Raw genomic sequence first — 55,690 nt, forward strand, 5'->3', positions numbered from 1 at the left:
AGGCCGAGCGCCGGGCCGAGATCGACCGCCTGGTCGCCTCGGTCCGCCAGCAGGCCCTGACCGGCCTCGTCCAGGTGCAGCGCAGCCAGGCCGACGCGCGGCTGGCCGGGGGCACTCAATGATCCGCGCCCTCTTCGCCCTGGTCGTCATCGCCGTCGTCGCCGTCGTCGTGGTCTCGCTGACCGGCGAGCCGGGCGCGGCCAGCCTGGAGTGGCTGGGCTGGCGGGTCGAGATGACGGCCGCCGCCGCCGCCTTGCTGACCCTGCTGCTGGCCCTGGTCGCCGCCGCCCTGTGGCGCGGCCTGTTGTGGATCATCGAGGCCCCCGCCCGCGCCGCCCGCGCCCGCGCCGAGGCCCGCCGCAAGCAAGCGACCGAGGCCCTGTCGCGCGGCTTTCTCGCCGTGGCCGCCGGCGACGGCTCCGAAGCCCGCCGCCTGGCCCAGAAGGCCGCCGACCTCAACGACGACGCCCCAGCCCTGGTGCGGGTGCTAGCCGCCCAGGCGGCCGAAGCGGCCGGCGACAACGTCGCCGCGCGGCAGGCCTGGAACGCCATGCTGGGCTTTCCCGAGATGCGGCTGGCCGGCCTGCGCGGCCTGATGCAGCTGGCCTTGGCCGAAGGCGACCGCCAACTGGCCCTGCGCCACGCCGAGACCGCATATGGCCTGGCCCGTTCGGCCCTGTGGGCCTGGCGCGCCTTGCTGGAAGCCAAGCTGGAGGCCGGCGACTGGGCGGCCGCCTTGCAGCTGGTGCAGGGCGGCCAGGAGCGCAAGATCGTCTCGCCGGCCGTCGCCGAACGCGCCCGCGCCGCCCTGCTGGCCGCCTCCGCCGCGAGTCTCGAAGAGTCCGACGAGCCCAAGAGCCTCTCGCAGGCCCTCGACTTCGCCCTGCAGTCGGTGAAGCTGAAGCCCGACTTCGCCCCGGGCGTGGTCATGGCCGCCCGCCTGCTGGCCGCCGACGGCAAGGCCGCCAAGGCCGGAACCCTGATCGAGGCCGCCTGGAAGGGCGCGCCCCACCCGGCCCTGTGGCTGGCCTATCGCGACCTGAAGACCAGCGAGACGCCCAAGGCCCGCGCCGCGCGCCTGGCCGCCCTGGCCCAGCTGAAGCCCGAGGCCCGCGAAAGCCGCATCCTCAAGGTCGAGAGCGCCCTGGTCGCCGGCGATCCCGCCGCCGCCAGCGCCGCCGCCCGCCTGCTGCCCGACGAGCCCGTCCCGACCGCCCGCCTGGCCGGGCTGATGGCCCGGGTGGCCTTCGCCAACGGCGAGCCCGACGAGGCCCGCGCCTGGGTCGCCCGGGGCGTCGCCGCCCCACAGGAGCCCGATTGGAGCGATCTGGACCCCGAGGGCCAGGCCTTCGCCTACGGCCGCGAGGACTGGGCCCGCCTGGCCGCCAGCTACGCCGAGACCGGCGAACTGGTGCATCCGCGATTCGAGCGCCGCGAGCGCACGATGAGCGACCTGCCCGAGCTGCCCTCGGCCTACGGACAGTCGGCCTACGCCGAATCCACCGCCTTCGTGCACGCGGCCGAGACCGGCGGCGCCCTGATCCCGTTCCTTGACCACCCAGGCCTGGACGACGCCGGCGGACTCGACGATCCGCCCTCGCCGGACGCTCCCGGACCGGCTCCGGCGCCCCGTCGCAACACAGGCGCACGACGGCGCTTGGCAAGCGGCCCGCGCCCCGCTAAATAGGCGCTCCCTCCGCCCGGCGAATCTCGCCAGACGGGCCGTGGGCCGCCTTAGCTCAGCCGGTAGAGCGGCGCATTCGTAATGCGTAGGTCAGGTGTTCGAGTCACCTAGGCGGCACCACCACCCTTTTTGCCACGCGTCGCCGATGCGTGGAAAAGCCCAACAAAATTAAAGTTTTTAGGCTTCAGCGGCCGCTGTCGATCGCTGGCGTTCGCTGGCGTTCGCCCGCAGTCGCGCCTCTTTGGGGGGGTCTTCTGGGGGTATTTCGAAAACGCCAAAGCCAGATACCCCCAAATGGCCCTGACCGATGCGGCGATCCGTGCGGCGAAGCCCCAGGCCAAAACCTACAAGCGCGCCGACGAGAAAGGCCTGTTTCTTCTCGTGTCGCCTTCGGGCGGGTTGCTCTGGCGAATGAAATTCCGCGTCAACGGTGTTGATGAGGGCGGCCAGCCAAAGAGAATTGAGAAGCGGCTATCGTTTGGAGCCTAAAATCGCGATAGCCGCTTTCCCACGCGCTTGTGTATTCGTTGAATATATTCTGGATGTAGATATCGTTCAGATATCGACAGAAGAGATCCGGTCGATCAGCTTGTCGCCGCCGCGGGCCAGGCGCCTCTTCACCTCGCTGAGAACATGGTCGACGGCGGTGTCCGCCACCAGCATATCGTGCGGCAGCACGCCTTCGAACGGCGGGATCGCCACGACGTTCGGCGTGGCGACGCGCTGGTCCGCAGCGGGGAAGTAAACGGTATAGCCCAGCGAGCTCCAGAACTGGTTGATCGCCTCGGTATTGTTTTCATAGACGACCACAGGCTGGTCGCGCGCGAGCATGTCGCGCATCCCGGACAACGCCTGCAACTCATGGCCTTCGACGTCGATCTTGACGAAGGCGACGTGACTTTGCACCGCCTCGGACAGGTCGTCGAGCCGCGCCTCGATCACCGAACGGGTTGTGATCGCATGGCCGCCGCGCCGCGCGGCTTCTGCGTCCAAGGAGGCCTGCTCGGTATCCAGTTCCGGGATATGGAAGTCGCGGACCCCGAATTCAGCGCCGAGCGCCAGCGACCAAACGCGAACATTGGGCGCGATCCCCGACAGCCGGGCCAGCAGGTCGGGATTGGGTTCAAAGGCGTGGACCCGGCCGTCGGGCGTTACCAGTTGGCTCAACAATTGGACATGGGCGCCATCATTGGCGCCGGCATCGATCACCACGTCGCCCGGCCTGACATGCTGGCGCATGATCTCCTGGGTCAGCAATTCGTTGAACAAGTTGAGTTCGATCGGGGTTAGTCGGCGGATCTCTTCGGCGCGCTGTTCGCCGCGCGTTTTGCCCAGGACATAGGGGCAGCCGGCGCCGCTGCATGGTTCGGGAATGCGGCCCTCGATCAGGTCGCGGCGCATGGCCTGGATGGCCGGGCCGTTCCAGGCGTCTTCCGCAGAGACTTCGCGCAGGTCGGCGATCGGCTTCGTCCCCCAACAGCAGGAATGGACCTCGCCGTCATAGTGGGAGCGCTGGACCTGCCAGGGCAGAGGGCACCGCAGGGATTGCGGTTTCCACCTCACTGGATCGTAGTTGCCCCAGTCCTCGCCAGGATAGCCTTCGCTCCATCGCGTCTTGCCCAGGAGAGCGGTGAACAACGACAGGCCGCACTCGGCCGCATAGGCATGGACATTTTCGGTCAGGGCCTCAAGCTCTTCGCCGGGGACATTGCTGACCTTTTCGGCCTCGTAGTTGAAGGCCCCCACGGTCCAGGTCTTGGCGACCTCGGTTTCAAGTTCATTGAGCGACCAGATGTCGAGAAAGTCGGCGCCAAGATCCGTGCACAGATCGACCATAGCGCGCAGTTCGTGGCGGTTCGACTTCATCAGCGTCATCTGGACGCCTATCAGTGGATACAGTCCTCCCCTAGCCTGTTTGGCGGCGATCAGGCGGCCGGCCTGTCCCAGGACATGGTCCAGGGCGACGCCGCGAAGGGCTTCGAAGCGTTCGGCATTGGCGGAGTCTATCGATATCCGGATCTTGCGGACGCCGCTTGATAGCAGGAGGCTGATATCGGCGTCGTCGAAGCGCGTGCCGTTGCAATTGAACGAGATTTTGAAATCCCGGTCTTGGGCGCTGGCCTCGACCGGAAACAGGTTGAGGATCGGACGAAACTGAGGGCTCAACCAGGCTTCGCCCAGGCCGGTCAGATCGATCGCCGATGCCGAACGCATATGGCTGGCCAGCTTGGCGATGACCTCGTCGCCGATGTCCTGCTTCTTGATGCGCGATTGCGAGTGATGGCACATGACGCAGCGCAGGTTGCAGCGCGAGGTCACGGTAAGGCTGACCATGGCCGGCGGCGGCGCAGCCTTGATGAGGGCCTCAAGGTCGTCTTCGTTGGTCATGAAGCAACATGGCTGGAGGGAGAGAGGTCCGGCGCGGTGATGTCGGTCCAGTCGACGCCGGGCGCTTCAGACAGGACCGCCTTGAGTTCGGCCAACCGGTTGGCGGGGCAGCCGCGCGCGACTTCGAGGGCGAGAGCGCGGGCGTCCTGGGCCCGATCGCTGCGGGCGTAGACGGACAGCAGGGGCGCCAGCCCTTCGAAACGTTCGGGCGTTTGTTCCAGATAGGCGCGGGCATGGAACTCGGCCTGCGTCCACTGCCCGCGTTCGCAGAACGCGCGCGACATGACGTTGTCATACTGGCGCTGGTCGCCGAAAAAGGCGCGGGCGCGTTCGACGAGGTCCGCGAAGCCGGCGTCGCCGCGGCGCCGGCAGAAGTCAAAGGCCCGCCGCCAATACTCGTTGAATCCGGGCGACAGGGACAGCAGCCGATCGAGCGCGAGGCTGGCCAGGGCGTCGTCGCCCGTCGCCAAAGCCGCCAAGGATAATACATTCCACGTCTGGGTATCCGCGGGAAGCAGCGCCGCCGCCTCGTCGGCGCGGGCCATGATCCACGCCCAGTCGCCTTGCGCCGCCCGGGACAGAAGGTCGGCATAGAATGGGTAGGGATACCGCCATTCGGCGCCGAACTCGGCCTGACGGGCCCGAGGCACGGGATGGCAACTGATGAAGTTCATCCCTTCGCCGGCCGCGATCCCGCCAACGACGGCTTCGATGGCGGCGGGTTCCGCGCCGGGAAGCTGACCGGCGAGGTCGGCGACCAGACGTGATGTCAGAAAGCCTCCGGGATGCAGGGCGCTGTGAAACAGGGGCGTTTCCAGGCCGGTCGTTTTCATGGCCAGGGCAAAATCGGTCGTCGATCCGGCGCGGTCCTGGCACACTTTCACCGTCGACAGGTCGAAGGGAAAGAGCCGGCCGGCGGACAGGTCTCGGCCGAAATGCGATGCGAATTCGCCGGGGCTCTGGGCATAGAACTGCAGTTGCGGATAACGCACGATCAGGTCGACATCGCCGGAATAGGACAGGACGGCCCCATCGGCTGTCGGGGTCGACTGGGTGGCCTGGACCACGTAGCGGCCAGCCCGGCGTGCGGCCTGGATCATGGATGCGACCTGGGTCTCGGCCACGTACAGGCAGGCGTTTTCGCGATAGCTGGGCACGAAGCCGATATCGCCACCGACCGCATATGCTTGCGCCAGCCCTGAATGATGCAGGATGGCCGCCAGGGCCTGACCCTGGCAGTTGCCGTCGATGAAGACGAGCGGCCGGGCGTCAGCGGGCGTCATTCACCAGCCGGTCGAACAAGTCCACGACCTCGCCGACGGTCTCGAGCTCGAAGGTCTGTTCGAGGCCGGCGGTGACCTGCAATTCGTCTTCGATCGCAAGGATGGTGTTCACTTGGCAGATCGAATCCCAATCGGGAATATCGGCCAGCCGTGTCTCCGGCGCCAGCTTGCCGGCCTCGGGTGCATTCTGCCGAATGATACCGGCGATGGCGTCTTTGGTATCGATGTCACCCTCCTCACCCCATGGGGACTCCGCCCCGGCAGATCCGTCTCAGGCCTTACATAGTTTATGCAACCGCTCAGAGGTCGCGGCCCGGTTGCTGAAATGAACCAGAAATGCAGTCGATATGGACTTAGGGTTGCCTCTACATAGGGCCAGTACACATCATCAGAACCGGCGCCAAGGGTCCCAGGGGCGCCAAGCCGTTCCCACGTGGATTGCCAGACCACCCTTGCTCACAGTAGCGCCTAGCTTTCCGTAGATTGAGTCACAGCTTATCAGTCCGGCAAGTTGCGCCTAGACCGAAACGGCTTCGTTCTCGGGGGCGTAATGGTCGAACCAGCGTAGTCCCTAGGCGCCACTCTCTCCCGTTTCCAGGTTCCAATACCGGCTTCGCCCGGGGCGCTTTGGGCTGCCGTGCGCATTTGCACAAAGCTCGGCGGTTGCGCGGTTCGCGGCCGCGCGCCAAAGTGCAGCCCTGTTCCGGATGCGCGCTGGACGGTCGACGCCGCGCCGCTGGTAGAGGGGGAAGGACCACTATGCAGTTGCTTCAGATGCAGAGCTTCGGCGCTCAGGCCAACACGACCTACGAGCTGCTGGTCGCCGGCGGGTCGATGCACCTGACCCTGATCGACATCCAGCCGCTGAAGGCTCACGATCCCAATTCGCAGCGCGCGCCGTTCAGCCTGGTGTTCAAGTCGAACGTGCAGCACGTGCTGCCCCAGGCCGTCTACCGGGTGCGCAACGCCGTGCAGGGCGAGGTGGACATGTTCCTGGTGCCGCTGGGCCGCGACGCCCAGGGCGTGACCTACCAGGCGGTCTATAACTAGAAACCCTCCCTTCTCCCCTTGCGGGAGAAGGTGTCGGCGTAGCCGACGGATGAGGGGTCTCTCAGACGCGAAACGCCGCGGCGGCTGAACAGCCGCTGCGGCGTTTCTGTACGTGCAACCCCTCACCCGACCTCCCTCCGGGAGGCCACCTTCTCCCGCAAGGGGAGAAGGATCTGAGCGTCAGTGCTGGCTTTCCGGCAGGCGCACGACCAGGCCGTCGAGGGCGTCGCTGACCTTGATCTGACAGGACAGGCGGCTGTTGGGCTCGACGTTCTCGGCGAAGTCGAGCATCGACTCCTCCATGGCCGACTTGTCGCCGGTCTTGCCGGTCCAGGCGTCGTCCACATAGACGTGGCAGGTGGCGCAGGCGCAGGCGCCGCCGCAGTCGGCGTCGATGCCCGGCACGTTGTTCTTCACGGCGCCTTCCATGACCGTCAGGCCCGGCTTGACGTCGAGGACGTGCTCGGTCCCGTCGAATTCGATGTAGGTGATCTTGGCCATGGTTCCCCTGCGTAGTTAGAGGGCGGCTTTCAGGCCGCCACTTCCTTCATGGATATCGCCGGATCCGCCAGCTTTGTCTTAGACACGGGCGTCCGCTTGGCGATCAATTGTTTGCCGGCCATGAACTCAGGCGGCGCGTTGACGGCTTCCACGGCCTGGACGAGGTCGCCCTTGAGGTGGAAGACGGCGAACTTGGCGGCGGCCACGTCGCCGCGCACGATCGTGCTGTCGGCGTCGAACGGCAGGCCGGCGATCTGGAGCTTGAGGTCGTACTGGTCGGACCAGAACCACGGCAGTTCCGGCGGCGGGCCCGCGCGGCCGACGATGGCGGCGGCGGCCTGCTTGGCCTGCTCCAGGGCGTTGGGCACGCTCTCCAGCCGGAACTGGCGCTCGTAGATCGGCAGCGGCCGGTGGGCGACGTCGCCGATGGCGAAGACGTGCGGGTCGCTGGTGCGGGCTTCCAGGTCGACGACGATGCCGCCGGTGCACTCCAGGCCCGCGTCCTGGGCCAGCTCGACGTTCGGATGGGCGCCGACGCCGACCAGGGCCGCGTCGCAGGCCACGACCTCGCCGCCCTTCAGGCGCACGCCGGTGACGCGACCGCCCTCGCCTTCAAAGGCCTCGACATTGGCGTTCAGCTCGAACGTGACGCCACGGGCGCCGTGATAGTCCTGGAAGAAGGTCGACAGGGTCTCGCAGGCCACGCGGGCCAGCACCCGGCTCTCGCGCTCGATGACGGTGGCTTCGGCGCCCAGGGCGCGGGCCGAGGCCGCCGCCTCCAGGCCGACATAGCCGCCGCCGACCACGGCCAGGCGCTTGCCTGGACCCAGCGCGGCCTTCAGGGCCTCGGCGTCGGCCGCCGTGCGCAGGGCCAGCACGCCGGAAAGGTCGGCCCCGGGGATCGGCAGCTCGCGGGCGCGGGCGCCGGTGGCCAGGATCAGAAAATCGTAGGAGATGACCTCGCCCGAGGCGAGGGTCACGGTGCGGGCGCCGCGGTTGAGGCTGGTCGCCACGCCTTGCAGGCGCAGGGCGACATTGGCCTCGGCGTACCATTCCTGCGGTTTCAGCGCGAGGGAGTCGGCGTCGGCCTCGCCCTTCAGCCAGGCCTTGCTCAGCGGCGGGCGCTGGTAGGGCAGCAGCGGCTCCTCGCCGATCAGCACGATCGGGCCTTCGTGCCCGTACTGACGCAGGAAGGCCGCCGCCGAACCGCCGGCATGGCCCGCGCCGACGATCACCACCTTGGCTTTAGGATCGCTCACGACCGCTTCACTCAACGCGTCTGCCTCCCGCACGACAAAATTGACGACCCCGTCATCTTTTGCAAGCCGGGCCGAAGGTATGTCCGCCACCAGCCATAGACAGCACGGAGGCCGCCGTGAAGAGCACCGTCCGGAAAGTGCGGCAGGCGAACAGCCCGCCCCTCATGCGCCCCATATGCGAAAGCCCCGCCGCAGGGCGGCGAGGCTTCCGGATCATCGAAAAGAGCGACGAAGGCGTGGTCGTCAGACCACGCGCTCCACCAGCATCTTCTTGATCGAGGCGATGGCCTTGGCCGGGTTCAGCCCCTTCGGGCAGACCTGGGCGCAGTTCATGATCGTGTGGCAGCGATAGAGCTTGAACGGGTCCTCGAGGTCGTCGAGGCGGTCGCCGGTCGCTTCATCGCGGCTGTCGATCAGCCAACGGTAGGCGTGCAGCAGGGCCGCGGGGCCCAGGTACTTCTCGCCGTTCCACCAGTAGCTCGGGCACGAGGTCGAGCAGCAGGCGCAGAGGATGCACTCGTAGAGACCGTCGAGCTTTTCGCGATCTTCCGGCGACTGGCGCCATTCCTTCTGCGGCTCGGGGGTCGTGGTGTGCAGCCACGGCTCGACCGACGCGTACTGGGCGTAGAACAGCGTCAGGTCGGGGATCAGGTCCTTGACCACCGGCACGTGCGGCAGCGGGCTGATCTGCACGGCCTTGCCGGGCACCTCGCCATGGCCGTGGGTGCAGGCCAGGGTGTTGCGGCCGCCGATGTTCATCGCGCACGAGCCGCAGACACCCTCGCGGCACGACCGGCGGAAGGCCAGGGTCGGGTCGATGGTGTTCTTGATGTAGAGCAGCGCGTCCAGGACCATCGGGCCGCAGGCCTCGACGTCGACGTCGTAGGTGTCCCACCGCGGGTTCATCCCGGTTTCGGGATCGTAGCGGTAGATCTTGAACGAGCGCACGGTCTTGGCGCCGGCCGGGGCCGGCCAGTGCTTGCCGCTCTGAACGCGGGAGTTCTTGGGAAGAGAGAGCTGGACCATCTGCGTTCCCCTAGTAAACCCGTTGCTTCGGCGGGATGTAGTCGATGTCGGTCGACATCGTGTAGTTGTGCACCGGACGGAAATCGATCTTCACCTTGCCGGTCTCGTTGTCGAGCCAGGCCAGGGTGTGCTTCATCCACTCGGTGTCGTTGCGGTCGGAGTAGTCCTCGCGGGCGTGGGCGCCGCGGCTCTCGGTGCGGTTGGCCGCGCCGTTCACCGTCACGACCGCCTGGCCGATGAGGTTGTCGAACTCCAGGGTCTCCATCAGGTCGGTGTTCCACACCAGGCCGCGGTCAGAGACCTTGACGTCGTTCTTCTTGTCCCAGACGGCCTGCAGGCGGGCCACGCCGCTGTCCAGGCTCTCGCCGGTGCGGAACACGGCGGCGTCTTCCTGCATCGCCTTCTGCATTTCGAGGCGCAGTTCGGCGGTCGGGGTCGAGCCGTTGGCGTTGCGGATGCGGTCGAAGCGCGCGACGTGCGCCTCGGTGTGCGAGGCCTTCAGTTCCGGCTGCTTGGCGCCGGGGGTCAGGGTCTCGGCGCAGCGCAGGCCGGCCGCGCGGCCGAACACCACCAGATCGATCAGCGAGTTCGAACCCAGGCGGTTGGCGCCGTGCACCGACACGCAGGCGGCTTCGCCCACGGCCATCAGGCCCGGGATCACCTGGTCGGGGTTGTCGCCGGCCTTGGTGACCACTTCGCCGTGGTAGTTCGTCGGGATGCCGCCCATGTTGTAGTGGACGGTCGGCAGCACCGGGATCGGGGCCTTGGTCACGTCGACGCCGGCGAACACCTTCGCCGTCTCCGAGATGCCCGGCAGGCGCTCGGCCAGGATCTTCGGATCCAGGTGGTCGAGGTGCAGGAAGATGTGGTCCTTGTTGGGGCCCACGCCGCGGCCTTCGCGGATCTCGATGGTCATAGCGCGGCTGACCATGTCGCGGGGCGCCAGGTCCTTAACCGACGGGGCGTAGCGCTCCATGAAGCGCTCGCCTTCCGAGTTGGTCAGGTAGCCGCCTTCGCCGCGGGCGCCTTCGGTGATCAGGCAGCCGGCGCCGTAGATGCCGGTGGGGTGGAACTGCACGAATTCCATGTCCTGCAGCGGCAGGCCGGCGCGCAGCGCCATGGCGTTGCCGTCGCCCGTGCAGGTGTGGGCCGAGGTGGCCGAGAAGTAGGCCCGGCCGTAGCCGCCGGTGGCCAGGATCACGGTCTGGGCCTGGAAGCGGTGCAGGGTGCCGTCGTCGAGCTTCCACGCGGTCACGCCGCGGCAGGCGCCGTCTTCCATGATCAGGTCGAGGGCGAAGTACTCGATGAAGAACTCGGTGTCGTGGGCCAGCGACTGGCCGTACATCGTGTGCAGCATAGCGTGACCGGTGCGGTCGGCCGCCGCGCAGGTGCGCTGGATCGGGCCTTCGCCGAAGTTCTTGGTCATGCCGCCGAAGGCGCGCTGGTAGATCTTGCCCTCGGCCGTGCGCGAGAACGGCACGCCCCAGTGCTCGAGCTCATAGACCGCCGCCGGAGCGTTGCGGGTCAGGTACTCGATGGCGTCCTGGTCGCCCAGCCAGTCCGAACCCTTGACGGTGTCGAACATGTGCCAGCGCCAGTCGTCCTGGCCCATGTTGCCGAGCGAGGCCGAGATGCCGCCCTGGGCCGCCACGGTGTGGCTGCGGGTCGGGAACACCTTGGTGATGCAGGCGGTCTTGAGACCGGCTTGCGCGGCGCCGAGCGCGGCGCGGAGGCCCGAGCCGCCGGCGCCCACGACGACGACGTCGAACTTGTGGTCGATGAACGTGTAGGCCGACATCAAAGGGCTCCGGTGAAGGCGATCTTCAGGATCGAGACGATCCCCACGGCGCCGGCGAGAATGCAGACGAAGAGGTTGCCGATGACCAGCGCCGCCTTGGGGGCGAAGGCCTCGACATAGTCCTCGATGACCAGTTGGATGGCGTTCTTCAGGTGGACCAGCAGGGCCACGAAGAGCAGCGACAGCAGGACGGCGTTCAGCGGGATCGCCACCCAGGCCGCGACGGTGTCGAAGTCGGCGCCGGCCAGGCGGATGCCCGCGAAGGCGCCCCAGATGAACAGCGGCACGAGGGCCAGGCCCGAGATGCGCTCGGAGATGAAGTGGCTCACGCCGTGGTGCGCGGCGCCCAGGCCGCGGGCGCGCGACAGCGGGGTGCGGAAGGGGCTGTTGGAGGTGCTCATGGTCAGATCGCTCCGGTCGCGGCGGCGATGATCCAGGTGACGGCGGCGGCGACGATCGCGAAGGCGATCACGGCCAGGCCGGTCATGTCGGCGGTCTTGGGCGCGAAGCCCTTGCCCAGGTCCCAGAAGCTCTGACGGACGATGTAGCCGACGTTGTAGAAGACCGCGACGGTGATGCCGAACAGCAGCAGCTTGCCGATCAGCGAGCCCAGCAGACCCGTGTAGCAGGCGTAGTGGTCGGGACCCGAGGCCAGCGACAGGGCCCAGCCCGCCAGCAGCAGGACGCCGACATACAGCGCGAACAGGCTGGCGCGGTGCAGGATCGAGCACGCCATGGTGATGTGCCAGCGCCAGACCTGGAGGTGCGGCGACAGCGGACGCTCTGGGAGCCCCCGGCTGGTCTCGGTCATTTTTACGTCCAACCTGTGGATTTGTGCGTTGCGGGACGCTTTTAAGCGCGAGCGCCGGGGTGTCAACGAAACGGCCATTACTTGAGATACGTTCTCAATTCGCCTGGCGAGTGAATGCAGGAACCGCTCAAGCCAAGCTTGCGTTATGGCTGGCTGCCGATGGGGAGAAACATCCAGGGGATGACCGGGCCGATCGATTTCGAGGCCGTGTTCGACCGGCTTCCGACCCCGTACATGATGCTCGATCGCGACCTGCGGTACGTGGCGGCCAACCAGGCCTATCTCGACGCCCTGGGTCGGCGCTGGGACGACATCGCCGGCCTGCATGTCTTCGAGGCCTTCCCCAGCCAGGGCGAGTCGCGCGCCCGCGTGGAAGACTCGCTGGTCCGCGCCCGCGACAGCGGCAAGGTCGACCACCTGCCGCTGATCCCCTACGCCATCGAGCGGCCCGCCCATCTGGGCGGCGGTTTCGAGGACCGCATCTGGAGCGCCACCCACACGCCGATTCCCGGGCCCGGCGGCCGCACGGCCTATATCGTCCAGCACACCCAGGACGTCACCGCCATCCAGCGGCTGAAGGACGTGGCCTTCGGGCGCGGCGAGATGACCATGCTGCAGGACGACGTGCTGCTGCGGGCCGGCGCCGCCGAGGCCCAGAGCGCGGACCTGCGCCGTCTGTTCATGCAGGCGCCCAGCTTCATGGGCGTGCTGCGCGGCCCCGACCACCGCATCGACCTGGTCAACAACGCCTACAGCCAGCTGATCGGCTGGCGCGACGTGGTCGGCCTGCCCCTGCGCGAGGCCCTGCCCGAGGTGGTGGAACAGGGCTTCATCGCCCTACTCGACCGGGTCAGCGCCAGCGGAGAGGCGTTCGTCGGCCGCGAGATCAAGGTCGCCCTCCAGCGCACCCCGGACGGTCCGCTGGAGGACCGCTTCCTGGACTTCATCTACCAGCCGATCGTCGAGGCCGACGGCGCGGTGTCGGGCGTGCTGGTCGAGGGCTCGGACGTGACGGACAAGGTGCTGGCCGGCGAACAGCAGCGCCTGCTGCTCGACGAGCTGAACCACCGGGTCAAGAACACCCTGGCCACCGTCCAGGCCATCGCCCGCCAGACCCTGCGCGGGGTCGAGAAACCCGAAGCCTTCGTGCGGGCCTTCGAGGCGCGGCTGCTCGCCCTGTCCCAAACCCACAACGCCCTGACCGACAGCCAGTGGGCGGGGGCGGGCCTGCGCCCGATCCTGGCCCAGGAACTGGCGCCCTACGATGCGGCCCGCATCGTCATGGACGGCCCGGACGTCAACCTGCCCGCCCGGGTGGCCCTGTCGCTGGGCATGGTGTTCCACGAACTGGCCACCAACGCCGCCAAGTACGGGGCGCTGAGCGTCGAGGCCGGCCAGCTGCATCTGGGCTGGAGCGTCGAGCCGCCGGGCGCGCTCCGCTTCGAATGGCGCGAGACCGGCGGCCCGCCGGCGGCCGCGCCGGCCCGCCGCGGCTTCGGCTCGCGCCTGATCGAACGCAGCATCGGCGCCGAACTGCGCGGCGAGGTGGCGATCGACTATGCGGAGACGGGGCTGACGTGCCGGTTCACGGTGTCGCTGGACCGGGTGTTCTAGAATCCCTCTCTCTTTGAGAGAGGGAGGGGCCCGCGCCGAAGGCGTGGGAGGGTGAGAGGTAACAAACTCACCGAATGAAGCGCGGCTTTGGATTTCCCGGCCAACGGTGAAACCCCTCACCCTCCCACCGCTTCGCGGCGGGCCCCTCCCTCTCCCTATGGAAGAGGGATTTAGTCCCGCACCCGCGCCACGTAGTCCGCCGACCGCATTTCCTGCAGGCGCGAGACCGTGCGCTCGAACTCGAACGAGCCGTCGCCGGCCGGATAGAGGGCCTCGGGCTCGCCGGCGGCCAGGGCCACCAGCTTGGCGTCGGCTTCGTAGAGGGCGTCGATCAGGGTGTTGAAGCGCTTGGCCGCGTCGCGCTTTTCCGGAACCAGGAGGGGGATGTCCTCCAGGAAGATGGTGTGGAAGCGCGCGGCCAGCGCCAGGTAGTCCTGCGGCCCCAGCGCCTGCTGGCACAGGCTGGCGAACGAGCTGCGCACCAGGCCGCCGGCGGCGCGCGGCAGGCGCAGCTTGCGGCCCATCACCTCAAGCGTCGCGCCGGTCTCCTCGGCGCCGTCCAGCATGTCGGCCCACAGGGCGTCGAACTCGGCCTCGGTGGTCTTGTCGACGGGCGAGAGCCAGGTGCGGCCGGCCCGCAGGCGGTCGAGGCGGAAGTCCACCGGCCCGCGCACGGCCACCACCTCCATCTTCTCCTTCAGCATGGCGATGAAGGGGGTGAAGAGCTGGCGGTTGAGGCCGTCCTTGTAGAGGTCGTCCGGCGGGCGGTTGGAGGTGGCCACCAGCGTCACCCCTTCCGCGAACAGGGCCTCGAACAGCCGGCCCAGGATCATGGCGTCGGCGATGTCGGTGACCTGCAGCTCGTCGAAGCACAGCAGCCGGGCCTGGTCGGCGATCAGCTCGGCCGTCGGCGCGATGGGGTCGTCGCCCTTGTGGCGGCCAAAGCGGGCCTTGCGGTCGGCGGCGTCGCCCTTGCGCCAGGCGTCGATGTGGGCGTGCACCTCGGCCATGAAGACGTGGAAGTGGACGCGCCGCTTGCGGTGCACCGGGGCGCTGTCGAAGAACAGGTCCATGACCATCGACTTGCCGCGCCCGACCGGCCCCCAGATGTAGAGGCCGCGCTGGCTCTTGGGCTTGCGGCCGAAGAACGAGAAACTGGGCTCCCCGGCCCCGTCGAGATCGGCTTCCAGCCGGGCCAGGGCCTCGATGGCGGCGGCCTGGGCGACGTCGGGACGAAGCTCGCCGGCGGCGAGGCGCTCACGATAGGCGGTGCGGACGGACTGAGGCATTGCGGATGCGGGTTAGCGCGGGAAGCGCTGCGGGGAAACCCCGATCCTTCTCCCCTTGCGGGAGAAGGTGGCGCCGAAGGCGTCGGATGAGGGGTCTCTCAGAAGTCAAACGCCGTACCCAGTCGTTCCGCCGTCGCGGCGGACAGGTTTGAGAGACCCCTCACCCGACCTCGCGCTGCGAGGCCACCCTCTCCCGCAAGGGGAGAGGGGCAAAGAAAAAGCCCCGGCCTTGCGGACCGGGGCTTTTCATTGAAACGCTGCGTCAGGCGATCAAGCCGCCCGGCGCGCCTTCTTGACCTTGGCCATGGCGCGGTCGCGGCGCAGGCGCGACAGGTGGTCGATGAACAGCACGCCTTCCAGGTGGTCCATCTCGTGCTGGATGCAGACGGCGAACAGGCCCTCGGCCTCTTCTTCCACCGGCTCGCCCTGGTAGTTCAGGTAGCGCACCTTGATCTTCGCCGGACGCTCGACGGCGTCGTAATATTCCGGCACCGACAGGCAGCCTTCCTCGTAGGCGAAAAGCTCTTCCGACGGGTCGAACAGCTCGGGATTGACGAAGAAGCGCGGGGCCGGCTCCTCGCCCTCGCGGGCCAGGTCCATGACGATCACGCGCACGGGCTCGCCCACCTGCACGGCGGCCAGGCCGATGCCGGGCGCGTCGTACATGGTCTCGAGCATGTCATCCATCAGCACGCGCAGGTCGTCGGTGACGGCCTCCACGGGGGTGGAGATCTTCTTCAGGGTCGCCAGATCGGCGGCGTTATCGATGGTGAGGATGCGACGGATGGCCATAACGTCACTCAGGTAGGCGTCCCGTTTCCGAGGGTCAAGGCGGGCGATTGTCCCACCTCGTCCGTCGGTTGGCTATCCGGGGCCGCGATTTCGAGCTTGGTCACCGGCCGCACGGCCGTATCGACGGCCGTCAGCTCCTCGATGCCCTTGCCGCCGTGCTCGACCTTCAGCTTCTCGAACTCGCGGGCCTTGGGCAGCACCCGGCTCTCCAGCGAGCCGACGAAGGCGTTGTACTTGTCGACCGCCTGCGACAGCGAGCGACCCACCCCGGCCACGTGGCCGCCCATGTCGGCGACGCGCTTGTAGAGCTCGCGGCCCAGGGCGGCGACCTCGACGGCGTTCTTGGCCTGCTCCTCGACGCGCCAGCCATAGGACACCGCCTTGCAGAGGGCGAACAGGGTCGAGGGCGTGGCGATGATCACCCGCTTCTCCATGGCCTCGGTCATCAGCTCGGGCGCGCGCTCCAGGGCCGCGGCCAGGATGCCGTCGCCGGGCACGAACATGGCCACGAAGTCGGGCGAGACCTCCAGGGCGTCCCAATAGGCCTTGGCCGACAGCGACTTGATGTGTTCGCGCAAGGATGCGGCGTGGCGCAGATAGGCGGCCTCGCGGGCCACGTCGTCGGCCGCGTCCTGGGCTTCCAGATAGGCGTTCAGCGAGCACTTGGCGTCGATGACGAAGGCGGCGTTGCGCGGCATCCGCACCACCACGTCGGGACGCACGCGGCCACCGTCCAGCGACACCTGCTCGGTGAAGTCGACGCCGTGCTTGAGGCCGGCCATCTCCAGCACGTTGCGCAGCATCTGCTCGCCCCAGCGGCCCTGCACGCCCGCGCCCCGGCGCAGGGCGGCCGACAGCTTGCGGGCCTCGGTCTGGGTGGCGGCCGAAGCCTCCATCAGGGCGGCGATCTGGGCTTTCAGCCCGCCGCTCTCCTCGGCCCGCGACTTCTCGACGGCGGTGACCTGGGCCTCGAACTTGGCCAGGGTCTCGGCCACCGGCTTCAGTTGGGCCTCGAGGCGGGCGTGGGTGAGCTGGTCGCGGCTCTTGGCGTTCTCGTCGGCCCGCTTGATCAGCTGCTCGGCCACGGCCTGGGCGCTCTTCTCGGCCTGGGCGCGGATCAGCTCGATCTGGGTCTTGGACTGGTCCTCCAGCATGCGGTGGCGCTCCAGCGCCTGCTCCAGCTGGGCGCCCAGCCGCCAGGCCTCCTGCTCGGCGCTGGCGGCCTTGCGCTGCGCCATCAGCGCCCAGACGACCGCCCCGGCCGCGGCGACCAGGAAGACGAGGGCGAGGATCAGGTAGGGGTCAACGGCGTTCATGCTCCGTTCTTAGCCGGAGTCGAGGGCCATAGAAAGGCGCACGGACTGGTTAGAACTCGCGGTAACCCCGGGCGTCCAGCAGGGCGCGGCGCCCGAGGTCTTCCTTCACCCGCCCTGAATAGAGCGCCAGCACCTCCATCGCCGACGGCCAGTCGCGGGTCGCGAGGACGTCCAGGTCCAGCGCGGCCCGATAGACCCGCAGATGCCGCAAGGTTGGAATCGCGGCTACACCTGCAAGGGTCGCGAGCGTCTTGCAGTTCAGCACGAAGACCTCCTCCAGCGGCGGGCCGGCCAGGTCGATCGCGGCGAGACGGATCTGGTCCTCGACGTGAAGACGGCGCAGGCGGGGAAAGCGCGTCAGGCTCCCCAGGCCGGCCAGCCCTCGCACGCGGATGATCTCCAGCGCCTCCAACCCCTCGTGCCGGACCTCGTCGATGGCGTCACGACCGCCGAGGACCAGCCGCAGCGATCGCAGGCCGGTCACCTCCGATACGAAGTCCAGGTCCTGCTTCTTGGGAATGCTGTTGAGGTCGAGCGCGCGAAGCTGCTTCAACCCCGCCACCGCCTCGATGCCCCGCGTATGGCCGACGATCTGGAGGTCGGTCAGGGCCTGCGCCCTGGCCAGGGGCGACAGGTCGAAGTCGCGTCGAATATTTTCACCCACGGACAGGTGGGTCAGCCGCTCCAGCGGCAGCAGGTCCAGAAAATTGGGCCGGTCGAAATCCTCCACGCCGAACCCGAAGCGGGTCAGGCGCGGCAGGTCGGCGACGCGCTCGACGTTGTCGATCCGCCTCAGGCAGTCCAGCGTCAGCCATCGAACGTCCGGCAGGAGAGCCAGGAGGTCGGCGTCGAACACGCTGTCGAAGTGAGTATAGAACCGCACCTCCAGCGCCTCGTCGAAAGTCCGGCAAAGTTCGTTCACCCGTTCCAGCATGTCGGCTGATGGGGGTGTGGAGAACTGGACGATGGGTTCGCGCCCCGCCGCCAGGATGCGCCGGATGTCCTCGGCCTCGATCGCCGCTGGGTTGCTGATGCGGGGCTCCACCGTCATGGGTGGAGCCTTGCAGACGCGCGTCCGGCGAACAAGCCGAAGCTTGGCCGTGACCCACGAAGGCGGCGCGATGCGTCGAGCGTCAGTCCACCACGCGCCATTGTTCAAGCGGAACCACCGTCGCGCAGGCCGGGCCGCCGTCCTTGGCCTTGCCGGGCAGGAGGACCTCGAGCACCGCGCCGTCCAGCGCCTTGGCCAGCAGGTCGGCCGGGATCGTGTGGATGTCGATCTTGGCGCGCCGGCTCCAGGGCGAGGCGTGATCGCCGGCCGAGGTTCCGATGGCGATGTAGACGAACCGCCGGCTGGGGCCTTCGCTGCGGACGAACTCGCCCAGAAACCGAGGTCCCGGCGCGACGCGCACGGAGACGTCGAGGGCGAGCGGCGCGTCGCCGGCGACTGCCGGCCCCACGGGATGGTTCTTCTTGTCCTGCAGGCTGTAGGCTACGCCCGGAACCGGGTCCTGGATGCGCAGCCTCAGCGTGATCGGCTGACCGGTCATGGCGAGGGGTCCTCCCGCATGAAGTCGTAGACGACCCCGCGCCCGGGCGAAACCGCCCAACCTCCGATCCACATCCAAGGCCCGGGCCGATATTTCATCGAGCCTCCCCGCGCAGGCGGGGACCCAAGCCGAGTCGGCAGATCATCCGCGGCCGCGCCTCTTCCTGAGCGTCAGCTTGGGTCCCCGCCTGCGCGGGGAAAGACGGGATGAGGGAACGCGAGCAGATGGATATCGATCTCCCGCCCCCTACTTCGCGTAGCGCGCGGCCACCGGCTCGTAGCGATCCCACACCTGGCGGTCGGCCAGCGAACGCAAGAGCTTGAGGTACTCGGCGTGCGACCAGGCCAGGGGCGTGGCCGAGTCCGTGCCCTCGCCCTTCACATGGGGGGGGCGGGCGTCGGCGCCGACGCCGTCCCAGACCTGTTCGGGGATCAGCAGGCCGTCATTGGCGAAGAGCTCGATGGCTTTCACGTAGCGAGCGCGGATGGCGTCGATCTGGCCCTTGCCGACCTTGCCCTTCTCGGCGGCCGCCTTTTCCTGAGCAAGGGCCAGTTCGTAGTGGCCGCGCTCGCCGGTGAAGATCGGCCACACCCGGCCGCGCTGGCCGGGGCTCATCTCGCCGCCCTCGCCGTAGTTGCCGCCGGTCTTGGCGTCCTCGCCATAGCCGTCGACGTCGTAGCGCCGCCAGCCGGGGAACTCGCCCTTCACGCCCGGGAAGCTGAAGTCGTAGCGCACGCGGTAGAGGTCGTCCCGCGCCGTGTCGTCCAGCTCCGGCAGGCTGCCGGCGATGTGGCTGTCGTCGGCCCGGCGCACGCCGTAGCGGACCAGCTCCAGGAACCCGCCGTCCACGACCTCGTCCTCGGGCGGGGCGATCTGGCCGTTGGCGGCGCCGATCGGGGCCTTGTCGTTGGGATCCTCGTTCTTGTTCAGGCGCATGAAGTACGACCCGTCGCCGAACTTGCCGCTGGTCGTGAACATCCGCGCCTCGACCTTGGCCGAATAGGCGTCGGCCGTGGCGCGGTAGCGGTCGCCCGAGGCCTTGTCGCCCGCGAGATCGGCGATGTCGCCGGCGGTGACGAGGCCGGCGATCACCGCGGCCGTGGTCGAGGGCGAGTGGCCGTCCTGCTCCTCCCAGCGCTCCTGCTGGGTGAAGGGCGGGACGATGGTCTCGTGGTTCCAGCCGATGTTGACCTTGCCGCCATCGACCAGGAAGTCGGCGGCCGGCTTGATCATGCGGGCGTAGTAGGCCGCAAGGTCGGCTTCCGACAGCCAGCCCAGCTTCCACAGCTTCCAGCCCAGCATGATCGGCATGGCCGTCTGGTCCAGCTGGACGCCGACCCACTCGGGCGTGCCGTCGACCTCGGTCTTCTGCAGGAACCAGCCGCCGGCGCCCTTGTTGCCTGGGGTCTTGGGACCGACCTGCACGGTGGGCAGATAGTGGAAGGCCGCCAGCGGGGTTTCCTTGTCGCCCAGGGCCGCCAGGGCCATGGCGCACTGGTAGAAGTCGCGCGGCCAGACGGCCTTGTAGCCGGTCGAGGGGCGGACGGCGTCCACCGTGTCGCCCCACGGGTTGGACAGCGAGGCGATCAGGGCGCCGGCGTGGGTGCGGTCTTCCTGCACCTTCAGCATCAGGGCGCTGGCATAGGCCAGCTTGCCGCCGTCGGCGCTCTGGGCGGCCACGCGCGGCAGTTCGGACAGCGAGGCGATGTAGTCGGCCCAGCCGACCCGTTCGCCCTCGCCGTTATAGCGGGCCAGCACCTCGGCATAGCCGGTCTTCAGGCTGGCCATGGCCGTCTGGCTGGAGGCGCCCGGATCGGCGCCGAAGCCGATGGCGAAGTCATAGGTCGCCTCGCCGGCCGCCAGGGTCGGCAGCTGGGCGGCCAGGACGATCGCGCCCTTGGCTTCCGAAGCGCCCTCCAGCACGCCGCCGTCGAGGATCTTCAGGGCGTCATTGCCTTCCAGCTTGGCCGCGGCGGCCTTGGCGAAGGGACGGTCGCCGCGCAGGGTGAGGTAGACCTTGCCCTCGCCGGCCGTCAGGCCTTGCGCGCCGGCCGAGCCGACATCGTTTCCGCCGGTGTTGGCCATGTGCGGCTCCAGCACCAGGAACGGCGTCACCGGGCCCTTCAGCGCCTTGACCGTCACCCGCAGGAACAGGGCGTTGCGGTCGGGATCGGTGAAGATCCGCTTCTCGATGACGAAGCGGCCGGCCTTGTCGGTGGTGGTGATCTTGTAGGCCGGCGACAGCGGGCGGCCCTTTTTGTCCGTATACAGATATTCAGTCTTGGCGGTCGTGTCGCGGCCCTCGACCGCCAAGCCGTCGGCGGTCTTCACGGCGACCCGCATCTGCTTGATCTGGGCCTCGTGGATGAGGCCGTACATGGTCTCGGTCAGCACGCCGTCGGCGACCGAGAACCACACCTTCGACACCGCGCCGGTGCGGCCGCCGTCCTTGTAGGCGCCGTCGACATAGGCCTCGTAAGAGGCGCCGACGGCGGTCTTGGCCGAATAGGCCCAGGTCGTCGCCGGCTCCGCCGCGCAGGCGGTCGTGGCGACGGCGGCGGTCAGGGCCGAGGCGGCCAGGATCAGGGTCTTGAGGGTACGCATAAGGGGCCTCACGAAGCAGACTTGGCCAGCCGCTTGGGCTCGCCCGGGTCGTTGACGGCGAAGACGGCGACGGCGGCGATCAGGAACGAGGCCGCGCCCAGCACGAGCGCATAGATCGCCTGGCCGCCGAAGAAGGTCTTGAGCAGCAGGCCCAGCACGGTGGCGGCCAGCAGCTGCGGGATGACGATGAAGAAATTGAAGATGCCCATATAGACGCCCATCTTCCGCGCCGGCACCGAGCCCGACAGGATCGAATAGGGGGCCGACAGGATCGAGCTCCAGGCGAAGCCGACGCCTACCATGCCGACGATCAGCAGCTTGGGGTCGCGGATGACCAGGAACGACAGCAGGCCAAGCCCGCCCAAAACGAGGCACAGGGCGTGGGCGACGCGGCGGCTGGTCGCGCGGGCGATGACCGGGATCAGCAGGGCCGCCAGAGCCGCCACGCCGTTATAGACCCCGAACAGCACCCCCACCCAGTCGGCGCCGGCGTTGTAGGCGGCCGAAGCCGTGTCGGTAGCGCCGTAGTGGAAGGCCGCCACGCCGGGCGTGGTGTAGATCCACATGGCGAACAGGCCGAACCACGAGAAGAACTGCACGACGGCCAGCTGCTTCATGGTGGAGGGCATGGCGAAGAGGTCCTCGACCACTTCGGAGAAGCCGTTGCGGGTGCGCCCGCCCGCCTTCAGCTGGCCGGCGACCAGCTGCGCCACGCCGAAGCCGGCGATCAGGGCCGAAAGGACGTAGAGCTCCTTCTCCAGCCGGGCGGCGTAGACGCCCACCGCGACCGCCAGGCCGGCGATCGTCCAGGCCACGCCGCCGGTCAGGTAGGCGGCGACGCCGCGGCCTTCAGCCTGCGCCTCGACGGCGACCGCCTCGCCCTTGGCGGCGGCTTCGGCGTCCTCGAAGGCGGCCATCTGCTCGGGGCTGTATTCGCGTGTGGAAAACACCGTCCACAGCACCGAGGCCAGCAGCACCGCGCCGCCAACGTAGAAGGCGATGCGCACCGAGTCCGGGATCTGGCCGGCCGGGGCGGTGTTGGCCACATCCAGCCAGTTGGTCAGGATCCACGGCAGGCACGAGGCCAGCACGGCGCCGATCCCGATGAAGAAGCTCTGCATGGCGTAGCCGGTCGAGCGCTGCTCGTCGGGCAGGTTGTCGCCGACGAAGGCCCGGAACGGCTCCATGGTGATGTTGATCGAGGCGTCCATGATCCACAGCGCCGAGGCCGCGATCCACAGGGACGGCGAGTTGGGCATCAGGATCAGGGCGGCCGTGGTCAGGATCGCGCCCCAGAAGAAGTAGGGCCGCCGGCGACCCAGCTTCCCCCAGGTCTTGTCGGACAGGTAGCCGATGATCGGCTGCACCAGCAGGCCCGTGGCGGGGGCCGCGATCCACAGGATGGCCAGGTGGTCGATCTCGACGCCCAGGGTCTGGAAGATGCGGCTGGTGTTGGCGTTCTGCAGGCCAAAGCCGATCTGGATCCCGAAGAACCCGAAGCACATGTTCCAGATCTGGAAGAGGCTCAGCCTGGCCTTGGTCATCGCTTCCCCGCCGTGACGCCGCCGGTTTTCCCGGCCGTTTGCGCAAGTTTTTGCAATGCGCTTTGCGACGGGCATTTGTGCATGGGGCGGGGAGCGATGCAATGAGGAAGTGGGATTTCGGCCGGATTCATGGGAAAAATGGTGGGATAGCGGCCGTGTCGGCTGATGTTCACGGGGATGTCGCCGCGAACGTCACACTCAGGAACAGCAATAATTCTCACAAATTTGCATCAACAGATCCGCCTCCCTGGGCCTTGTGCCCAGGGTCCATGGTTCAGCCGCCAAGACCCCGGCCGGTCATCCACGATCTGAGCGGCGGTGCGATGGATCCTGGGCACAAGGCCCAGGAAGGCGACTTGGGGGGAAGGCATCAGCAAAAGGGCAATCCCCCTTGCGCCCCGCCCAATCACGTAACATATATTATTACATGAAACGGAACAGCCGCCTCTCCGTCGCCCTGCACGTGCTGCTGCATATGGCCGAACAGCCCGACAAGGCCCTGACCTCCGAGGTCCTGGCCGGCTGGGCCGCGACCAATCCGGTGGTCATCCGCCGCACCTTCGCCGGCCTGCGCGAGGCCGGCATCGTCGGCTCGACCAAGGGCCACGGCGGCGGCTGGACCCTGCTGAAACCGCTGGACGCCGTCAGCCTGGCCGACATCCAGGCCGCCCTGGACGAGCCGGTGCTGGCGCTGGGCAAGGCCGAGGAAAGCCCCGGCTGCGTCGTCGAGCAGGCGGTCAACGCCGCCCTGGACGACGCCGTGTCCGAGGCTCGCCGGCTGCTGGACGCGCGCCTGTCGAACATCACCCTGGCGGACCTGGCCGCCGAGATCGGCCCCCGCCGCGTCGTGCTGCAGGCGGCCGGCTGCAAGGACCCCCACCATGAGTCATGACGTCATCGTCGTCGGCGGCAGCTTCGCCGGCCTGTCCGCCGCCATGCAGCTGGCCCGCGCCCGCCGCGACGTGCTGGTGGTCGACGCCGGCCTGCCCCGCAACCGCTTCGCCGACGCCTCGCACGGCTTCCTCGGCCAGGACGGCAAGGCGCCGTTCGACATCCTGCGCGAAGCCCGCCGCCAGCTGTCGGCCTATCCGACCGTGTCGTTCGTCGAGGGCGAGGCGCGCGACGCCGGCGCCGAAGACGAGGCCTTCACCGTGGCCCTCAGCGACGGCCGCACCGTGCGCGGCAGACGCCTGGTGCTGGCCACCGGCGTCGCCGACCAGCTGCCCGAGATTCCCGGCCTCAAGCCCCGCTGGGGCGCCAGCGTGCTGCACTGCCCCTACTGCCACGGCTACGAGGCGCGCGACCAAAGGCTGGGCGTATTGGCCAGCAGCGCCATGGACGCCCACAAGGCCCAGATGCTGCCCGACTGGGGGCCGACCACCCTGTTCAGCCAGGGCCTGCCGATCGACGACGACACCCGGGCGAAGCTGGCCGCGCGCGGCGTGGCGATCGAGGAGGTTCCGGTGGTCGCGCTGCTGGGCGAGGAGCCGGCGCTGTCCGGCGCCCGCCTGGCCGACGGCCGGATCGTCGCCATCGAGGCGATCTTCGCCTCGCCGACCGTGCGCATGGCCAGCCCGCTGGCCCAGCGCCTGGGCTGCGCCTTCGAGGACGGCCCGCTGGGTCCGCTGATCGCCGTCGACGACTGGAAGGCCACCAGCGCGCCGGGCGTCTTCGCCGCCGGCGACGCGGCGAGGGCCAACCACAACGCCACCCTGGCTTCCGCCGACGGGGTGCTGGCGGGGGTCGGCGCGCACCGGTCGCTGGTGTTCGGGTAGGCCCCCGTAAAACCCCCGCGAAAGCGGGGCCCAGGCTTTTTCTGAAACCCGTGGCGCTCGACGATAAAACACCTGGGTCCCCGCTTTCGCGGGGATTTTACGGAGTTGAGAGTCCTACCGCTTCAGCGCCACGAACCGGATCGCCTGGCCGCCGCCGGGGGCCAGCTTCAACACCAGCGTATCCGCCGCCGTGACTTCGCGGGTCTCGATGACGATGTCCTGCGGGGCGGTCTTCCAGTCGGCCGCCTCACCGTCGCGGTAGATCTCGGCGCGGTACTTGCGGCCCGGATCGAGGAACGACAGCGGCGCGGAAAGCACCCGGCCCTGCTCGTCGCTGACCGCGCCCAGGTACCAGTCGTCGCTCTTGCGGTCCTTGCGGGCGATGGTGACGAAGTCGCCGATCTCGCCGTTGACGACCTTGGTGTCGGCCCAGTCGACCGGCACGTCCTCGATGAACTTGAAGGGCTTGGGGTTGGCCTCGTAGTTCTCGAGCAGGTCGGCGGCCATCTGGATCGGGCTGTAGATGACGACGTACAGCGCCAGCTGCTTGGCCCAGGTGGTGGCCACGCCGTCGGGGGCCTTGGTCTTCATGCCGAAGATGCCGGGCGTGTAGTCCATCGGACCGGCCAGCAGGCGGGTGAAGACCAGGTTGGCCTCGTGCTCGGGCGGATTGCCCGGCTGGCCCCAGGCGCTGAACTCCATGCCCCGCGCGCCCTCGCGGCTGATCCAGTTGGGGTAAGTGCGGCGCAGGCCGGTGTCCTTGATCGGCTCGTGCGAGTTGATGGCGATCTGGCGCTTGGCGGCGGCTTCCAGCACCCGCACGTGATGCTGCGCCAAGGCCTGGCTTTCGTGCCAGGCGAAATGGACCTTGCCGTCCAGACCCAGCACCTGGGCGCCGCCGGCGTCGGCGACGTAACCGGTCTTCACGGCCGGCACGCCGACCGACTTGTAGAGGTCGAAGGCCGCATCCATCTGGCGCTCGTAGACGACGGTGTTGCCGGCCGTCTCGTGGTGGCCGATCAGCACGACGCCCTTCTTGCGAGCGTAGTCGGTGAGCTTCTTCAGGTCGAAGTCCGGATAGGATTCGGTGAAGCTGAACTCCGAGCCGTCGGCGAACCAGGCGCCGTCCCAGCCCTTGTTCCAGCCCTCGACCAGCACCCCGCCCAGGCCGTGCCTGGCGGCGAAATCGATGTGGCGCATGACGTTGTCGTTGGTCGCGCCGTGCTTGGGGCCCGAGCCCCAGGTCTTGTGGTCGAGGTGCATCTCCCACCAGACGCCGACATATTTCATCGGCTTGATCCAGGAGACGTCGCCCAGCTTGTTGGGCTCGTTCAGGTTCAGGATCAGGCTGGAGGTGACCAGACCGCCGGCGCTGTCGGCGATCTGCAGGGTGCGCCAGGGCGTGGGGAACGGCAGGGCGCGCTCGACCTTGGCCTCGCTGATCCCCGGCGTCAGGCTGGCCTTGAAGCGGCGATCCTGGGCGCGGGCCAGGTTCATGCCGGCGTAGTCGACCAGCGCCGCCTCGTGGATCGAGACGTGCAGGCCATCCTGGGTGCGCAGGGTCATCGGCGTCTGGGCGACCGACACCTCTTCGAGCGGGGTCCTGTTGTAGAGATATTCCTCGCGGTTCCACTCATAGGCCGGGATCCACCAGGCCGTGGCCTCGTCCACGAGGCTGAACTCGGTCAGCTCCTCGCCGATGCGGGCGGTCTTGAGATTGGCCTGTTCGGGAAACTCGTAGCGGAAGCCCAGGCCGTCGTCATAGAGGCGGAACACCACGTCGAGCCGGCGGTGCAGCGGGGTCTTCTCGACCAGGGTCACGCGCAGCTCGTTGAAGCGATTGCGCACCGATTTGCGCTCGCCCCAGGGCAGGTCCCAGGTCTCGTCGACACTGCGGGTCTGCTGGTCCGTGACCTCGAAATTGCGCTGCAGCTTGGGAGCGTCGACCAGGATGAAGCCCAGCTTCGACGGCGCGATCACCGGCCGGCCAAGGCGGCTGACGCTGTAGGTCGGCTGGCCGTCGTTGTCGGTGGTCACCGACACGCTCAGCACCTTGTCGGGTGAGGTCGCGGTCGCCGTAACGGCCGCCAGCGAGGGCGACGCCGCGAGCGCCAGGGCGGCGACGGCGAGAAGGCGTAGGATCATGCTTCTGCTCCTGGACTCCGCGTCGCGCCGCACTTGCCAAGCGCGGGCGTCGATGCGTTAAGAAGGCTACTGAAAACTTTTGCGGCAAAATTTGCGCCCGCCACTTTGGGCGCTCGAGACCACGGGGACGGGGAACGGTGAGCAAGGGGGCGACGCGTCTGGAAGACCTGGCCAGGATGGCCGGCGTCTCGATCTCCACCGCCTCGCGGGCGCTGAACGACAGCCCCGCCGTCAACCAGCGCACCAAACAGCTGATCTGGAAGCTGGCGCGCGAGATGGACTATCCGTTCCGCCGCTACATGCCCGCCGGCCCGATCGGCGCCGAGGGCACGATCGCCATCGTCGTGCCGCGTCCGCAGCACCGCGAGGGACGCCTCTCGGATCCCTTCTTCCTCGAACTGTTCGCCGGCGTCGGCGAGGCGGCCCGCGAGCGCGGCTGCGATATCCTGGTCAGCCACGTGGCGCCGGGCAGCTTCGAAGACCTGTCGGCGGCCATGACCACCAGCCGCGCCGACGGGGTGATCTTCCTGGGCCAGTCCTGGCTGCACACCGCCTTCAACCGCCTGGCCGAGACCGAGGCCCGCTTCGTGGTCTGGGGCGCGCAGCTGCCCGACCAGGCCTATTGCTCGGTGGGTTCGGACAATCCTCTCGGCGCCAAGCGCGCGACGCTGCATCTGGCGCGCCTCGGCCGCAAGCGCATCGTCTTCCTGGGCGACACCGAAGCGCCCGAAGCCATGCAGCGCCACCGCGGCTATCTCGACGCGGTCGAGCAGTTCGGCCTGGGCGTCGATCCCGACCTGATCGTGCCGGCCCACTTCGAGGTCGAGTCGGCCGAGGCCAGCATCGACAGCCTCATCCAGCGCGGCGTGAAGTTCGACGGCGTGGTGGCCGCCTCCGACCTGATCGCGCTGGGCGCCATCCGCGCCCTGCAGCATGCGGGGCTGTCGGTGCCCGGCGACGTCTCGGTGATCGGCTACGACGACGTGCCCTTCGCCCGCTACTCGCGCCCGGCCCTGTCGACGATCTCGCAGGACACCGCCAAGGCGGGACGGCTGATGGTCTCGAAGCTGCTGGACGCGAGTGGGCAGGGCGCGAGCCGGTCCGAGCGGGTGCCGACGGATCTGATCATCCGCGAGAGCTGCGGGGGGTAGCAGCTCCTGCCGCCCACCCTTCCCCTCACCTTTCAACCCGTCATTCCCGCCCTTGTGGCGGGAACCCCTGGTTCCGCTAGCGTGTGAAGCGCAAGCGGACCGCTGGCGGTCCGCCTCACTCGCACCTGCGGCTGACAGAGCGGTTCCCGCCACAAGGGCGGGAATGACGGGAGAATTGGGGTGAGAGATCACCCCCGCTTCGCCAGCAGGCCGCCCAATGGCGGGACCGTCCCCGGCGCGCCGAGATTGACGCTGTCGACCACGGTCCAGCCGTCCGGCAGGTCCCAGGCCACGGCCTCGAAGCCGATGTTGAACACGCAGAGCAAAGCCTGATCGCCCTCGCCGCGCTCGAACACCAGCAGCGGGGTGTTGGTGTCCACCAGATGCATGCCGCCGGTCTTCAGGGCCGGCCACTTCGCGCGCAGGCCGATCAGGCGGCGGGCGACGTGCAGGGTCGAGGCCGCATCGGCCTCCTGCGCATCGACCGACAGCGGCAGGTGCGCCGGATCCACCGGCAGCCAGGGCTCGACGGTGGAGAAGCCGGCATTGACCGCGCCTGCCTTCCACGGGATCGGGGTGCGGGCGCCGTCGCGGCCCAGGGTCTGGGGCCAGTTGGCGATGGCTTCCGGATCGACCAGTCGCTCGAACGGCACGTGGGCCTGAGGCAGGCCCAGTTCCTCGCCCTGATAGACGAAGACGTTGCCGCGCAGGGTCATCAGCAGCAGCAGCGCCATCTCGGCGAAGGCCTTGCGGTCGCGGCCCCGCGCCCAGCGCGACACCGCCCGCGGGGCGTCGTGGTTGGAGAAGGTCCAGGACGGCCAGCCCTCGCCCTGCGCGCCCGGCCAGTCGGTCGCCCCGCTGCGCACCAGTTCGTCGCGCAGCTCGTCGGCATAGAGGTAGAGGAAGCTGTAGGCGCTATTGAGGTGATCCTCGCCGGCCGTGAACCGCTTCATCTCCTCGTCGGCCCGGTCGCCGCCGATCTCGGCCACCGAGAAGCGGTCGCCATACTGGTCGGTCAGGGCGCGCAGGCGGGACAGGAACTTCGGGATGTCCGGATGGCCCTGGTTGTGGACCTTGTCCTGGAAGTCGAACGGCCGGGTGCGCTTGCCGCCCGGCGGCATCGGCGGATTGTCCCGCAGGGCCGGGTCGTGCATCGAGAAATTGATGGCGTCGAAGCGGAAGCCGTCGACCCCGCGCTCCAGCCAGAAGCGGGTGACGTCGAGCAGGGCCTCCTGGACCTTCGGATTATGCAGGTTCAGCTGCGGCTGCGAGGCCAGGAAGTTGTGCATGTAGTACTGGCCGCGCCGGGCGTCCCAGGTCCAGGCCGGGCCGCCGAACACCGACTGCCAGTTGGACGGCGGCGAGCCGTCGGCCTTGGCGTCGGCCCAGACGTACCAATCCGCATACGGATTATCTCGGCTTTCGCGGCCCTGGGCGAACCAGGCGTGCTCGTCGCTGGTGTGGGAAAACACCAGATCGATGATGATCTTGACGCCCAGCTTATGGGCCTTGGCGATCAAGGCGTCGAAGTCGGTCAGGCTTCCGAAAATCGGATCGACGTCGCGATAGTCCGAGACGTCGTAGCCGAAGTCCTTCATCGGCGAGGCGAAGAACGGCGACAGCCAGATCGCGTCCACGCCCAGCGAGGCGATATGCTCCAAGTGCGCGGTGATGCCCGGCAGGTCGCCCACCCCGTCGTCGTTGGAGTCGGCATAGCTGCGCGGATAGACCTGATAGATCACCGCGCCGCGCCACCATTTGGCGGCGTGAGCGGAAGCAAGGGACGCGGCGGGGTTCGCCAGGCTTTCGATGGTCACTGGGGCGCGCCCTCCGAGACGCAGATCTTGTAGTCGAGCGGCGCGATCGTCACGCGGTAGCTGCCCGGGGCGGCGGACGCCGGCGCGCAGGCGCCGACGACCGAGCGCCACGCGGCCGAGGTCGTCTCGACCTCGACCTGGGCCTCCACCGGCGTCTGGCCGGTGTTGAACAGGACCAGGGTCTCATGACCCTGGAGGATACGGGAAACGGCCAGCAGGCCGGGTTTGTCGCCGGCGGCGCGAATGACCTGCCGGCCGCCGCGCAGGGCGGGGTCGGCGGCGCGCGCCTTGGCCATGCCGGCGATGGCGCGATAGAGCGGCGCGCCGGTGTCGAAGCGGTCGGCCGAGCCGGGCTTGCCGCCGATCAGGCGGTTGTCGTTGTAGGCGGCGACCTGGCTGGCGAACATGTCCTCGCGGGCGTCCTTGTCGTCGCCGTCGCCGGTGAAGCCCTGCTCGTCGCCGTAGTAGAGGGTCGGGGCGCCGCGCAGGAACATCAGCAGGGCGTGGGCCAGCACGTCGCGCTTGAGCAGCTCGTCGTCGGAGGCGCCGGGGTTACCCGCCACCAGCCGGCGGCCGAACCGACCCATGTCGTGATTGCCCAGGAAGGTCGGGATCTGCAGGCCCGCCGCCTCGCCGCCGCGATAGAGCGCATCGGCGGCGTAGAGCCGGGCGAAGCGGTCGGTCCCGGCCTTGCCCGCCACCGTCTCGGTCGCCGCCTGCTGGAAGGCGAAGTCCAGCGCGGCGGGGAAGCCGTCGACCACGGTCGAACGCGCCAGGGCCACCGGATCCGGATCGGCGATCTCGGCGAAGATGTGGAAGTTGGGGATGCCCCGCGCGGCCGCCCGCGCCTGCATGGCCGGCACGAAGGCCTGCCAGAACTGCGGGTTCACATGGCGGGCGGTGTCGACGCGGAAGCCGTCGATCCCGAACTCGTCGATCCAGGCGCCGTAGATGTCGATGAAGCCGTCCACCACGCGCGGGTTCTCGGTGTAGAGATCGTCGAGCCCGGCGAAGTCGCCATAGAGCGAGCTCTCGCCGACGAAGTCGCTCTCGCCGCGGTTATGGTACCAGATCGGGTCGTTCAGCCAGTCGGGCTTCTTGACCCTGGCCTCGGCCGCCGGAACGTAGGGCGTGTAGGCGAAGTCGGGCCGGGTGAGCTTTGCAAAATTCCCGGCCGAGCCGTCGGCGTCGCCTGAAAAGCCGGCGTTGATCGCAGCCCCCGAGACGCCGCCTTTGCGCGAAACCGGATAGTCGGCCTTGCTGCGATAGTCGCAGCGGCGGTCTTCGCATTCCTTGAACTTGATGACGTCGGCCGTGTGGTTGACGACGATGTCCATGTAGACCTTGAGGCCGCGCGCATGGGCGGCCTCAACCAGGGCCTTGAAGTCGGCCTTGGTTCCCAGATGCGGGTCCACCGTCGTGAAGTCGGTGATCCAGTAGCCGTGATAGGCCGCGCTCTCCTGGCCCTTGGGACCCTGCACCGGCTTGTTGGCGAAGATCGGGGCCAGCCAGATCGCGGTCGCGCCAAGGCCTTGGATGTAGTCGAGCTTGCCGGCCAGGCCCTTCAGGTCGCCGCCGTGGAAGAAGCCCTTGTCGGCCGGGTCGAAGCCGGTGGCCAGGCGGTCGCCTTTGAGCCCGCCCTGGTCGTTGGACGGATCGCCGTTGGCGAAGCGGTCGGGCAAGACGAAGTAGATCACCTCGTCCTGCGGGAGCCGATCGCGGAAGGCTTGAGACGTTTGCGCCGAGAAGGCCGGGACGGCGGTCGCGGCGAGGCTGGCGCAGCCGAGCGCGGCCGCCAGCCGCCCCCACCGATTGCGGGTGTTCATCCCCCTGCCCTCCATCCCTAGCGTCGCGATCTTCGACGACCCGGTCGCCACGTCAATTTTGCATAGATTTGCAAAGCCGCTGACCTGCTGTCAATCCATTCGCCTTACGAGCATGAACGGTAGGGTTGTCGCACTGTGGCGAAATAGCCGCAAAAACCCTGTGAAAGCAGCGGAAAGCACACCTCCCGGTCAACGAACATGACAATCCATCCATTTTTCAGTTGCAAAAGCCGGCACCTGTTTGCAGTAATTTGCGCAACACGGCGCGGAGGAACCGCGCGGACACCACTTGCGGGAGGGAACATCATGGACATCCGATTCAAGCTGCGCCGCGCGGCGCTGATGGGCGGAACGGGGCTGGCGCTGATGATCGCCGCCGGAGCCGCCCAGGCTCAAACCACGCCGGCCGCCGCCCAGACCACCGAACCCGACACCGTCGAGGAGATCACCGTCACCGGCATCCGCCGCGGGATCGAAGGCGCCATCTCGCTGAAGAAGGACTCGACCTCGATCGTCGAAGCCGTCTCGGCCGAAGACATCGGCAAGCTGCCCGACGTGTCGATCGCCGAGTCGATCGCCCGCCTGCCCGGCCTGACCGCCCAGCGCCTCGACGGCCGCGGCCAGGTGATCTCGATCCGCGGCCTGGCCCCGGACTTCACCACCGCCCTGCTGAACGGCCGCGAGCAGGTCTCGACCGGCGACAACCGCGGCGTCGAGTTCGACCAGTATCCGTCGGAACTGCTGAGCGGCGTGGTCATCTACAAGACCCCCGACGCCTCGCTGCTGGGCCAGGGCCTGGCCGGCACCGCCGACATGCGCACCATCCGCCCGCTGAAGTTCGGCAAGCGCGCCTTCGCCGTCGGCGCCCGCTACGAGTGGAACGACATCGGCGCGCTGAACCCGGGCTCGTCGGCCCACGGCAACCGCTTCAACATCTCCTACATCGACCAGTTCATGGACGGTAAGCTGGGCGTCGCCATCGGCTACGCCCACATGGAGTCGCCCTACCAGGCCCAGCGCTTCAACGCCTGGGGCTATCCCACCGACGGCGCCGGCAACCTGGTGCTCGGCGGCGCGCGGGTCACCGCCATGTCGAGCAAGCTGAAGCGCGACGGCGTGATGGCTACGGTCGAGTTCGCCCCGACCGACAATTTCACCAGCACGCTCGACGTCTTCTACTCGAAGTTCGAGAACCACCAGCTGGTGCGCGGCATGGAAATCCCGCTGGCCTGGGGCGGCGGCGCCACCGACGCCAACGGCACGCGCCCCGGCCCCGCCATCAGCGGGACCACCGCCTCGGGCGGCATGATCACCAACGCGACCTATTCCAACGTCAAGCCGGTGATCCGTAACGACGGCAACGACCGCGACGCCGACATCTGGTCGCTGGGCTGGAACAACCGCTGGAGCGTCGGCGACAGCTGGACCATCGACACCGACCTCTCCTGGTCGAAGGTCGAGCGCACCGACATGATCCTCGAGACCTACGCCGGCACCGGCCGCAACACGCTGGGCGCTCTGGACACCGTCAGCTTCTCGATGAGCGACCACGGCGCGAGCTTCAAGAACGCCCTGAACTACGGCGATCCGGCGGTGACCAAGCTGACCAGCTCGCAGGGCTGGGGCGGCGACGTCGTCACGGGCGGCCAGGACGGCTACCTGAACATGCCGACCATCGAGGACGAGCTGAAGGCCGCCCGCTTCTCGGCCAAGCGCGACCTGAACCCCGATAGCGGCCTGTCCAGCATCACCTTCGGCGTCAACTACAGCGAACGCACCAAGGGCCTCGTGAACGACGAGTGGTTCCTGAGCGTCGTCGGCGCCCCGGCCAGCGTCACGATCCCGTCGAGCGCCATCGTGGGCGTCACCTCGCTGGGCTTCGCGGGCCTGTCGGGCGTCGTCGCCTACGACCCGTTCTCGCTGCTCAACAACGGGACCTACACCAAGATCCGCAACCCGAACGCCGACGTCCTGGTCAAGAGCTGGGAAGTCGAGGAGAAGGTCACGGTCGGCTATCTGATGGCCAATATCGAGACCGAGGTCGGCGGCCACGCCCTGACCGGCAACTTCGGCTTCCAGGTGGTCAACACCGACCAGAGCTCCAACGCCCTGGGCGCCAGCGGCACCGGCACGGCCACCCAGCAGACCCAGCTGTCGGGCGGCACGAGCTATGTCGACTTCCTGCCCAGCGTGAACCTGCAGCTGCGCCTGCCCAACGAGCAGGTGATCCGCTTCGCCGCGGCCCGCACCCTGGCCCGTCCGCGGATGGACCAGATGCGCGCCAGCACCAACTACAGCTACAACTCGGCGCTCGCGACCAGCACCAGCCTGGCCAACTCGCCCTGGAGCGGCAGCGGCGGCAACCCGGAGCTGGAGCCGTGGCGCGCCAACGCCATCGACATCTCCTACGAGAAGTATTTCGGCCGCCAGGCCTATGTCTCGCTGGCCGCCTTCTACAAGGACCTGAAGACCTACGTGTACGACGCCAGCGTCCTGCACGACTTCACCGGCTACCCGATCGGCGCCAACCCCGAGCCGGTGCTGCGCCAGGGCTACATCACCATCCCGCAGAACGGCCAGGGCGGCTCGATCAAGGGCCTGGAGTTCACGGTCTCGATGCCGGGCTCGCTGATCCACCCCGTGCTCGAGGGCTTCGGCGCGATCTTCAGCGCCTCGCGCACCGAGAGCGAGATCCAGTACAGCCTCAGCGACCCGTCGATCCCGATCCCGGGCCTGTCGAAGACCGTCGGCAACCTGACCGTCTACTATGAGAAGGGCGGCTTCTCGGCCCGTCTCAGCGAGCGCTACCGCTCGAAGTTCCTGGGCGAGGTCTCCGGCTTCGGCAACGGCCGCACCTACCGGATGGTCAAGGAAGAGACCGTGCTCGACAGCCAGATCGGCTACTCGTTCGAGAACGGCCCGCTGAAGGGCCTGTCGCTGACGGCCCAGGTCAACAACCTGACCAACGAGCCCTTCGTCACCTACCAGAACGGCGATGAGCGCCAGATCATCGACTACCAGGAGTACGGCCGCACCTACCTCGTCGGTGTCGCCTACAAGTTCTAAGGCGCGCACTTCCCCCGCGTCCTCGCGCCCCCGTCGGCTTCCTGCGCCGACGGGGGTTTTCTTTTTTCAGGAGACCGCGACGATGCGCAGCCGCCTCGCAAGAAGGCGGGCGCGGGTCGCGCCAGGGAGCACGCCATGAACGCAGGACCGATCCGCAACCTGGTCATCGTCGGCGGCGGCACGGCCGGCTGGATGAGCGCGGCCCTGCTGGTCCGGGCCCTGGGGTCCTCGGCCAGGATCACGCTGGTGGAGTCCGAGGAGATAGGCACGGTCGGGGTCGGCGAGGCCTCGATCCCGCAGCTGCGGTTCTTCAACGCCTTCATCGGCCTGGACGAAGACGCCTTCCTGCGGGCGACGCAGGGGACCATCAAGCTGGGCATCGAGTTCGTCGACTGGCTGCGGCCCGGCCACCGCTACATGCACGCCTTCGGCCAGGTCGGCCGCTCGCTGGGCACCACGCCCTTCCACCACTGGTGGCTGGACGCCCGCCGGCGCGGAACCGCCGGCGAGGACTTCTGGGCCTGGTCGGCCAACGCCCTGGCCGCCCGCGCCGGACGCTTCGGCCGCGTCGCTCCCGAGGGCGGCGAGCCGCTGAACTGGGCCTTCCACTTCGACGCCGTGCTCTACGCCCGCCATCTGCGCGGCCATGCCGAAGCCCAAGGCGTGCAGCGGGTCGAGGGCCGGGTGGTCGGGGTCGACCAGGATCCCGACAGCGGTTTTGTGCGGGCCGTGACGCTGAAAGACGGCCGCCGGGTGGAGGGCGAGCTCTTCATCGACTGCTCGGGCTTCAGGGGCCTGCTGATCGAGGAGGCGCTGAAAACCGGCTACGAGGACTGGTCGCGCTGGCTGCCGATGGACAGCGCCTGGGCCGTACCCAGCCGCGACGCCGCCCCGCCGGTTCCCTACACCCGCGCCTGGGCCCGCGACGCCGGCTGGCAGTGGCGGATCCCGCTGCAGCATCGCACCGGCAACGGCCACGTCTTCTCCGGCGCCTGGACCGACAAGGAGACGGCCCGCCAGGTGCTGATGGACAACCTGGAGGGCGAACCGCTGGCGCAGCCGCGCCTGCTGACCTTCGTCACCGGCCGCCGCAAGGCGTTCTGGAACCGCAACGTCGTGGCCCTGGGCCTGGCGTCGGGCTTCATGGAGCCGCTGGAGTCGACCAGCATCCACCTGGTGCAATCGGGCCTGGCGCGCCTGCTGGCCCTGTTCCCCGACCAGGGCTTCGATCCCGCCCTGATCGCCGAGTTCAACCGCCAGACCGGCGACGAATACGCCCGCATCCGCGACTTTCTGGTGCTGCACTACAAGGCCACCGAGCGCGACGACACACCGTTCTGGGCCAGCCGCAAGGCGATGGAGATCCCCGACAGTCTGGCCGCGCGCCTTTCGCTGTTCACCGGCCCCGGCCGGGTGTTCAGCCACGAGGACGACCTCTTCAAGGAAACCAGCTGGGTGCAGGTGCTGCTGGGCCAGGGCCTGACGCCGGCCGCCGCCCACCCGATGACGGCGGCGGTTTCGGACGCCCGCGTCGACGACTGGCTGGCCGACCTGGCCCACGCCGCCGCCCGCACGGCGAACGCCCTGCCGACCCACGCGGCCTTCCTGGCCGGCGCGGTGCGGGCCGAACCGGAGGCGCGCGCGGCGGAGTGACCGCCTTGAGGCAGGCCGGAGGTTGCAAAGCTTCGCCGGCTCGTCCACGACTGCGCGCCCAAAAGGACAGAGCGATGCGCTGGCTGCTGACTTTCTGGCGGCGGCTCGTCGTGGGCTCACCGCCCACGCCGACGGGCGCGGCCGTCGCGGTGGCCATGGCCGAGCTTCGCGCCACGCCCCTGTCGGAGGTGATCCACGCGGGCCGGGCCGCGCTCGACCGCGCCGCCCCGCAGGTTTCCAGGATGTCGCGCCGCGAGCATGGCCTGCGGCTGGCGAGCCGGCGCGCCCGGGACGAAGACCTGGCCTGGCTGCTGACCTTCTCGCCCGATGGCTATGTCCGCCAGGCCGGGCTGGCCAACCTGCGGCGACCGCCGCGGGCGGCGTTCCAGCTCGTGGCCATCGCCCTGCGCCTCAACGACTGGGTTCCGCAGGTGCGCCAGGCGGCCAGGGCGGCGGGCCTGCGTCTGCTTCCCGCCACCTCGCCCAAGGTCATCGCCCAGGCGGCGTCCTACATCTGCGCGCGACGCCTCTCCTGGGGACGGTGGGAACAGCACGAGGCCGATCTGCTGGACGCCGCGCTCAGCCGTCCCGACGCGATCGCACGGCTGGCCGAAACCCTGCGCGACCGTTCCAGCGGCTCGGGCGGCGCCTTGCTGAAGTCCGTCTTCCGGTTTCCCGCCATCGACGCCCATCTTCCGGACCTGGCCGAGCACGCGGTCCTGCCGCCGATCCGGGCCGTGGCCCTGGAGGCGCTGATCGCCGGCCGCGCCCGCTGGCCCGTGGGCAGCGACTGGGTCTGGGTCGACAAAGCCTATGGCCTGCGGCGGCGGATCGTCGTGACCGAAGAACGGCCGCTCGGCGTGACGGTCGATGTGGACGAAACCGTCCGACGAGCCCTGAGGGACCGCTCTGCCATGGTCCGCAAGATCGCGCTGGACGCCCTCTACGACCGCCGCGCTGAAATGCCCGACGCCGCGGAGATCGCCCGCTCGCTGCTGGACGACCGCAGCGGCGGCGTGCGCGATCGCGCCGACTTCCTGCTGCGGAACCTCTGAGGCCGCGTCAGCCGACCGGCTTCTTGGCCATCAGGTCGGAGATCTTGAGGATCGCCGGGCCGAGGATGACGATGAACAGCACCGGCAGGAAGAACACGATCATCGGCACGGTCAGCTTCGGCGGCAGGCTGGCGGCCTTCTTCTCGGCGGCCGACAGGCGCAGTTCGCGGTTTTCCTTGGCCATGACCCGCAGCGCCGCGCCCAGGGGCGTGCCGTAGCGCTCGGCCTGGATCATGGCCGTGGCCACCGACTTGATGCCCGGATGGTTGGTCCGGCGGGCCAGGCCCTCATAGGCCAGGCGGCGGTCGGGCAGGTAGGAGAGCTCGGCGGTCAGCAGGGAAAGCTCCTCGGCCAGCTCCATCGAGCTGGAGCCCACCTCGTTGCCGACCTTCTGGATCGCCGCCTCGATCGACATGCCGCTCTCGACGCAGATCAGCAGCAGGTCCAGGGCGTCGGGGAAGGCCGAGACGATCGACTCGCGGCGCTTCTGGGCGACGTTCTGGATGTAGAGGTTGGGCGCGTAGTAGCCGATGGTCAGGGCGCCCACGCAGATGGCCAGCTTCTGCATGGTCTGCAGGCCGAAGCCGTTGATGCCGAACAGGTAGAGCGCCGCCAGCAGGCCGAAGGCGAACGGCATGACGAAGCGGAAGAAGTAGAAGGTCGACACCGGCTTGGGACCGCGGAAGCCGGCCTGGGCCAGCTTATCGACGACCTTGGGGTCTTCCAGCAGCTTGGACAGCTGCAGCCGGTCGACGATGGTCTTGTACATCCCCTCGTCGGTGTGGCGCAGCGTGCCGCCGCCGGCGGCGCCCTTGTTGGCCAGGGCCGCGCGCGAGCGGCGGCGCAGCTCCTCGCGGCGGTTGGCCACCGACTTCAGCCGGCTTTCCAGCCCGCTGCTGTTCATCACCGGCGCGGCCAGGGTGATGATGGTGGCGAACACGACCAGCGCGACGAAGGCGGTCAGCAGGTTCGAGGGGTCGGTCAGCATCGCGGCCATGCGTCGTCCCTCCCTAGAACTTGAAGTTGATCATGCGGCGCATGATGAAGATGCCCAGGCTCATCCAGATCGCCGCCCCCAGCAGCATCAGCCGCCCGCGCGTGTCGGTGAACAGGGTGGTCATGTAGTCCGGGGCGATGACGGTGATCAGCACCATCACGCCCGGCGGCAGGCAGCCGATGATGAAGGCCGAGGCCACGGCTTCAGCGGAAAGCGCCTTGATCTTCTCGGTCATCAGCTTGCGGGCGCGCAGCACGGTCGACAGGTTGCCCAGCGCCTCGGCCAGGTTGCCGCCGGTCTTCTGCTGGATGTTGAGCACGATGGCGAAGAACCGCACTTCCGAGGTCGGCATCCGCTCGTAGAGGCGCTCCAGGGCGGTGTCGATCGGCATGCCCATGCCGATGTTCTCGGTCAGCATCCGGAATTCGCCGGCCAGGGGCTCGGGGCATTCCTTGCCGATGATCTTCAGACAGTCGTGCACCGGAAGGCCCGACTTGATGCCGCGAACGATGATGTCGACGGCGTCGGCGAAGGCCTCGGTGAATTTCTTGGTGCGCTTGGCGGCCAGGAACCCGACCACCCAGCGCGGCAGGCCGAAGCCGGCGGCGAAACCGCCGCCCAGGGCCACCAGCGGGATCTTCTGCACGATCAGCAGCACCAGCATGACCATCAGGCCAAGGACGCCGCTTATGATCCAGAACATCTTGACGTTCTCGCCCAGGCCCGCGGCGCGCAGGCGGGCGGCGATCGTCAGGGTGGCCTTCTTCTGCTTCTTGTCCTGTTCCTTGAGCGTCTTGAGGATCTGCTTGCGGCGGGCGTCGGGGGTGTTGGCCGCGACCTTGGCCCGCGCGGCGGCCTGGCGCTCGCCGCCGCCGACGATCACCTGGGCGCGCTTGGCGGCCTTGGCGCCGCCGCTCTCGCCGCCGCCCGTCAGCACGAAGCCCAGGCCCGCGATGGTGATGAAGCCGAGGACGGCGATCAGGATGAACATGGCCGGCCCTTACTCAGCCGCGTCCAGCGCTTCGGCCAGCTCGCGCTCGAGGCCGTAATAGCGGGCGCGGTCCCAGAAGCGCGGCCGGGCGATGCCGGTCGAGCGGTGCTTGCCCAGCACCTTGCCGTGCTCGTCCTCGCCGGTGATCTCGTAGACGAAGAGGTCCTGGGTGACGATCACGTCGCCTTCCAGGCCGACCACCTCGGTGACGTGGGTGATGCGGCGCGAGCCGTCGCGCAGTCGGGCGGCCTGGATGATGACGTCGACCGAACCGACGATCATCTCCTTGATGGTCTTGGAGGGCAGGCCGTAGCCGCCCATGGTGATCATGCTCTCGACGCGGCTGATGGCTTCGCGCGGGCTGTTGGCGTGCAGCGTGCCCATCGAGCCGTCGTGGCCGGTGTTCATGGCCTGGAGGAGGTCGAACGCCTCCGGGCCGCGGACTTCGCCGACGATGATCCGCTCGGGACGCATCCGCAGACAGTTCTTGACCAGATCGCGCATCGTCACCGCGCCCTGGCCTTCCAGGTTCGGCGGACGGGTTTCCAGGCGCACCACGTGCGGCTGCTGCAGCTGCAGTTCGGCCGCGTCCTCGCAGGTCACGACCCGCTCGGTGGGGTCGATGAAGGCGGTCATGGTGTTGAGCAGGGTCGTCTTGCCCGAGCCCGTGCCGCCCGAGATGATGACGTTGCAGCGGCAGGCGCCGATGACGCCCAGGACGCGCGCGCCCTCGGCGCTGATGGAGGCGAACTCCACCAGGTTCTTCATCGTCAGCTTGTCCTTCTTGAACTTCCGGATGGTCAGGGTGGGACCATCGAGAGCCAAGGGGGGCGCGATGACGTTGACGCGGCTGCCGTCGGGAAGGCGGGCGTCGCAGATCGGCGAGCTTTCGTCGACCCGGCGGCCGACCTGGCTGACGATCCGCTGGCAGATGTTCATCAGCTGCAGATTGTCGCGGAAGCGGACGTTGGTCAGCTGCACCTTGCCGGAGACTTCGATGAACACCCGGTGCGCGCCGTTGACCATGATGTCGGCGATGTCGTCGCGGGCCAGGAGGGGCTCGAGCGGGCCGTAGCCGAGGACGTCGTTGATGATGTCCTGGACCAGGTGCTCCTGCTCGGAGACCGACATCGAGACGTTCTTGATCGCCACCAGCTCGGCGACGATATCGCGGATCTCCTCGGCGGCCTGCTTCTGGTCGAGCTGGGCCAGCTGGGAGAGGTCGATGGTGTTGAGCAGGGCGTTGAAGATCGTCGTCTTCGTGGCGTGGTAGTAGTCGCTCTGCTCACGGACGATGTTGGCGGTCTGGTTGGCCGCGCCCTGGGCGGCGCGCAGCTGCTCCAGCCCTTGCGTGGGCTTGGGCGCGGGCGCCGAGGCCTTGGGGGCGGGCGGCGGCGCGGCCGGTTCGACGCGCTGCGGGCGCGTGGCGATGGCCGCGCCGCCCGTGGGGGCGGGCGGCGGCGCCTGACGCTCGGTGACGGTGGCCTGATCGCGCTTGCCGAACATTCGCCCCTACTTCTTCTTGAACAGGCCCGACAGGATGGACGCCGACCTGGCCGCCGGCGGCGCCTCGCGGCGGCTGATCAGCCGCGCCAGGTGATCGATGCCCTCGGCCGCCTTCGATTTCGGGGCCACCTCGGCGACCATCTGGCCGTTGTTGGCGGCCTGGCCGAACAGCTTGGGATCGAACGGCAGCACCAGCGACGGGGTCACGCCCAGGGCCTCGCCGAAGTCCTTGACCGGGATCTCGGGACGGCCGGCCACGCCCACCTGGTTCAAGACCAGGCGCGGCGGCGCGTCGTTGGGACGGGCCTGGCGCACCAGGTCGACGATGTTCTTGGCGTTGCGCAGGCTGGCCAGGTCCGGCGTGGCGACGATGACGAGATCGTCGCTGCCCACCAGCACCCGGCGGGTCCACGGGGCCCAGCTGTGCGGCAGGTCCAGCACCACGAACGGGGCGGCGCCGCGCATCTTCTGCGTCACCTCCTCGTAGGCGTCGGCGCCGATGTCGTAGTCCTGCTCCAGCGTGGCCGGGGCGGCCAGCAGCGACAGGCGGTCGCCGCAGCGGACCATCATGCGGTCCATCAGCACCGGGTCCAGGCGCTCGGGCTGGCTCAGCGCGTCGAGCACGCCCTGCAGCGGGTCCTGGTTGAAGTCGAGGCCGGCGGTGCCGAACGGCAGGTCGAGGTCGACGATCACCGTCGCGGCCTCGACGCGCTCGGCCATCGACCAGGCGAAGTTGTGGGCGAGGGTCGAGGCGCCCACCCCGCCCTTGGCGCCGACGAAGGCCACCTGGCGGCCGACGAACGGAGCCGACGGATCGGCATACAGCGCGGACACCGCGCGGATCACGTGCAGCGGGCTCTGCGGCTGGGTCAGGTACTCGCTGACCCCGCGGCGCATCAGCTCGCGATAGAGGGCGATGTCGTTGGTCTGGCCGATGACCACGACCTTGGTGCCCGGGTCGCAGACCTGGGCCAGGCCGTCCAGCAGCGCCAGCATGCGCTGGGCCGAGTCCATGGTCTCGACCAGCACCAGCGAGGGCGTCGGCTGGTTCTGATAGAAGTCGACGGCCGCTTCCAGGCCGCCGGAGCGGGCGGTGACGCTGGCGCGGGCCATGCGGCGGTCGGCGGCGGCGGCCTCGATGATCGCCAGGGTCTCGGCCCGCACGCCGAAGGCGTGGATGGCGATGCGCGGCACGCTGGCCTCGCCGGTGGTGGCGTCGGCGCCGGGCAGGATGTCCTCGGCGGGCGGAGCGGACCAGGTCTGGACCTGGGGCGCGGCCTGCGGGCGGGCGATGTCCAGAGATGCGACCGGGGCGGCCGGGGCGGCGGCGAAAGCAGCGGCGGCCGCGGGCGCCAGTTCGGCGAACGGGTTGGACGGCGCGGCGGGCGGAGCGGCCTCTGGGCGCGGACGTGCCGGCGGGAAGTCGGCGAACGGATCGGCGGCGAGCGCGGTCGAGGCGGCGGCGTAGGCAGCCGTAAGAGCGCCTGGGGGCGCGGCCATGGGCGCAGCCGGGGCGGCCCGCCACGGATCGCCGGCGGCCGGCGAGGCGAACTCGTCGTCGGCCTCGAAGCCCAGGTCGAAGGGGTCGTGGTCGCGAGTCGTCACTTCACCGCCTCCGAAACGACCCCGGACGCCTGGGGCTCACGAACCGACGAGGTCTTCTCGCCCTTGCGATACTTGTCGAACACGGTGTCGCGGCGGCCGGCGTCGACCGGGGCGGTCGGCCGCGGCCCGAGCAGGTCCTGCGGATTGGCCACCTGGGCGGCGATGTTGGCCGTGATGGCGCAGCCGAAGTTGCCGTAAGCGTCGTTCTTGCGGGTGGCCGTCAGGTTTTCCCAGTTCTGGCCGCACAAGGGCGTGCTCACCGTGTGGCGCAGATAGCCCACGCGCAGCACCGGGCTCTTGTCGCCGGCGGCGTCATAGCTGGTCACGCGGATGTCGGCGTCGCCGGTTCCGGCCGAGGCCAGGCGGGCGCGGGCGGCCGAGACCATGCGGTCGACGGCCCGGGGATCACGGGCGCCGGCCGGGGCGCCGATGACGATCTCGCGGGCTTCGGCCTGGATCCCGCGCAGGGCCAGGGCGTCGAGCGCCTCGGCCTGGCGTTGCGACAGGCCTTCGGCGTGGATGGCCAGCAGGATCTCGTCCGGCGCGGAGTCGACGCGCACACGGTCTTCCCACTGCTGGGTCTCGGTCGTCGCCGGCGGCGGCGCGATCGCCGCGGCGTCGGCGCGCGCCTCGTTCATGGCCGAGGCGCAACCCGACAGGGCGGTGAGCACGGCCAGGCCCGCGACGGTGGCGGCCAGGCGCTGGAGGTTGCGTCGCGTCATGGCCGCTTCCCTATTCGATGACATAACCGACAGGCCCCTGATAGCTGCGGTTGGCGTTGGCGCCGGCCGGCGCGTTGACCACCGTGTTCAGCCGCCCGAGCAGCACCGTGCCCATGTCGCCCGCCAGCCGCAGGCCGTCGGCCGGCGTCTGCAGGTCGGCCGGCTTGGTCGGATCGACGATGTAGGGCGTGACCAGGATCACCAGTTCGGTCTCGCCGTTCAGATAGTCGCGCGACCGGAACAGGCCGCCGAGGATCGGCAGGCTCTTCAGCCCCGGCAGGGCGTCGATGTTTTCCTTGCTCTGCTGCTGCAGCAGGCCGGCGATCATCAGCGAGCCGCCCGAGGGCAGTTCCACCGTGGTCTCGGCGCGGCGCACGCTGAGGCCGGGCACCACGACGGTCGAGGTGCCCGAGGTCAGGCTGTAGGCGCCGACGCTGGTCAGTTCGGAAACCTCGGTCGACAGCTTCAGCGAGATGCGGCCGCCCGACAGCACCACCGGGGTGTAGCCCAGGCTGACGCCGTAGGGTTTGAACTGCAGGGTGACCTTGCCGGTCTCCGACATGTCGACGGGCACCGGGAATTCGCCGCCGACCAGGAAGCGGCCGGCCTCGCCCGACACCGCCGTCAGGTTCGGCTCGCTCAGCGTGCGCACCAGGCCCACGCGCTCGAGCGCCTGCACGCTGGCCGTGGCGCTGTTGTTGCTGCCGCCGATGGTGGCGCCGATCGTGCCGCCGCCCTGCAGGCCGTTGTTGATCGCGTACTTGGGCTCGAAGCCGATCGAGAAGTTGTTGCTGCCCAGCTGGTTCAGCGCGGCCGAGACGTTGACGCCCAGCTGCTTGACGATGTTGCGCTGGACCTCGATGACCCGGACCTTCAGCGTCACCTGGTCCTTGCCGGCGACCGACAGCAGGTTGACCACCTGGTCGGGCTTGGAGACGAACTGGGCGGCGATCTGCGAGGCGGTGTTGGCCTCGGCGGCGTTGGCGACCATGCCGGTCAGGATCAGGCTGTCGCGGACGGCCTGCACCTCGATGCGCGAGGCGGGCAGCACCTTGCGCAGGGTGTCCTGCAGCGTGCTGGAGTCCTCGTCGACGCGGATGGCCAGCGACAGCAGCCGGCGGCCGGCGGCGTCGAAGAACACAGCGTCGGTCGTGCCCTTGCCCAGGCCCAGCACATAGATGCGGCGCGGGTTGCGCAGCACGGCGTCGGCCACCTGCGGGTTGGTCACCAAGAGGTCCCGCACGTCGGACGGCAGCTCGATGATCGCCGACTTGCCGCGCGGCAGGTTCAGCGTGCGGGCGCCCGGACCGGCGGTCAGGTCGATGCGCAGCACCTGTTCGGCGACCGGCGCCGGGGCATAGTCGGGAACCGGTGCGACGGGGCGCGAGACGGCGCGGGCCGGGCGATAGACCCGGTCGCCGGCCGGCGGGCCGTCAGCCCAGGCCGCCACGGGGGCCATAGCAGGCGCCAGGGCCGTCAGGACGGCGAGTGAAACGGAAGCGAACCGGCGGATCATTGGCGCACCGCGATGCTGGAAGTCTGTCCGCCGCGATTGATGCGGATGACCGTGGAGTCCTGGGTGGGCGCGGCGACGCCGGAGGGGCCGCCCAGGTCGGTGTAGGCGCGCAGCGCCAGGGTGACGGGACCCGACGCCTTGGCGCGGGTCAGGGCCTCGGCCTCGGCCGGGCGCACCTCGAGGGTGGCGGTGGCCGCGACGATGGTCTTGGCGTCCTTGTCGGCCGTGGTCGATTGGTCGAGGGCCAGGACGCGGATGTTCTGAAGCACGGTCTCGGCCATCACCTGCTTGCCGGAGCTGGCGCCTTCGGTGTTCGGCGCGTCGCGGGTCTGCAGCACGTCGACCCGGTCGCCGGGCAGGATGAAGCCGCCGGCGGCGGTCTCGGAGGTGACCGGCACAGCCATGGCGCGAGCGCCGGGCGAGAGCACGACGGACAGGTAGCCGCCCTCGCCGCCGCGGACGATCTTGCGCGGCACGATGGGCTCGCCGGCCAGCAGCGGGTCGCGGACGATCGCGCCCTCGACGGCCGCTTCGGGGGCCGCCCCACCCAGGCCGGTGGCGTCGCCGACGGTCTTGACCGCCTTGGCCGCGCCGTTGGCGGGTTCGACCGGGGCCGCGCCGTTGGTGATGTAGACGGGGCTGACGGCGTCGGCCGGCCAGGCCTTCCACTCGACGTCGTCATGGCCCAGGCGCGCGCCGATCGACAGGTCGCGCTTGGCGACCAGGACCAGGGTCATGGGCTTGGCGTCGAGGCCGGGAGCGGGGGCCGAGGCGACAGCGGCGGCCTTGGCGGGCTTGCCGCCGACGGCCTTCTGCATCAGCACGGCCAGGCCGATCGCCGAGACGGCGGCCACCAGGACGATGATGATTCTGACGGGATTCATGCGCGGGCGGGGCTCTGGTCGGCGAGGCGGGCTGCGGGCGTCGCGGCCTTCAGGCCCGCGGACGCTTGGATCGACAGCCGTTCTGGCCGCATCCCAGACTGGGGCGCCCATGGTTAACAGCCGCTAAAGGACCCGCCCTCCAAAGGGCTTCCCGGCCGCGACAGCCTGACGCGGCCGCCGAACGCGGCGCGCGGCGAGTTTAGTTGAGGATCGCCAGGCCGATCGCGCTCTGCGGGAGAGCGGCCAGGGCGCCGACCGCGATGGCCACGCCGTAGGGCACGTCGCCCTTCTTGTCGCCGAGACGGCGCACCCAGGCCGGGCTGCCGGCGATGATCGGCTCCAGCCAGCCCGAACGCAGGCTCATCAGGCCGAAGGTCAGGGCGCCGCCGGCCAGGGCCGTGATCAGCAGGAACGAAGGCAGGCCCGTGACGCCCATCCACAGGGCGCAGGCGGCCAGGAACTTGGCGTCGCCGCCGCCCACCCAGCGCAGGGCGAACATCAGCATGCCGACCAGCAGCAGGCCGAAGCCCACCGCCAGGCACAGGCCCGCCGTGGTCCAGCCCACGCCGCCCAGCAGCGCCGCGAACGGGAAGGCGCCCAGCAGGGCCAGCGAGATCCAGTTGGGGATGGTGTAGCTGGTGACGTCCTTCAGGCCGGCGACCACCGCCAGGCCCGCGAAGACGATCAGGGGAAGAAAGGACAGGGTCTGCATCTGCAATTCCGGACGGCTGCTGAACCGACCCTACCCCACCGCCAATGAAGCAATGGTTTCCGAGCGGCGCCGAAACGAAGCCAAAGACTTCGCCAGAGATCGCGAAAGCAGAACCCGGAAAAGACAAGGGCCGCGCCCCTTGTGAGGACGCGGCCCAAGTTCTGAAGCTCGGCGCTGTCGCTTTTACTGCGCGACCGCTCTGAGCTGGGTCTCGGCTTGGCCGAAGGCCCCGGCGATGGCCGGAACCAGGAGCTGGACGGCGGCCAGGACGACGACGCTGATCAAGGCGGCGATGAGGCCGTATTCGATCGAGGTCGCGCCCCGGCTGTCCTTCAGGAAGCGTTCGCAGAACACAACCATCGGTCGCCTCTCCATCAACAGCTGGCTATTAGCCGGCCGCCGCGGTGTTCAGCTCGGTGGTGGCCTTACCGAAGGCGCTCGACAGAGCCGGACGCAGGGTGGTGAACGCGGTCACGATGACGACGGCGATCAGGGCGATGATGAGGCCGTATTCGATGGCCGTGGCGCCCGACTCGTCCTTCAGGAAGCGCGTGACAAACTTCGACATGACTTGATCTCCTGCTGAGAAAAACTTGGCTGGGCCAGCAAGCCGCTGCGACTTGTTCACCCCCGAAAACACGATCAATTTCGCCAACCTCGCTTAATCGACAGTAAACAACAGAACTTTTCTGCGATTTTTCTTTTGGTTTATTTAATTTTACCATTAGCAACTCTTAACCAAGTCGGTTTTCGAGCATCGCAACCGCCTTATTTCTAAGGACTTTTGAACAGTCCAGTTTGTCGCAGGCAAGCAGCCCTTAGTCTTTTATTGACCATTCTTCGGCAGGGTCATGGGCGTTGAATTTGCTCCGACAGGACCGCCATGCGCCGCCTCTCGCTCGCCATCGTCGCTTTCTTCAGCCTCTGCGCGGCCGCCGCCGCGGCTCAGGCGGCTACTCCGGCGCCCGCGCCGGCCGCTCCGCGCACCCTTTCGGTGGCCGCGGGCCAGGCGACCACCCTGCCGCTGAACGGCTCGGCCCGCGAGATCGTGGTCGGCGACCCGCAGATCGCCGACGTCAGCGTGGTCAACGACCGCACGCTGGTGATCCTGGGCAAGCGCGTGGGCGTGACCACCGTGTTCGCCTTCGACGCCCAGGGCCGCGCCCTGGCCGGCGGCCAGGTGCTGGTCACCGAGGTCTCGGCCGACGCCGTCACCGTTCAGCGCGGCGCCAACGCCTCGACCTACGCCTGCGACGGCCGCTGCACCGTCCTGACCTCGACCACCAGCGCCCCGGCGGCCGGCCAGCCCTAAAGCCTCCGCCCTCGCCCGCGTACATACGCGAGCGCGCGCATCTTCCTGATTGGATCCCGCCGCCCCGCGATTAGGAGGCGGTTAGGGAGCGTGGGCTAAGGTCGCCCGGTATCAGCCACGGACCTTCGCATGGGGACTCCGCCCTTATCGTTCCGAGCCCGCCTGCGGCTCGCCGCCCGCCGCCTGCCCCTGGGCCGCGCGGCCGCTCTGGCGCGCGACGAAGGCGGCGCGACGGCGGTCGAGTTCGCCCTGCTGATGATCCCGTTCCTGCTGCTGTTCTTCGGCCTGATCGAGCTGGGTCTGATCTTCTTCGCCGGCGTGACCCTGGAGAACGCGGTCATCGACACCAGCCGCGAGATCCGCACCGGTCAGGTGCAGGTCGCCAGCGGCACCGCCAGCAGCTTCAAGAGCGCGGTCTGCACGCGCATGACCTGGCTGGAGGGCCCCTGCGCCTCGGCCCTGCGCGTCGACGTGCGCACGGTCAGCACCTTCGCCTCGGCCAGCAGCCTGAAGACCCCGACCACCACCTGCTGGGATCCCGGCGGCCCGGCCTCGCTGGTCGTGGTGCGCGCCTATTACGCCTGGCCGGTGATCACGCCGTTGCTGCAGAGCGCGCTGTCGACCAACAGCCAGGGCAAGCGCACGCTCACCGCCGCCACCGCCTTCGTCAACGAGCCGTACAACAGCACCACGGCCAGCAGCGTGACGTGCCCCTCATGATCGCCCGTCTTCTCTCCCGCGCGCGCCTCTGGCGCGACGCCCGCGGCGCCGTGGCCGTGGAGTTCGCCGTCCTGGCGCCGCTGCTGATCCTCTTCTATTTCGGCATGTGCGAAGTGACCCAGGCGATGATGGCCCAGCGCCGCCTCAGCCACACCACCTCGCTGATCGGCGACATCGCGGCCCAGAACGCCACCATCACCCAGAGCCGGGTCACCGACATCTTCACGATCGGCAAGACGGTGATGTCGCCGTTCTCGTCGACGAACCTGAAGATGTGCCTGGTCAGCCTGACCTCGGACACCACGGCGGCCGCCTCGGACGGGACCCGCAAGGGCACCGTGGCCTGGACCGCCAACAGCAACGCCTCGGACTGCCCCAAGGCCAACGCCACGGTCACAGTCTCTGACGGCGTGCTGCCCAAGAGCAGCAGCGTCATCATGAGCACGGCCAGCTACACCTACGCCTCGCCGACCTCGATGCTGATCTCCAAGAGCATCACCTTCAAGCGCACCTTCTACCTGCGGCCGCGCAAGTCCGACACGGTGACCTGGGCGACCTCCTAGGGCGCTAGATCGCCGCCGCCAGGGCCGCGACGCGCGGGTCCTCGCCCAGCGCGCGGCCGTCCAGCCGGCGCAGCGGGCGCACTCCGGTCAGGCTGTTGGTCAGGAACACCGCCCGCGCCGACGCCAGCGCCTCGGGGCCCGCCGCGACCTCGACCACCGCCAGGCCCATGGCGCGCGCGGCGGCCATCACCCGTCCGCGCGCCAGGCCGGCCAGCACGCCGCAGGCCAGGGCCGGCGTCGCCAGGACCTCGCCGTCCAGCCAGAACAGGTTGCCAGCCGAGGCGCAGGCCAGTTCGCCCCGGTTGTTCAGCATCAGGGCCTCGTCCGCCCCCGCCGCCCCGGCCTCGGCGCGGGCCAGCACATTGTCGAGATAGGCCAGGGTCTTCAGCCGCGAGGCCGGCGAGCCCTCGTTGCGGCGGACGGTGGCGATCACCGCCGACGCCGGCGCCCCGGCCGGCGGCGCGGCGGCGCAGGAGGCGAACAGCCGCAAGGCCGGCGCCTCGGGCCGATCGAGCCCCCGCCCGCCCGAGCCGGCCGTCAGGGTCAGGCGCACGGCGGCGCGGACCGCGGCCAGACCCGCCTCGGCCGGGGCGGCCTCGATCAAGGCGCGGGCCGCCGCGCGATCCAGCGGCGGCAGGCCCAGGGTCTCGCAACCGGCGGCCATGCGATCGAGGTGAGCCTCGACGTGACGGACCGCGCCATCCACCGCTAGCAGGGTCTCAAACAGGCCGTCGCCCAGCAGCAGGCCCCTGTCACTTAAAGGAACGGCGCTCAAAGGAACGGCGTCGATCGTCATGCCCCCTCCCCGGTCAACGCCCGGCGCAGGGCGTCGATCTTGGCCTCGGTCTCCAGCCGCTCGGCCAGCGGATCGCTGTCGGCGACGATGCCGGCGCCAGCCTTGGCCTCCAGCCGCCAGCCCTCGGCGTCCTCGACCAGCCCCACCGAGCGGATCAGCACGCTGGACTCGAACGCCCCGTCGAACCCGGCCCAGAACAGCGAGCCGCAATAGGGGCCACGCGGCCCCTCCAGCGACGCGATCACCTTCATGGCCTGCACCTTGGGCGCGCCGGTGATCGAGCCGGGCGGAAAGGTCGCCCACAACAGGTCGGCGACGCCGAGGCCCGGCTTCAGCCGCCCCTCCACCGTCGAGACCAGGTGATGGACGTTGGCGTAGGTCTCGACTTTGAACAGCTCGGGCGTGCGCACGCTGCCGGCCGGGCTGACCCGGGCCAGGTCGTTGCGCATCAGGTCGACGATCATCAGATTCTCGGCCCGGTCCTTGGCGCTGGCCAGCAGCTCGGCGGCCAGGGCGCGGTCCTGCGGCGGCGTCGCGCCGCGCGGCCGGGTGCCCTTGATCGGCCGGGTCTCGATCGCCCCGCCGCGCACCTTCAGGAACCGCTCGGGCGAGTTGGAGACCATGGCCCGGCCCGGCAGACGCAGCCAGGCCGCGAACGGCGCCGGGCTCATGCTCCGTAGGCGGACGAAAAGATCGAAGGGATCGGCCTGCCCCGCCAAGCGACCGCGCCAGGCCCGGGCGATATTGGCCTGGAAGATCTCGCCGCCCAGGATGCGCTCGACCACCTCCGCCACCGCCGCTTCGTAGGCGGCGGGCGGCTCGGGCTGCAGCGCATCGCATAGCCGGCCTTCGAACGGGTCGCGGGCCGGGGCGTCCAGCCAAGCCAGGGCGGCGCGGGCGCGGCTTTCGGCCTGCGCCTTGCCCTCGCCCCGACCGACGGCGACGATGGTCCGCGCCAGGTGGTCGAAGGCCAGCAGGGCCGGATAGCGGGCGCAGACCAGGTCGGGCCAGTCGCCGCGCGGAAGGTTCAGGGCCTCGATCCGGTCGCCCAGTTCGTAGGACGCCAGACCCACCACCCCGCCCTGGAACGGCGGCCCCTCCGGATCGGCGGGCAGCGGTGGGCCGACCAGGGCGGCCAGGGCCTGAAAGGGATCGCGGCGGTCGTCGGCCGCCAGGGTCAGGGTCTGGTCGGGATCACGCAGCAGATAGGACCAGCGCTCGCCCGCCCCGCCCGAAAGCAGGGCGCAGGCGAACGGCTCGTCCCGCCAGGGGGCCGCCGCCCAGAGAGGGTCGCGCCAGGGGGCGGCGATGAGGGCGACGTCGCGCATCGGCGGGTGATAGGCCCGTCCGGCTAGCGCCTCAAGCTTCCCGTCCGCCGCCGCGCACCGCGAACAGGGCGGTAAAGCCCAGGGCCAGCAGGCCGACGATCGGCAGGAAGCCGGCGACCTGGCTGTTGAACACCGAGGTCGCCGCCGCCACCAGGGCCGAGCCCAGCCACACCGTCGCCGTGCCCGACAGGGCGTAGAGCCCGAAGAAGGCCGCCGTGCGGTCCGGCGGGGCCAGGCGCACCAGCAGGGTGCGGCTCGAGGCGTACTGGGCGGTGACGCAGACGGCGATGATCAGCCCCAGCCCCACATAGAGCAGCTCCGGCGCGGTGCGGAACAGCGGCCCGTCCCACACCGCCGGCCTGGCGGGATCATAGGGAAAGACATAGAGGATGCGGTCGCGTCGCATGCCCAGGGCGCAGATCAGCGCCAGCAGGCAGCCGGCGATCTCGACCTGCACCGCCCGCTTGGGCCCCAGCCGGCGGTCGAGGGCCGGGGCCAGGAAGCCGCCCAGCGAGCCGACCAGGCTCAGCGACACGCCGTAGACCAGCATCTCCAGCGGCCCCCAGCCCATCAGCCCGGCCGCGAACAGCCCGCCGAACACCAGAAGCGCGGTCATGCCGTCGCAATAGAGCATGCGCGCGCCCAGGAAGGTGGCCACGTCGCGATGGCCCTTGAGGTTGGCGAAGGTGTCGGCCAGCAGCTTGAGCCCGGCCTTCAAGCTGGCGCGGGCCGAAAGCCCGGTGCGCGGCGCGTCCGGCGTCCACAGCAGGAACGGGATCGCCCCCAGGGCCATGATCAGCGCCGACAGCGGCCCGGCCAGGCGGCTGGGCTCGTGGTTGTCGGTGGAAAGGCCCAGCAGCGGCGTCCTGGGGATCCCCGGCCAGTCCACCTGTCCCGGCAACACGAAGCCCCACAGCATCAGCACCAGCATCAGCACCGACAGGCCGTTGGACAGGAAATAGCCCAGGCCCGACAGCAGCGGCGCCTGGGCCGGGCTCGCCGCCGCGCGCGGCAGCAGGGCGTTGTTCAGCGCGTCGCCCCAGTTATAGGCCACGCCCAGCACGATCAGCGTCAGCGACGTCGCCCACAGCGGCAGTCCGCCGGCGGGCGTGGCCCACCACAGCAGCACCAGCAGCGGCAGCATGGTGGTCAGGGCCAGGGTGATCAGCGGCTTGCGCGGCCCATACTGCTCGATCGACGCGCCCAGCACCGGCGCGGTCAGGGCCACCAGCAGGCCGTAGGCGGTGGCGATCTGGGCCATGATCGCCTGGCCCCGGACGGGATCGCCGACCAGCACGCCCGAGAAGTAGGGGGCGAAGATATAGATGGTGACCAGCACCACATAGACGTCGCGCGAGCCCTGGTGCAGCACCCAGGACAGCCCGCCCCGCGTCAGGGGTGTTGGGGGGACGCGCGAGCCTTCACCCACGGCCGACGGCGCGCCGTCCAGGACCTCGCTCATGCCTCTCCGCCCTTCCCTGAGGGCCGTCTGACGCGACCCTGAAGCGGAGCCTCGCCCGCGAACGGGCGTTTGTCACGTCGTCACCGCACGCAGGCGACCCGGACGAACCCCATGGGCGACGCGGAACCGCCGCGCGAAGTGCGACCGCGAGCTGTAGCCGGCCGCCTGCGCGGCCTGGGCCACGCTATAGGCGTCGTGGGTCAGCAACTCCCGCGCCGCCGCCATCCGGGCCTCCAGCAGCAGTTCGCGGAACGATCCGCCTTCGGCCGCCAGCCGTCGCCGCAGGGTCGAGGCGCCCAGGCCCATGGCCCGCGCCAGGGCCTCCACCCGCCAGCTCCGCCCCGGATCCTGGCGAACGATCTCCTCGGCCCGCGTCCGGATCGTCGCGGCGAAGAGGCCGGCCGCGGCGGGCGCCCGCCGCACCAGCAGCAGGATCTCGAGGATGCGGTGGCGCGCCAGGGCCGTCGCCTGGTCAGGATCGGTCAGGGCGGCGGCGGCGTGGCCGAACGCCTCGACGAGATCCGGCGTCAGGGCGATGGCCGACCTGGAAGCCCGGCGTCCGGCCCGCTCCGGCTGATCCCCCGGTCCGGCCAGGCGTCGCGCCGATCGCCGCAGCGCCTCGTCGATGGTGATGGCGACGGACTCGTAGCGCCCCGTGGCGGCGTCCGGCGCATTGACGATGTCGAAGGTCACCCCGGCCGGAATGACGAACGGAACGCCGGCCGGAATGCGCTCGCAGCGCTCGCCGGCCCAAAGCTCCTTGGCGCCGCTGAGCACGACGACGATCAGCGGATCGGAAAGACGCAGCTGGGCGATCCGCTCGCGGACGAAGCAGCAATAGCCGAACACCGCCCCGCCGTCGGACCCGGCATAGTGATGCGCCCCCGCCGCGCCCCGCGACCTGAGCGCCGCCAGCCGCGCCAGCAACGCCTGACGCAGGCTCTTGTCGGTGATCGCGGAAGGGTCGAGGTCCATGGCCGAACCCTTCGACGGGTCGGTGCGGCGAGGCAAGCCGCAAAGCGAGCGTTTCAGGCTCATGGTCGAGCGTCCGGGGGCCTCGCCCCGCCCGTTCGCCGGCTAGTCGATCCTCCATCCACGAGTGAGGACGACATGCGTAGAATCTGGCTGAGACTGACGACGAGCCTTTTCCTGACCCTGGGCGCTCTGGGCGCGGTTCCGGCGACGGCCGCGACACCCACACCCACACCGGTGCCGGCGCCGCTGCGTCTGTGGCGGCTGGACTGCGGCCGGATCCAGATGAACGACGCCTCGCCGCTGTCCGACACCGGCGCCTATGTCGGCCAGACCCGCCGGCTCAGCAACGGCTGCTATCTCATCCGGCATGGCGACGACTACCTGCTGTGGGACGCGGGCCTGCCGCGCGCGCTGCTGGGCAAACCTCTCGACGACCAGCCGATCAGCGCCAACCTCGACCAGGACCTGGAAAGCCAGCTGGCCGCGATCGGCGTGCGCCCCGACCAGATCGGCCGGCTGGCGATCAGCCACTATCATTTCGACCATGTCGGACAGGCCGCCCTGTTCCCGCGCGCCACACTGCTGATCGGCGCGGCGGATCTGGCCGCCCTGCGCGCGGGATCGCCGCCCTTCGCCGATCCCAGCCTGCTGGCGCCCTGGTTGACAGGCGGCGGCGCGATCGATGCGATCCAGGGTGACCGCGACGTGTTCGGCGACGGATCGGTCACCATCCTGGCCGCGCCCGGCCACACGCCCGGCGAACAGGCGCTGCTGGTCCGGCTTCCCCAGACCGGGGCGGTGATCCTCAGCGGCGACGTCGTCCACCTGGAGACCCAGTGGGCCCCGCGCCGCGTGCCGACCTGGAACACCGACCGCGCCGACTCCCTGGCGTCGATCGATCGCCTCGCCCAGCTGGCGACCACCCTGAAGGCGCGGATCATCGTCCAGCACGATCCCGGCGATGTGCGGAAGCTGGCGCGTTTTCCGGAGGCGTCCCGCTAGCTCGGATACGAAGCTACGCCAGGATGTGCGCCGCGATCGCCTCGCGGGCCTTGGCGTCGACGCCCAGCACGGCCTCCAGATAGGCCTCGATCGAGCCGTGGGCCGCCTCCATGGCCTCGATCGAGGCCAGGATGTATTCGGCCTCGACGCCGAGGGCCGCGCGGATCGCCGCCTCGGGCGGGACGACGCCGGTGTAGTCGGCGAAGTGACGGCCGATCTGCTCGCCGATGCGGCCGTAGCGCTCGGGATCGTTGGTGGCGAGATAGTCTTCGACCAGGTCGTCGCGCGACACGCCGGCCAGGCTGTGGGTCAGGGCGGCCAGCAGGCCCGTGCGGTCCTTGCCGGCGGCGCAGTGGATCAGCACCGGCCCCTTGGCCTGGGCCAGGGCGGCGAAGTAGCGCCTGAAGAGATCGACGTGGCGCGGCGTGAACGGCTTCCGACGATAGGACTCCATCATGTAGCCGCGGAAGTCGCCTTCCGAGAAATCCCAGCCGCGCAGGAAGGTCAGCCAGGGATCGTCGCCCTGACCGCCCAGGTCGTTGTCGATCACCTCGGCGGCGAAGCCTTCCCAGCGGCGCGAGGGCTGGTGGCTGCGTTCCTGGCTGCGGCGCAGGTCGACGATGGTGACGATGCCCAGGCCGGCCATGGCCGAGAGGTCCGCGTCGGTGGCGTCGGCCTGGTGGGCGGCGCGGAACAGCAAACCTCGCTTCAACCGGCCCGCCCCGGCGGCGTAGTCGCCGTAGTCGCGGAAGTTCTCGACGCCTTGCAGGGGGATTTGACGGGTCATGGCCCCGATGTAGCGATCCACGGCGACGAAATCGAGACGTCCGCTCAGGCGACTGGACGGATCGTGCAACTGCGCGGAAGCTGCCCCTATGCTTCCGGTCCAGCGATTCCAAAGCTTCGACGGCGTCTCCATCGCCTATCGCACCCTGGGCGAGGGCTGGCCGACCCTGCTGCTGCACGGATTTCTGGCCAGCGCCGAGAGCAACTGGTTCCTGCCCGGCATCGCCGCGGCCCTGGCCCAGGCCGGCCGCAAGGTGATCGCCCCGGACCTGCGCGGCCACGGCCGCTCCGACGCCCCGACCGATCCGGCCGCCTGGCCCGCCGACGTGCTGGCCATGGACCAGCAGGCGCTGGTCTCGCACCTGCACCTCACCGACTACGATCTCGTCGGCTATTCGCTGGGGGCGCGCACGGCGGTGCGGATGCTGGTGCGCGGGGCGCGGCCCGAGCGGCTGGTGCTGGCCGGCATGGGCGCCTCGGGCCTGATGGGCGCGGGCGAGCGGGCGGCGATGTTCGAGGACGCCATCCGCAACGGCGACCAGGCCAGGGACCCCCGCGTCGGCCGCCGCGTGCAGGCGATGATCGCCGCCGGCGGCCTCAAGCCCGAGGCCATGCTGGGGGTGCTCAACGCCTTCGTCCCGACCTCGGCCGAAGACATCGCCCGCATCGACGTGCCGACCCTGGTCATCGCCGGCCAGCGCGACGACGACAACGGCTCGGCCGAGGCCCTGGCCGGCCTTTTGCCCAACGCTCGCGCCCAGCGCGTGCCCGGCGACCACATGAGCGCGGTCATGGAGCCGGCCCTGGCGGCCGGGA

49 protein-coding genes, 1 tRNA gene and 1 pseudogene (1 of these 51 cut by a window edge) are annotated in these 55,690 nt (G+C 69.3%); 17 read left to right on the forward strand and 34 right to left on the reverse strand.

Going from position 1 to position 55,690, the window contains the following annotated elements; all coding sequences use genetic code 11:
• The first annotated feature begins 118 nt into the window (after positions 1–118).
• The 3 genes from AC2YHT_RS21630 (at position 119) to AC2YHT_RS21640 (ending at position 2,173) form a co-directional block, all read left to right on the forward strand.
• Positions 119–1,687 (forward strand): heme biosynthesis HemY N-terminal domain-containing protein, encoded by a 1,569-nt coding sequence (locus AC2YHT_RS21630; protein ID WP_487291944.1) that lies wholly within the window; start codon positions 119–121, stop codon positions 1,685–1,687.
• A gap of 41 nt (positions 1,688–1,728) precedes the next feature.
• Positions 1,729–1,804: transfer RNA gene (locus AC2YHT_RS21635), tRNA-Thr, on the forward strand.
• A 174-nt stretch (positions 1,805–1,978) separates the two neighbouring features.
• Positions 1,979–2,173 carry an Arm DNA-binding domain-containing protein gene (locus AC2YHT_RS21640; protein ID WP_487291945.1) on the forward strand — a complete coding sequence of 65 codons (195 nt, stop codon included), beginning with the start codon at positions 1,979–1,981 and terminating at the stop codon, positions 2,171–2,173.
• A gap of 66 nt (positions 2,174–2,239) precedes the next feature.
• On the opposite strand, the gene AC2YHT_RS21645 is transcribed toward AC2YHT_RS21640, so the two are convergent.
• From AC2YHT_RS21645 to AC2YHT_RS21655, 3 genes are read right to left on the reverse strand one after another with little or no spacing between them, the layout of a single operon-like run.
• Positions 2,240–4,072, reverse strand: a complete 1,833-nt coding sequence (locus tag AC2YHT_RS21645) for an FkbM family methyltransferase (RefSeq protein WP_487291946.1) — start codon at positions 4,070–4,072, stop codon at positions 2,240–2,242.
• Positions 4,069–5,355, reverse strand: a complete 1,287-nt coding sequence (locus tag AC2YHT_RS21650; RefSeq protein WP_487291947.1) for a tetratricopeptide repeat protein — start codon at positions 5,353–5,355, stop codon at positions 4,069–4,071. Before AC2YHT_RS21650 ends, AC2YHT_RS21645 begins: the two co-directional genes overlap by 4 nt.
• Positions 5,342–5,467 carry a hypothetical protein gene (locus tag AC2YHT_RS21655; protein WP_487291948.1) on the reverse strand — a complete coding sequence of 42 codons (126 nt, stop codon included), beginning with the start codon at positions 5,465–5,467 and terminating at the stop codon, positions 5,342–5,344. The genes AC2YHT_RS21650 and AC2YHT_RS21655 overlap by 14 nt, the downstream gene beginning before the upstream one ends.
• A gap of 647 nt (positions 5,468–6,114) precedes the next feature.
• Here AC2YHT_RS21655 and AC2YHT_RS21660 point away from each other — a divergent pair.
• Positions 6,115–6,405: a DUF6916 family protein gene (locus tag AC2YHT_RS21660; protein ID WP_110119591.1), complete on the forward strand. Its 291-nt coding sequence runs from the start codon at positions 6,115–6,117 to the stop codon at positions 6,403–6,405.
• A 180-nt stretch (positions 6,406–6,585) separates the two neighbouring features.
• On the opposite strand, the gene AC2YHT_RS21665 is transcribed toward AC2YHT_RS21660, so the two are convergent.
• The 6 genes from AC2YHT_RS21665 to sdhC form a co-directional block, all read right to left on the reverse strand.
• Positions 6,586–6,906 (reverse strand): 2Fe-2S iron-sulfur cluster-binding protein, encoded by a 321-nt coding sequence (locus tag AC2YHT_RS21665; RefSeq protein ID WP_487291949.1) that lies wholly within the window; start codon positions 6,904–6,906, stop codon positions 6,586–6,588.
• Between the two features lie 29 nt (positions 6,907–6,935).
• Complete coding sequence (locus AC2YHT_RS21670) at positions 6,936–8,165, reverse strand: NAD(P)/FAD-dependent oxidoreductase (protein ID WP_487291950.1); 1,230 nt, start codon at positions 8,163–8,165, stop codon at positions 6,936–6,938.
• 243 nt (positions 8,166–8,408) lie between these two features.
• Entirely contained in the window at positions 8,409–9,191 is a 783-nt protein-coding gene (locus AC2YHT_RS21675) for a succinate dehydrogenase iron-sulfur subunit (protein WP_110119588.1), read from the reverse strand.
• Between the two features lie 10 nt (positions 9,192–9,201).
• Positions 9,202–10,989 (reverse strand): succinate dehydrogenase flavoprotein subunit, encoded by a 1,788-nt coding sequence (gene sdhA / locus AC2YHT_RS21680; RefSeq protein WP_487291951.1) that lies wholly within the window; start codon positions 10,987–10,989, stop codon positions 9,202–9,204.
• The gene (gene sdhD, locus AC2YHT_RS21685; protein ID WP_110119586.1) at positions 10,989–11,390 is read right to left on the reverse strand and encodes a succinate dehydrogenase, hydrophobic membrane anchor protein; all 402 of its coding nucleotides are present in this window, start codon (positions 11,388–11,390) and stop codon (positions 10,989–10,991) included. Before sdhD ends, sdhA begins: the two co-directional genes overlap by 1 nt.
• 2 nt (positions 11,391–11,392) lie before the next feature.
• Positions 11,393–11,800: a succinate dehydrogenase, cytochrome b556 subunit gene (sdhC, locus tag AC2YHT_RS21690; protein ID WP_487291952.1), complete on the reverse strand. Its 408-nt coding sequence runs from the start codon at positions 11,798–11,800 to the stop codon at positions 11,393–11,395.
• A 180-nt stretch (positions 11,801–11,980) separates the two neighbouring features.
• Between sdhC and AC2YHT_RS21695 the strand changes: the two genes are divergently transcribed.
• Both AC2YHT_RS21695 and AC2YHT_RS21700 read left to right on the forward strand, forming a co-directional pair.
• On the forward strand, positions 11,981–13,414 hold the full coding sequence (locus AC2YHT_RS21695; protein ID WP_487291953.1) for a sensor histidine kinase: 1,434 nt from the start codon (positions 11,981–11,983) through the stop codon (positions 13,412–13,414).
• A 96-nt stretch (positions 13,415–13,510) separates the two neighbouring features.
• Positions 13,511–13,588, forward strand: a pseudogene (locus tag AC2YHT_RS21700) (hypothetical protein); the annotation flags it as partial.
• Here AC2YHT_RS21700 and zapE read toward each other — a convergent pair.
• The 7 genes from zapE to AC2YHT_RS21735 form a co-directional block, all read right to left on the reverse strand.
• Positions 13,585–14,703, reverse strand: coding sequence for a cell division protein ZapE (gene zapE / locus AC2YHT_RS21705; protein WP_487291954.1), 1,119 nt, complete (start codon positions 14,701–14,703; stop codon positions 13,585–13,587). The pseudogene AC2YHT_RS21700 and the gene zapE overlap by 4 nt on opposite strands.
• Positions 14,704–14,973: 270 nt before the next feature.
• Complete coding sequence (gene def / locus AC2YHT_RS21710; RefSeq protein WP_487291955.1) at positions 14,974–15,495, reverse strand: peptide deformylase; 522 nt, start codon at positions 15,493–15,495, stop codon at positions 14,974–14,976.
• Positions 15,496–15,503: 8 nt separating this feature from the next.
• Complete coding sequence (locus AC2YHT_RS21715) at positions 15,504–16,811, reverse strand: DNA recombination protein RmuC (protein ID WP_487291956.1); 1,308 nt, start codon at positions 16,809–16,811, stop codon at positions 15,504–15,506.
• Between the two features lie 49 nt (positions 16,812–16,860).
• On the reverse strand, positions 16,861–17,862 hold the full coding sequence (locus AC2YHT_RS21720) for a leucine-rich repeat domain-containing protein (protein WP_487291957.1): 1,002 nt from the start codon (positions 17,860–17,862) through the stop codon (positions 16,861–16,863).
• An 82-nt stretch (positions 17,863–17,944) separates the two neighbouring features.
• The gene (locus tag AC2YHT_RS21725) at positions 17,945–18,361 is read right to left on the reverse strand and encodes a DUF5990 family protein (RefSeq protein ID WP_487291958.1); all 417 of its coding nucleotides are present in this window, start codon (positions 18,359–18,361) and stop codon (positions 17,945–17,947) included.
• Between the two features lie 246 nt (positions 18,362–18,607).
• Positions 18,608–20,965, reverse strand: a complete 2,358-nt coding sequence (locus tag AC2YHT_RS21730; RefSeq protein ID WP_487291959.1) for a glucan 1,4-alpha-glucosidase — start codon at positions 20,963–20,965, stop codon at positions 18,608–18,610.
• An 8-nt stretch (positions 20,966–20,973) separates the two neighbouring features.
• On the reverse strand, positions 20,974–22,509 hold the full coding sequence (locus AC2YHT_RS21735) for an MFS transporter (protein WP_487291960.1): 1,536 nt from the start codon (positions 22,507–22,509) through the stop codon (positions 20,974–20,976).
• Between the two features lie 427 nt (positions 22,510–22,936).
• Here AC2YHT_RS21735 and AC2YHT_RS21740 point away from each other — a divergent pair, with 427 nt between their 5' ends.
• Both AC2YHT_RS21740 and AC2YHT_RS21745 read left to right on the forward strand, forming a co-directional pair.
• The gene (locus AC2YHT_RS21740) at positions 22,937–23,401 is read left to right on the forward strand and encodes an RrF2 family transcriptional regulator (protein ID WP_487291961.1); all 465 of its coding nucleotides are present in this window, start codon (positions 22,937–22,939) and stop codon (positions 23,399–23,401) included.
• Positions 23,391–24,284 (forward strand): NAD(P)/FAD-dependent oxidoreductase, encoded by an 894-nt coding sequence (locus AC2YHT_RS21745; RefSeq protein WP_487291962.1) that lies wholly within the window; start codon positions 23,391–23,393, stop codon positions 24,282–24,284. The genes AC2YHT_RS21740 and AC2YHT_RS21745 overlap by 11 nt, the downstream gene beginning before the upstream one ends.
• 114 nt (positions 24,285–24,398) lie before the next feature.
• Here AC2YHT_RS21745 and AC2YHT_RS21750 read toward each other — a convergent pair whose 3' ends face one another.
• Positions 24,399–26,429 (reverse strand): glycoside hydrolase family 97 protein, encoded by a 2,031-nt coding sequence (locus tag AC2YHT_RS21750; protein WP_487291963.1) that lies wholly within the window; start codon positions 26,427–26,429, stop codon positions 24,399–24,401.
• 89 nt (positions 26,430–26,518) lie between these two features.
• Between AC2YHT_RS21750 and AC2YHT_RS21755 the strand changes: the two genes are divergently transcribed.
• On the forward strand, positions 26,519–27,580 hold the full coding sequence (locus AC2YHT_RS21755; RefSeq protein WP_487292009.1) for a LacI family DNA-binding transcriptional regulator: 1,062 nt from the start codon (positions 26,519–26,521) through the stop codon (positions 27,578–27,580).
• A gap of 188 nt (positions 27,581–27,768) precedes the next feature.
• On the opposite strand, the gene AC2YHT_RS21760 is transcribed toward AC2YHT_RS21755, so the two are convergent.
• Both AC2YHT_RS21760 and AC2YHT_RS21765 read right to left on the reverse strand, forming a co-directional pair.
• Positions 27,769–29,397 (reverse strand): alpha-amylase family glycosyl hydrolase, encoded by a 1,629-nt coding sequence (locus tag AC2YHT_RS21760; RefSeq protein ID WP_487291964.1) that lies wholly within the window; start codon positions 29,395–29,397, stop codon positions 27,769–27,771.
• Entirely contained in the window at positions 29,394–31,223 is a 1,830-nt protein-coding gene (locus AC2YHT_RS21765) for an alpha-amylase family glycosyl hydrolase (RefSeq protein WP_487291965.1), read from the reverse strand. Before AC2YHT_RS21765 ends, AC2YHT_RS21760 begins: the two co-directional genes overlap by 4 nt.
• Before the next feature lie 306 nt (positions 31,224–31,529).
• Here AC2YHT_RS21765 and AC2YHT_RS21770 point away from each other — a divergent pair, with 306 nt between their 5' ends.
• The 3 genes from AC2YHT_RS21770 (at position 31,530) to AC2YHT_RS21780 (ending at position 36,997) form a co-directional block, all read left to right on the forward strand.
• Positions 31,530–34,289 (forward strand): TonB-dependent receptor, encoded by a 2,760-nt coding sequence (locus tag AC2YHT_RS21770; protein WP_487291966.1) that lies wholly within the window; start codon positions 31,530–31,532, stop codon positions 34,287–34,289.
• A gap of 135 nt (positions 34,290–34,424) precedes the next feature.
• Positions 34,425–35,942, forward strand: a complete 1,518-nt coding sequence (locus AC2YHT_RS21775) for a tryptophan halogenase family protein (protein ID WP_487291967.1) — start codon at positions 34,425–34,427, stop codon at positions 35,940–35,942.
• A gap of 74 nt (positions 35,943–36,016) precedes the next feature.
• Positions 36,017–36,997 (forward strand): hypothetical protein, encoded by a 981-nt coding sequence (locus AC2YHT_RS21780; protein ID WP_487291968.1) that lies wholly within the window; start codon positions 36,017–36,019, stop codon positions 36,995–36,997.
• Positions 36,998–37,004: 7 nt separating this feature from the next.
• Here AC2YHT_RS21780 and AC2YHT_RS21785 read toward each other — a convergent pair whose 3' ends face one another.
• The 10 genes from AC2YHT_RS21785 to AC2YHT_RS21830 all read right to left on the reverse strand — a co-directional run bounded on the left by AC2YHT_RS21785 (position 37,005) and on the right by AC2YHT_RS21830 (position 46,498).
• Complete coding sequence (locus AC2YHT_RS21785; protein WP_487291969.1) at positions 37,005–37,994, reverse strand: type II secretion system F family protein; 990 nt, start codon at positions 37,992–37,994, stop codon at positions 37,005–37,007.
• Positions 37,995–38,007: 13 nt separating this feature from the next.
• The gene (locus AC2YHT_RS21790) at positions 38,008–38,985 is read right to left on the reverse strand and encodes a type II secretion system F family protein (RefSeq protein ID WP_487291970.1); all 978 of its coding nucleotides are present in this window, start codon (positions 38,983–38,985) and stop codon (positions 38,008–38,010) included.
• Positions 38,986–38,994: 9 nt separating this feature from the next.
• Positions 38,995–40,491: a TadA family conjugal transfer-associated ATPase gene (locus AC2YHT_RS21795; RefSeq protein ID WP_487291971.1), complete on the reverse strand. Its 1,497-nt coding sequence runs from the start codon at positions 40,489–40,491 to the stop codon at positions 38,995–38,997.
• A 6-nt stretch (positions 40,492–40,497) separates the two neighbouring features.
• Positions 40,498–42,096 carry a CpaE/TadZ family protein gene (locus AC2YHT_RS21800; RefSeq protein ID WP_487291972.1) on the reverse strand — a complete coding sequence of 533 codons (1,599 nt, stop codon included), beginning with the start codon at positions 42,094–42,096 and terminating at the stop codon, positions 40,498–40,500.
• On the reverse strand, positions 42,093–42,818 hold the full coding sequence (locus AC2YHT_RS21805; protein ID WP_487291973.1) for a CpaD family pilus assembly protein: 726 nt from the start codon (positions 42,816–42,818) through the stop codon (positions 42,093–42,095). Before AC2YHT_RS21805 ends, AC2YHT_RS21800 begins: the two co-directional genes overlap by 4 nt.
• A gap of 10 nt (positions 42,819–42,828) precedes the next feature.
• Positions 42,829–44,334, reverse strand: a complete 1,506-nt coding sequence (locus tag AC2YHT_RS21810) for a type II and III secretion system protein family protein (protein ID WP_487291974.1) — start codon at positions 44,332–44,334, stop codon at positions 42,829–42,831.
• Entirely contained in the window at positions 44,331–45,218 is an 888-nt protein-coding gene (gene cpaB / locus AC2YHT_RS21815; RefSeq protein ID WP_487291975.1) for a Flp pilus assembly protein CpaB, read from the reverse strand. The genes AC2YHT_RS21810 and cpaB overlap by 4 nt, the downstream gene beginning before the upstream one ends.
• Positions 45,219–45,417: 199 nt before the next feature.
• Positions 45,418–45,930 (reverse strand): A24 family peptidase, encoded by a 513-nt coding sequence (locus tag AC2YHT_RS21820; RefSeq protein ID WP_110119567.1) that lies wholly within the window; start codon positions 45,928–45,930, stop codon positions 45,418–45,420.
• Between the two features lie 183 nt (positions 45,931–46,113).
• Positions 46,114–46,290, reverse strand: coding sequence for a Flp family type IVb pilin (locus tag AC2YHT_RS21825; protein ID WP_110119566.1), 177 nt, complete (start codon positions 46,288–46,290; stop codon positions 46,114–46,116).
• A 28-nt stretch (positions 46,291–46,318) separates the two neighbouring features.
• Positions 46,319–46,498: a Flp family type IVb pilin gene (locus AC2YHT_RS21830; RefSeq protein WP_110119565.1), complete on the reverse strand. Its 180-nt coding sequence runs from the start codon at positions 46,496–46,498 to the stop codon at positions 46,319–46,321.
• Positions 46,499–46,813: 315 nt separating this feature from the next.
• Here AC2YHT_RS21830 and AC2YHT_RS21835 point away from each other — a divergent pair, with 315 nt between their 5' ends.
• The 3 genes from AC2YHT_RS21835 to AC2YHT_RS21845 all read left to right on the forward strand — a co-directional run bounded on the left by AC2YHT_RS21835 (position 46,814) and on the right by AC2YHT_RS21845 (position 48,525).
• The gene (locus AC2YHT_RS21835; protein WP_487291976.1) at positions 46,814–47,242 is read left to right on the forward strand and encodes a pilus assembly protein N-terminal domain-containing protein; all 429 of its coding nucleotides are present in this window, start codon (positions 46,814–46,816) and stop codon (positions 47,240–47,242) included.
• 129 nt (positions 47,243–47,371) lie between these two features.
• Complete coding sequence (locus AC2YHT_RS21840; protein WP_487291977.1) at positions 47,372–47,962, forward strand: TadE/TadG family type IV pilus assembly protein; 591 nt, start codon at positions 47,372–47,374, stop codon at positions 47,960–47,962.
• Entirely contained in the window at positions 47,959–48,525 is a 567-nt protein-coding gene (locus AC2YHT_RS21845; protein ID WP_487291978.1) for a TadE/TadG family type IV pilus assembly protein, read from the forward strand. The genes AC2YHT_RS21840 and AC2YHT_RS21845 overlap by 4 nt, the downstream gene beginning before the upstream one ends.
• Positions 48,526–48,529: 4 nt before the next feature.
• Here AC2YHT_RS21845 and AC2YHT_RS21850 read toward each other — a convergent pair whose 3' ends face one another.
• From AC2YHT_RS21850 to AC2YHT_RS21865, 4 genes are all read right to left on the reverse strand, one after another.
• The gene (locus tag AC2YHT_RS21850; RefSeq protein WP_487291979.1) at positions 48,530–49,321 is read right to left on the reverse strand and encodes an aminotransferase class IV; all 792 of its coding nucleotides are present in this window, start codon (positions 49,319–49,321) and stop codon (positions 48,530–48,532) included.
• A complete protein-coding gene (gene pabB / locus AC2YHT_RS21855) occupies positions 49,318–50,649 on the reverse strand; it encodes an aminodeoxychorismate synthase, component I (RefSeq protein ID WP_487291980.1) in 1,332 nt (443 codons plus the stop codon). The genes AC2YHT_RS21850 and pabB overlap by 4 nt, the downstream gene beginning before the upstream one ends.
• Before the next feature lie 31 nt (positions 50,650–50,680).
• Positions 50,681–52,111, reverse strand: a complete 1,431-nt coding sequence (locus tag AC2YHT_RS21860) for an MFS transporter (RefSeq protein ID WP_487291981.1) — start codon at positions 52,109–52,111, stop codon at positions 50,681–50,683.
• A gap of 72 nt (positions 52,112–52,183) precedes the next feature.
• Entirely contained in the window at positions 52,184–53,149 is a 966-nt protein-coding gene (locus AC2YHT_RS21865; RefSeq protein WP_487291982.1) for a helix-turn-helix transcriptional regulator, read from the reverse strand.
• A 72-nt stretch (positions 53,150–53,221) separates the two neighbouring features.
• Here AC2YHT_RS21865 and AC2YHT_RS21870 point away from each other — a divergent pair, with 72 nt between their 5' ends.
• A complete protein-coding gene (locus AC2YHT_RS21870; RefSeq protein WP_487291983.1) occupies positions 53,222–54,088 on the forward strand; it encodes an N-acyl homoserine lactonase family protein in 867 nt (288 codons plus the stop codon).
• Between the two features lie 13 nt (positions 54,089–54,101).
• On the opposite strand, the gene AC2YHT_RS21875 is transcribed toward AC2YHT_RS21870, so the two are convergent.
• Positions 54,102–54,875 carry a tyrosine-protein phosphatase gene (locus tag AC2YHT_RS21875; protein ID WP_487291984.1) on the reverse strand — a complete coding sequence of 258 codons (774 nt, stop codon included), beginning with the start codon at positions 54,873–54,875 and terminating at the stop codon, positions 54,102–54,104.
• Between the two features lie 88 nt (positions 54,876–54,963).
• Here AC2YHT_RS21875 and AC2YHT_RS21880 point away from each other — a divergent pair, with 88 nt between their 5' ends.
• Positions 54,964–55,690, forward strand: the 5' portion of a protein-coding gene (locus tag AC2YHT_RS21880) for an alpha/beta fold hydrolase (RefSeq protein ID WP_487291985.1). Its footprint extends 32 nt past the window's final position; only the first 727 of its 759 coding nucleotides appear in the window; the start codon lies at positions 54,964–54,966; the stop codon falls past the right edge of the window.

It is taken from the genome of Caulobacter sp. SRI_008 (assembly GCF_057586355.1).

Coding starts and splice junctions, on each gene's coding strand:
- AC2YHT_RS21630 (WP_487291944.1), top strand. CDS start 119: ATGATCCGCGCCCTCTTCGCCCTGGTCGTCATCGCCGTCGTCGCCGTC.
- AC2YHT_RS21640 (WP_487291945.1), top strand. CDS start 1,979: ATGGCCCTGACCGATGCGGCGATCCGTGCGGCGAAGCCCCAGGCCAAA.
- AC2YHT_RS21645 (WP_487291946.1), bottom strand. CDS start 4,072: ATGACCAACGAAGACGACCTTGAGGCCCTCATCAAGGCTGCGCCGCCG.
- AC2YHT_RS21650 (WP_487291947.1), bottom strand. CDS start 5,355: ATGACGCCCGCTGACGCCCGGCCGCTCGTCTTCATCGACGGCAACTGC.
- AC2YHT_RS21660 (WP_110119591.1), top strand. CDS start 6,115: ATGCAGTTGCTTCAGATGCAGAGCTTCGGCGCTCAGGCCAACACGACC.
- AC2YHT_RS21665 (WP_487291949.1), bottom strand. CDS start 6,906: ATGGCCAAGATCACCTACATCGAATTCGACGGGACCGAGCACGTCCTC.
- AC2YHT_RS21675 (WP_110119588.1), bottom strand. CDS start 9,191: ATGGTCCAGCTCTCTCTTCCCAAGAACTCCCGCGTTCAGAGCGGCAAG.
- sdhA (WP_487291951.1), bottom strand. CDS start 10,989: ATGTCGGCCTACACGTTCATCGACCACAAGTTCGACGTCGTCGTCGTG.
- sdhD (WP_110119586.1), bottom strand. CDS start 11,390: ATGAGCACCTCCAACAGCCCCTTCCGCACCCCGCTGTCGCGCGCCCGC.
- sdhC (WP_487291952.1), bottom strand. CDS start 11,800: ATGACCGAGACCAGCCGGGGGCTCCCAGAGCGTCCGCTGTCGCCGCAC.
- AC2YHT_RS21695 (WP_487291953.1), top strand. CDS start 11,981: ATGACCGGGCCGATCGATTTCGAGGCCGTGTTCGACCGGCTTCCGACC.
- zapE (WP_487291954.1), bottom strand. CDS start 14,703: ATGCCTCAGTCCGTCCGCACCGCCTATCGTGAGCGCCTCGCCGCCGGC.
- def (WP_487291955.1), bottom strand. CDS start 15,495: ATGGCCATCCGTCGCATCCTCACCATCGATAACGCCGCCGATCTGGCG.
- AC2YHT_RS21715 (WP_487291956.1), bottom strand. CDS start 16,811: ATGAACGCCGTTGACCCCTACCTGATCCTCGCCCTCGTCTTCCTGGTC.
- AC2YHT_RS21720 (WP_487291957.1), bottom strand. CDS start 17,862: ATGACGGTGGAGCCCCGCATCAGCAACCCAGCGGCGATCGAGGCCGAG.
- AC2YHT_RS21725 (WP_487291958.1), bottom strand. CDS start 18,361: ATGACCGGTCAGCCGATCACGCTGAGGCTGCGCATCCAGGACCCGGTT.
- AC2YHT_RS21730 (WP_487291959.1), bottom strand. CDS start 20,965: ATGCGTACCCTCAAGACCCTGATCCTGGCCGCCTCGGCCCTGACCGCC.
- AC2YHT_RS21735 (WP_487291960.1), bottom strand. CDS start 22,509: ATGACCAAGGCCAGGCTGAGCCTCTTCCAGATCTGGAACATGTGCTTC.
- AC2YHT_RS21740 (WP_487291961.1), top strand. CDS start 22,937: ATGAAACGGAACAGCCGCCTCTCCGTCGCCCTGCACGTGCTGCTGCAT.
- AC2YHT_RS21745 (WP_487291962.1), top strand. CDS start 23,391: ATGAGTCATGACGTCATCGTCGTCGGCGGCAGCTTCGCCGGCCTGTCC.
- AC2YHT_RS21750 (WP_487291963.1), bottom strand. CDS start 26,429: ATGATCCTACGCCTTCTCGCCGTCGCCGCCCTGGCGCTCGCGGCGTCG.
- AC2YHT_RS21765 (WP_487291965.1), bottom strand. CDS start 31,223: ATGAACACCCGCAATCGGTGGGGGCGGCTGGCGGCCGCGCTCGGCTGC.
- AC2YHT_RS21770 (WP_487291966.1), top strand. CDS start 31,530: ATGGACATCCGATTCAAGCTGCGCCGCGCGGCGCTGATGGGCGGAACG.
- AC2YHT_RS21775 (WP_487291967.1), top strand. CDS start 34,425: ATGAACGCAGGACCGATCCGCAACCTGGTCATCGTCGGCGGCGGCACG.
- AC2YHT_RS21780 (WP_487291968.1), top strand. CDS start 36,017: ATGCGCTGGCTGCTGACTTTCTGGCGGCGGCTCGTCGTGGGCTCACCG.
- AC2YHT_RS21785 (WP_487291969.1), bottom strand. CDS start 37,994: ATGGCCGCGATGCTGACCGACCCCTCGAACCTGCTGACCGCCTTCGTC.
- AC2YHT_RS21790 (WP_487291970.1), bottom strand. CDS start 38,985: ATGTTCATCCTGATCGCCGTCCTCGGCTTCATCACCATCGCGGGCCTG.
- AC2YHT_RS21795 (WP_487291971.1), bottom strand. CDS start 40,491: ATGTTCGGCAAGCGCGATCAGGCCACCGTCACCGAGCGTCAGGCGCCG.
- AC2YHT_RS21805 (WP_487291973.1), bottom strand. CDS start 42,818: ATGACGCGACGCAACCTCCAGCGCCTGGCCGCCACCGTCGCGGGCCTG.
- AC2YHT_RS21810 (WP_487291974.1), bottom strand. CDS start 44,334: ATGATCCGCCGGTTCGCTTCCGTTTCACTCGCCGTCCTGACGGCCCTG.
- cpaB (WP_487291975.1), bottom strand. CDS start 45,218: ATGAATCCCGTCAGAATCATCATCGTCCTGGTGGCCGCCGTCTCGGCG.
- AC2YHT_RS21820 (WP_110119567.1), bottom strand. CDS start 45,930: ATGCAGACCCTGTCCTTTCTTCCCCTGATCGTCTTCGCGGGCCTGGCG.
- AC2YHT_RS21825 (WP_110119566.1), bottom strand. CDS start 46,290: ATGGTTGTGTTCTGCGAACGCTTCCTGAAGGACAGCCGGGGCGCGACC.
- AC2YHT_RS21830 (WP_110119565.1), bottom strand. CDS start 46,498: ATGTCGAAGTTTGTCACGCGCTTCCTGAAGGACGAGTCGGGCGCCACG.
- AC2YHT_RS21835 (WP_487291976.1), top strand. CDS start 46,814: ATGCGCCGCCTCTCGCTCGCCATCGTCGCTTTCTTCAGCCTCTGCGCG.
- AC2YHT_RS21840 (WP_487291977.1), top strand. CDS start 47,372: ATGGGGACTCCGCCCTTATCGTTCCGAGCCCGCCTGCGGCTCGCCGCC.
- AC2YHT_RS21845 (WP_487291978.1), top strand. CDS start 47,959: ATGATCGCCCGTCTTCTCTCCCGCGCGCGCCTCTGGCGCGACGCCCGC.
- AC2YHT_RS21850 (WP_487291979.1), bottom strand. CDS start 49,321: ATGACGATCGACGCCGTTCCTTTGAGCGCCGTTCCTTTAAGTGACAGG.
- pabB (WP_487291980.1), bottom strand. CDS start 50,649: ATGCGCGACGTCGCCCTCATCGCCGCCCCCTGGCGCGACCCTCTCTGG.
- AC2YHT_RS21860 (WP_487291981.1), bottom strand. CDS start 52,111: ATGAGCGAGGTCCTGGACGGCGCGCCGTCGGCCGTGGGTGAAGGCTCG.
- AC2YHT_RS21865 (WP_487291982.1), bottom strand. CDS start 53,149: ATGAGCCTGAAACGCTCGCTTTGCGGCTTGCCTCGCCGCACCGACCCG.
- AC2YHT_RS21870 (WP_487291983.1), top strand. CDS start 53,222: ATGCGTAGAATCTGGCTGAGACTGACGACGAGCCTTTTCCTGACCCTG.
- AC2YHT_RS21875 (WP_487291984.1), bottom strand. CDS start 54,875: ATGACCCGTCAAATCCCCCTGCAAGGCGTCGAGAACTTCCGCGACTAC.